This is a genomic window from Rhodococcus sp. YL-1 (genome assembly GCF_001942025.1).
In the GTDB taxonomy this organism is placed as follows: Bacteria; Actinomycetota; Actinomycetes; order Mycobacteriales; family Mycobacteriaceae; genus Rhodococcus_F; species Rhodococcus_F qingshengii.
In genome coordinates this window covers 4,400,344-4,457,014 of record NZ_CP017299.1, presented here as the reverse complement: position 1 = coordinate 4,457,014, position 56,671 = coordinate 4,400,344, and the positions used below count along the sequence as shown (strand labels likewise).

Annotated in this window: 58 protein-coding genes and 1 tRNA gene (2 of these 59 running past the window's edge); 39 read left to right on the top strand and 20 right to left on the bottom strand. The window is 62.1% G+C overall.

The window, feature by feature from the left end; genetic code table 11:
* Positions 1-961 carry the 5' portion of an AI-2E family transporter gene (locus BH682_RS20510; protein WP_003945249.1) on the bottom strand. Its footprint begins 233 nt before the window's first position, so 961 of the gene's 1,194 nt are visible here — the first part of the coding sequence; it begins with the start codon at positions 959-961; its stop codon lies beyond the left edge, outside the window.
* Positions 962-1,113: 152 nt separating this feature from the next.
* Here BH682_RS20510 and BH682_RS20505 point away from each other — a divergent pair, with 152 nt between their 5' ends.
* Entirely contained in the window at positions 1,114-1,518 is a 405-nt protein-coding gene (locus BH682_RS20505) for a hypothetical protein (protein WP_003945253.1), read from the top strand.
* A 6-nt stretch (positions 1,519-1,524) separates the two neighbouring features.
* On the opposite strand, the gene BH682_RS20500 is transcribed toward BH682_RS20505, so the two are convergent.
* The 3 genes from BH682_RS20500 to BH682_RS20490 all read right to left on the bottom strand — a co-directional run bounded on the left by BH682_RS20500 (position 1,525) and on the right by BH682_RS20490 (position 5,709).
* On the bottom strand, positions 1,525-1,734 hold the full coding sequence (locus BH682_RS20500) for a YbdD/YjiX family protein (protein WP_003945213.1): 210 nt from the start codon (positions 1,732-1,734) through the stop codon (positions 1,525-1,527).
* A gap of 2 nt (positions 1,735-1,736) precedes the next feature.
* Positions 1,737-4,019 carry a carbon starvation CstA family protein gene (locus tag BH682_RS20495; RefSeq protein WP_075833934.1) on the bottom strand — a complete coding sequence of 761 codons (2,283 nt, stop codon included), beginning with the start codon at positions 4,017-4,019 and terminating at the stop codon, positions 1,737-1,739.
* A gap of 112 nt (positions 4,020-4,131) precedes the next feature.
* Positions 4,132-5,709, bottom strand: a complete 1,578-nt coding sequence (locus BH682_RS20490) for an FMN-binding glutamate synthase family protein (protein ID WP_037132028.1) — start codon at positions 5,707-5,709, stop codon at positions 4,132-4,134.
* An 89-nt stretch (positions 5,710-5,798) separates the two neighbouring features.
* On the opposite strand from BH682_RS20490, the gene BH682_RS20485 reads away from it, so the two are divergent.
* The 3 genes from BH682_RS20485 (at position 5,799) to BH682_RS20475 (ending at position 8,389) form a co-directional block, all read left to right on the top strand.
* Positions 5,799-6,302: a CD225/dispanin family protein gene (locus tag BH682_RS20485; RefSeq protein ID WP_030536246.1), complete on the top strand. Its 504-nt coding sequence runs from the start codon at positions 5,799-5,801 to the stop codon at positions 6,300-6,302.
* Between the two features lie 70 nt (positions 6,303-6,372).
* Complete coding sequence (gene ychF / locus BH682_RS20480; RefSeq protein ID WP_075833932.1) at positions 6,373-7,452, top strand: redox-regulated ATPase YchF; 1,080 nt, start codon at positions 6,373-6,375, stop codon at positions 7,450-7,452.
* Between the two features lie 199 nt (positions 7,453-7,651).
* Positions 7,652-8,389: a hypothetical protein gene (locus BH682_RS20475; protein WP_083954699.1), complete on the top strand. Its 738-nt coding sequence runs from the start codon at positions 7,652-7,654 to the stop codon at positions 8,387-8,389.
* Between the two features lie 97 nt (positions 8,390-8,486).
* On the opposite strand, the gene BH682_RS20470 is transcribed toward BH682_RS20475, so the two are convergent.
* On the bottom strand, positions 8,487-9,518 hold the full coding sequence (locus BH682_RS20470) for a toll/interleukin-1 receptor domain-containing protein (protein WP_190287588.1): 1,032 nt from the start codon (positions 9,516-9,518) through the stop codon (positions 8,487-8,489).
* Between the two features lie 459 nt (positions 9,519-9,977).
* Complete coding sequence (locus tag BH682_RS20465) at positions 9,978-10,946, bottom strand: pseudouridine synthase (RefSeq protein WP_075833928.1); 969 nt, start codon at positions 10,944-10,946, stop codon at positions 9,978-9,980.
* Between the two features lie 188 nt (positions 10,947-11,134).
* Between BH682_RS20465 and BH682_RS20460 the strand changes: the two genes are divergently transcribed.
* Positions 11,135-11,210 (top strand) — tRNA-His (locus BH682_RS20460).
* Positions 11,211-11,506: 296 nt separating this feature from the next.
* On the opposite strand, the gene BH682_RS20455 is transcribed toward BH682_RS20460, so the two are convergent.
* Both BH682_RS20455 and BH682_RS20450 read right to left on the bottom strand, forming a co-directional pair.
* Positions 11,507-12,604: a glycerophosphodiester phosphodiesterase family protein gene (locus tag BH682_RS20455; RefSeq protein WP_190287589.1), complete on the bottom strand. Its 1,098-nt coding sequence runs from the start codon at positions 12,602-12,604 to the stop codon at positions 11,507-11,509.
* A gap of 62 nt (positions 12,605-12,666) precedes the next feature.
* The gene (locus BH682_RS20450) at positions 12,667-13,509 is read right to left on the bottom strand and encodes a PE-PPE domain-containing protein (protein WP_075835397.1); all 843 of its coding nucleotides are present in this window, start codon (positions 13,507-13,509) and stop codon (positions 12,667-12,669) included.
* A gap of 107 nt (positions 13,510-13,616) precedes the next feature.
* Between BH682_RS20450 and BH682_RS20445 the strand changes: the two genes are divergently transcribed.
* The 7 genes from BH682_RS20445 (at position 13,617) to BH682_RS20415 (ending at position 18,271) form a co-directional block, all read left to right on the top strand.
* Positions 13,617-14,582, top strand: coding sequence for an L-lactate dehydrogenase (locus BH682_RS20445; RefSeq protein ID WP_058037407.1), 966 nt, complete (start codon positions 13,617-13,619; stop codon positions 14,580-14,582).
* A gap of 40 nt (positions 14,583-14,622) precedes the next feature.
* Entirely contained in the window at positions 14,623-15,009 is a 387-nt protein-coding gene (locus BH682_RS20440) for a phage holin family protein (RefSeq protein WP_003945275.1), read from the top strand.
* Positions 15,006-15,371, top strand: coding sequence for a VOC family protein (locus tag BH682_RS20435; protein ID WP_064689307.1), 366 nt, complete (start codon positions 15,006-15,008; stop codon positions 15,369-15,371). The genes BH682_RS20440 and BH682_RS20435 overlap by 4 nt, the downstream gene beginning before the upstream one ends.
* 75 nt (positions 15,372-15,446) lie before the next feature.
* A complete protein-coding gene (locus BH682_RS20430; protein WP_003945238.1) occupies positions 15,447-15,923 on the top strand; it encodes an SRPBCC family protein in 477 nt (158 codons plus the stop codon).
* Positions 15,924-15,955: 32 nt separating this feature from the next.
* A complete protein-coding gene (locus tag BH682_RS20425; RefSeq protein ID WP_075833927.1) occupies positions 15,956-17,284 on the top strand; it encodes a WS/DGAT domain-containing protein in 1,329 nt (442 codons plus the stop codon).
* 20 nt (positions 17,285-17,304) lie between these two features.
* Positions 17,305-17,868 (top strand): mismatch-specific DNA-glycosylase, encoded by a 564-nt coding sequence (locus BH682_RS20420; protein ID WP_003945221.1) that lies wholly within the window; start codon positions 17,305-17,307, stop codon positions 17,866-17,868.
* Between the two features lie 52 nt (positions 17,869-17,920).
* A complete protein-coding gene (locus BH682_RS20415; protein WP_075833925.1) occupies positions 17,921-18,271 on the top strand; it encodes a hypothetical protein in 351 nt (116 codons plus the stop codon).
* Positions 18,272-18,331: 60 nt separating this feature from the next.
* On the opposite strand, the gene BH682_RS20410 is transcribed toward BH682_RS20415, so the two are convergent.
* Both BH682_RS20410 and BH682_RS20405 read right to left on the bottom strand, forming a co-directional pair.
* Positions 18,332-20,029: a fumarate hydratase gene (locus BH682_RS20410; protein WP_007726313.1), complete on the bottom strand. Its 1,698-nt coding sequence runs from the start codon at positions 20,027-20,029 to the stop codon at positions 18,332-18,334.
* A 114-nt stretch (positions 20,030-20,143) separates the two neighbouring features.
* Complete coding sequence (locus BH682_RS20405; RefSeq protein ID WP_075833923.1) at positions 20,144-21,265, bottom strand: winged helix DNA-binding domain-containing protein; 1,122 nt, start codon at positions 21,263-21,265, stop codon at positions 20,144-20,146.
* Between the two features lie 271 nt (positions 21,266-21,536).
* Here BH682_RS20405 and BH682_RS37105 point away from each other — a divergent pair, with 271 nt between their 5' ends.
* The 8 genes from BH682_RS37105 to BH682_RS20370 all read left to right on the top strand — a co-directional run bounded on the left by BH682_RS37105 (position 21,537) and on the right by BH682_RS20370 (position 28,891).
* Positions 21,537-21,668, top strand: a complete 132-nt coding sequence (locus BH682_RS37105; protein ID WP_003945242.1) for a hypothetical protein — start codon at positions 21,537-21,539, stop codon at positions 21,666-21,668.
* 332 nt (positions 21,669-22,000) lie between these two features.
* A complete protein-coding gene (locus tag BH682_RS20400; RefSeq protein WP_075833921.1) occupies positions 22,001-23,005 on the top strand; it encodes an alpha/beta hydrolase in 1,005 nt (334 codons plus the stop codon).
* Positions 23,002-23,988 carry an alpha/beta hydrolase gene (locus BH682_RS20395; RefSeq protein WP_223304412.1) on the top strand — a complete coding sequence of 329 codons (987 nt, stop codon included), beginning with the start codon at positions 23,002-23,004 and terminating at the stop codon, positions 23,986-23,988. Before BH682_RS20400 ends, BH682_RS20395 begins: the two co-directional genes overlap by 4 nt.
* A gap of 85 nt (positions 23,989-24,073) precedes the next feature.
* On the top strand, positions 24,074-24,553 hold the full coding sequence (locus tag BH682_RS20390; RefSeq protein ID WP_003945229.1) for a VOC family protein: 480 nt from the start codon (positions 24,074-24,076) through the stop codon (positions 24,551-24,553).
* A gap of 110 nt (positions 24,554-24,663) precedes the next feature.
* Positions 24,664-25,626, top strand: a complete 963-nt coding sequence (locus tag BH682_RS20385; RefSeq protein WP_223304413.1) for an ABC transporter substrate-binding protein — start codon at positions 24,664-24,666, stop codon at positions 25,624-25,626.
* Positions 25,627-25,779: 153 nt separating this feature from the next.
* Positions 25,780-26,478: a CPBP family intramembrane glutamic endopeptidase gene (locus BH682_RS20380; protein WP_020908494.1), complete on the top strand. Its 699-nt coding sequence runs from the start codon at positions 25,780-25,782 to the stop codon at positions 26,476-26,478.
* 69 nt (positions 26,479-26,547) lie between these two features.
* Positions 26,548-27,948: an amidohydrolase family protein gene (locus BH682_RS20375; protein ID WP_075833915.1), complete on the top strand. Its 1,401-nt coding sequence runs from the start codon at positions 26,548-26,550 to the stop codon at positions 27,946-27,948.
* A gap of 1 nt (position 27,949) precedes the next feature.
* On the top strand, positions 27,950-28,891 hold the full coding sequence (locus tag BH682_RS20370; RefSeq protein WP_007726302.1) for an antibiotic biosynthesis monooxygenase: 942 nt from the start codon (positions 27,950-27,952) through the stop codon (positions 28,889-28,891).
* On the opposite strand, the gene BH682_RS20365 is transcribed toward BH682_RS20370, so the two are convergent.
* Entirely contained in the window at positions 28,879-29,109 is a 231-nt protein-coding gene (locus tag BH682_RS20365; RefSeq protein ID WP_007726301.1) for a PLD nuclease N-terminal domain-containing protein, read from the bottom strand. The genes BH682_RS20370 and BH682_RS20365 overlap by 13 nt on opposite strands.
* 876 nt (positions 29,110-29,985) lie before the next feature.
* Here BH682_RS20365 and BH682_RS20360 point away from each other — a divergent pair.
* On the top strand, positions 29,986-30,768 hold the full coding sequence (locus BH682_RS20360; RefSeq protein WP_030536231.1) for a DUF1906 domain-containing protein: 783 nt from the start codon (positions 29,986-29,988) through the stop codon (positions 30,766-30,768).
* On the opposite strand, the gene BH682_RS20355 is transcribed toward BH682_RS20360, so the two are convergent.
* Together BH682_RS20355 and BH682_RS20350 are read right to left on the bottom strand one after the other, a co-directional pair.
* On the bottom strand, positions 30,755-31,255 hold the full coding sequence (locus BH682_RS20355; RefSeq protein WP_007726289.1) for a nuclear transport factor 2 family protein: 501 nt from the start codon (positions 31,253-31,255) through the stop codon (positions 30,755-30,757). The genes BH682_RS20360 and BH682_RS20355 overlap by 14 nt on opposite strands.
* 235 nt (positions 31,256-31,490) lie before the next feature.
* Entirely contained in the window at positions 31,491-32,921 is a 1,431-nt protein-coding gene (locus BH682_RS20350) for an MFS transporter (protein WP_054188751.1), read from the bottom strand.
* 85 nt (positions 32,922-33,006) lie between these two features.
* Between BH682_RS20350 and BH682_RS20345 the strand changes: the two genes are divergently transcribed.
* Complete coding sequence (locus BH682_RS20345; RefSeq protein WP_083954698.1) at positions 33,007-33,465, top strand: MarR family winged helix-turn-helix transcriptional regulator; 459 nt, start codon at positions 33,007-33,009, stop codon at positions 33,463-33,465.
* Here BH682_RS20345 and BH682_RS20340 read toward each other — a convergent pair.
* From BH682_RS20340 to BH682_RS20330, 3 genes are all read right to left on the bottom strand, one after another.
* Positions 33,456-33,854 (bottom strand): hypothetical protein, encoded by a 399-nt coding sequence (locus BH682_RS20340; RefSeq protein ID WP_075833909.1) that lies wholly within the window; start codon positions 33,852-33,854, stop codon positions 33,456-33,458. The genes BH682_RS20345 and BH682_RS20340 overlap by 10 nt on opposite strands.
* A gap of 78 nt (positions 33,855-33,932) precedes the next feature.
* A complete protein-coding gene (locus BH682_RS20335; protein WP_003945233.1) occupies positions 33,933-34,676 on the bottom strand; it encodes an Rv1157c family protein in 744 nt (247 codons plus the stop codon).
* Between the two features lie 271 nt (positions 34,677-34,947).
* Positions 34,948-35,250 (bottom strand): 4a-hydroxytetrahydrobiopterin dehydratase, encoded by a 303-nt coding sequence (locus BH682_RS20330; protein WP_003945236.1) that lies wholly within the window; start codon positions 35,248-35,250, stop codon positions 34,948-34,950.
* Between the two features lie 16 nt (positions 35,251-35,266).
* Between BH682_RS20330 and BH682_RS20325 the strand changes: the two genes are divergently transcribed.
* Positions 35,267-35,692 (top strand): (deoxy)nucleoside triphosphate pyrophosphohydrolase, encoded by a 426-nt coding sequence (locus BH682_RS20325; protein WP_007726279.1) that lies wholly within the window; start codon positions 35,267-35,269, stop codon positions 35,690-35,692.
* Here BH682_RS20325 and BH682_RS36415 read toward each other — a convergent pair.
* Complete coding sequence (locus tag BH682_RS36415) at positions 35,670-35,846, bottom strand: hypothetical protein (protein ID WP_003945207.1); 177 nt, start codon at positions 35,844-35,846, stop codon at positions 35,670-35,672. The genes BH682_RS20325 and BH682_RS36415 overlap by 23 nt on opposite strands.
* 324 nt (positions 35,847-36,170) lie before the next feature.
* On the opposite strand from BH682_RS36415, the gene typA reads away from it, so the two are divergent.
* From typA to BH682_RS20300, 6 genes are all read left to right on the top strand, one after another.
* Positions 36,171-38,078, top strand: a complete 1,908-nt coding sequence (gene typA, locus BH682_RS20320; RefSeq protein WP_007726276.1) for a translational GTPase TypA — start codon at positions 36,171-36,173, stop codon at positions 38,076-38,078.
* 150 nt (positions 38,079-38,228) lie between these two features.
* Positions 38,229-40,013, top strand: a complete 1,785-nt coding sequence (locus tag BH682_RS20315; protein ID WP_007726274.1) for an ABC transporter family substrate-binding protein — start codon at positions 38,229-38,231, stop codon at positions 40,011-40,013.
* Complete coding sequence (gene mshB, locus BH682_RS20310) at positions 40,010-40,894, top strand: N-acetyl-1-D-myo-inositol-2-amino-2-deoxy-alpha-D-glucopyranoside deacetylase (RefSeq protein WP_075833906.1); 885 nt, start codon at positions 40,010-40,012, stop codon at positions 40,892-40,894. Before BH682_RS20315 ends, mshB begins: the two co-directional genes overlap by 4 nt.
* 107 nt (positions 40,895-41,001) lie before the next feature.
* Positions 41,002-41,160, top strand: coding sequence for a hypothetical protein (locus tag BH682_RS36410; protein WP_003945210.1), 159 nt, complete (start codon positions 41,002-41,004; stop codon positions 41,158-41,160).
* Positions 41,161-41,252: 92 nt separating this feature from the next.
* Positions 41,253-41,669 (top strand): hypothetical protein, encoded by a 417-nt coding sequence (locus tag BH682_RS20305; RefSeq protein ID WP_030536224.1) that lies wholly within the window; start codon positions 41,253-41,255, stop codon positions 41,667-41,669.
* A gap of 51 nt (positions 41,670-41,720) precedes the next feature.
* On the top strand, positions 41,721-42,566 hold the full coding sequence (locus tag BH682_RS20300; RefSeq protein WP_007726271.1) for a uroporphyrinogen-III synthase: 846 nt from the start codon (positions 41,721-41,723) through the stop codon (positions 42,564-42,566).
* Here BH682_RS20300 and BH682_RS20295 read toward each other — a convergent pair.
* Entirely contained in the window at positions 42,526-44,097 is a 1,572-nt protein-coding gene (locus BH682_RS20295; RefSeq protein ID WP_081377527.1) for a PH domain-containing protein, read from the bottom strand. The two genes, BH682_RS20300 and BH682_RS20295, sit on opposite strands and share 41 nt — an antisense overlap.
* Positions 44,094-44,597 carry a PH domain-containing protein gene (locus BH682_RS20290; RefSeq protein WP_007726268.1) on the bottom strand — a complete coding sequence of 168 codons (504 nt, stop codon included), beginning with the start codon at positions 44,595-44,597 and terminating at the stop codon, positions 44,094-44,096. Before BH682_RS20290 ends, BH682_RS20295 begins: the two co-directional genes overlap by 4 nt.
* Positions 44,598-44,679: 82 nt before the next feature.
* Here BH682_RS20290 and BH682_RS20285 point away from each other — a divergent pair, with 82 nt between their 5' ends.
* The 8 genes from BH682_RS20285 (at position 44,680) to BH682_RS20250 (ending at position 53,867) form a co-directional block, all read left to right on the top strand.
* Positions 44,680-44,868 (top strand): hypothetical protein, encoded by a 189-nt coding sequence (locus BH682_RS20285; RefSeq protein WP_003945217.1) that lies wholly within the window; start codon positions 44,680-44,682, stop codon positions 44,866-44,868.
* 118 nt (positions 44,869-44,986) lie between these two features.
* A complete protein-coding gene (locus tag BH682_RS20280) occupies positions 44,987-47,545 on the top strand; it encodes a bifunctional FO biosynthesis protein CofGH (RefSeq protein ID WP_020970220.1) in 2,559 nt (852 codons plus the stop codon).
* Positions 47,545-48,303 carry a hypothetical protein gene (locus BH682_RS20275; protein ID WP_003945247.1) on the top strand — a complete coding sequence of 253 codons (759 nt, stop codon included), beginning with the start codon at positions 47,545-47,547 and terminating at the stop codon, positions 48,301-48,303. Before BH682_RS20280 ends, BH682_RS20275 begins: the two co-directional genes overlap by 1 nt.
* Positions 48,304-48,449: 146 nt before the next feature.
* Positions 48,450-48,773 carry a ferredoxin gene (gene fdxA, locus BH682_RS20270; protein WP_003945248.1) on the top strand — a complete coding sequence of 108 codons (324 nt, stop codon included), beginning with the start codon at positions 48,450-48,452 and terminating at the stop codon, positions 48,771-48,773.
* 5 nt (positions 48,774-48,778) lie between these two features.
* Positions 48,779-49,882: a succinyldiaminopimelate transaminase gene (dapC, locus tag BH682_RS20265; RefSeq protein WP_039972669.1), complete on the top strand. Its 1,104-nt coding sequence runs from the start codon at positions 48,779-48,781 to the stop codon at positions 49,880-49,882.
* A 64-nt stretch (positions 49,883-49,946) separates the two neighbouring features.
* A complete protein-coding gene (locus BH682_RS20260) occupies positions 49,947-50,627 on the top strand; it encodes a rhomboid family intramembrane serine protease (RefSeq protein WP_075833904.1) in 681 nt (226 codons plus the stop codon).
* A gap of 12 nt (positions 50,628-50,639) precedes the next feature.
* Entirely contained in the window at positions 50,640-52,052 is a 1,413-nt protein-coding gene (locus BH682_RS20255; protein ID WP_075833902.1) for an acyl-CoA synthetase, read from the top strand.
* 213 nt (positions 52,053-52,265) lie between these two features.
* Positions 52,266-53,867, top strand: a complete 1,602-nt coding sequence (locus BH682_RS20250) for a substrate-binding and VWA domain-containing protein (protein ID WP_075833900.1) — start codon at positions 52,266-52,268, stop codon at positions 53,865-53,867.
* On the opposite strand, the gene BH682_RS20245 is transcribed toward BH682_RS20250, so the two are convergent.
* Positions 53,864-55,084, bottom strand: a complete 1,221-nt coding sequence (locus BH682_RS20245; protein WP_007726246.1) for an HNH endonuclease — start codon at positions 55,082-55,084, stop codon at positions 53,864-53,866. The two genes, BH682_RS20250 and BH682_RS20245, sit on opposite strands and share 4 nt — an antisense overlap.
* A 211-nt stretch (positions 55,085-55,295) precedes the next feature.
* Between BH682_RS20245 and BH682_RS20240 the strand changes: the two genes are divergently transcribed.
* Positions 55,296-56,285, top strand: coding sequence for an ABC transporter ATP-binding protein (locus BH682_RS20240; RefSeq protein ID WP_075833898.1), 990 nt, complete (start codon positions 55,296-55,298; stop codon positions 56,283-56,285).
* Positions 56,285-56,671, top strand: the 5' portion of a protein-coding gene (locus BH682_RS20235) for an ABC transporter permease (protein WP_075833896.1). 372 nt of this gene lie beyond the right edge of the window; only the first 387 of its 759 coding nucleotides appear in the window; its start codon is at positions 56,285-56,287; the stop codon falls past the right edge of the window. Before BH682_RS20240 ends, BH682_RS20235 begins: the two co-directional genes overlap by 1 nt.

The window sequence follows — 56,671 nt, the reverse complement described above, 5'->3', positions numbered from 1 at the left end:
GGAGTTTCATCGACTTGCTCTGCAGCACAGGCTGAAGGACGTTTCCTTCGATCTGCTGAACGGCCAGGATGATGATCAACACGATGATGGCGGTGGTGAGACCGTTGGCCACCAGCGCAACCAACACGGCCAGGGCGCCGGCGACAAAGGCACCGACGATCGGGATGAAGCCACCGATGAACGTGAGAATTGCCAGCACCGGTGCCAGCGGGACCCCGAGTATCAGCAGTCCGGCGCCGATGAAGACCGCGTCGATCAGACTCACCAGTGCTTGTGTCCTGATGAATCCGCCGAGCGTGTCCCACATGCGGGTGAGGACCTCTTCGAGATGCCGACCGGCACGGCCGCCGCCGACAGCGTGGAGCCAGGGGATGAACCTCGGTCCGTCCTTGATGAAGAAGAAAGCGAGAATCAGGACCAAACCGAGCGTGACCAACAACGAGCTCGCTGTGCTCACGCCGCTGAAAACGCCTGAAGCGATGGCGGTTCCACTTTCCTGCACCTTGGTGATGACGGCATGGACGGCGTTGTCGATCTGGTCGTCCTTCAGGTTCAGCGGCGGACCCTGGAGCCAGTCCTGAACCTGGTTGATGCCCTCGGTGGTCTTGTTCGCGAGCTCGGGGGCCTGGCTGACCACTGACGGAACGATGCCGGCGATCACACCGGCCAGGATTCCGATCGAGAGCACCAGGGTGATGCCGGCTGCCGCGGCCGGTGGCATCCCGCGCTTGATCATGCCGCGGGTCGGCGGCCACATGACTGTCGCAACAACGATAGCCAGAGCCACCGGCAGGATGATGACCCAGAGCTTTTCGATCAGCCAGCCGAAAATCCAGGCGCCCAGCGAAATCGACGCCAACACCAACGACCATTTTGCGAGCCACATACCCCCTTGCCCGATGATCTCGCCGCGGTCGCGCTTGCGCACCCCTGCGGACGTCCCCTTGTCTTGCTCGCTCACTGATCGTCCTTTCCGTCGGCGCAGGGATCTCCTCGCCGATGTGCGAATCCGGTGATCTAGCTGAGCTGATCGTAACGACTGCATGCGATAACTCGTGTGTTGCGCTGCAATACTGTGTTTTGAAGCATGCTGATCGGACTAACATTTCCGTCATGAGAATCGCAGCAGCAGTCGGGGCAGCAGCAATCGTCGTTCTCGGGCTCACCGCGTGTAGCACCGAGGATCAGGACAACGCGCAGAACAAGATCAGCGAGGCGGTCACGAGCGGGCAACAGGCGCTCGAGACGGCGAAACAGTCAGCGGGCAACGCCATCGATCAGGGCAAGACGGCGCTGTTCGTCGCCACGTTCCGTGGGGCTTACGCACCGTTGGCGGAGAACCGCGACGACGCAGACATCGAGGAGATCTTGACGACCACGTGTACCGAGGTCGCCAACGGCACGGACGAGGCGGAGGTCAAGACCAAGATCACCGACCTGGCCGAGAACAACGGCAACAAGCCCACCGACGAGCAGGCCGGCCACATTTACGAACTCGCGAAGGCCACCTGCCCCTGACCGGATTCAGCAGCAGCGGGCGCCTGGGTTGGCGTCGGCTGCTGCGTGACGGCGGCGCCAGAACTCTCGTTCGCTGATCACCGGTGAGTCGGCGTGGTGGCGTCGGGTGTGCTCGACGTAGCGCTGATAGTCTAGATCACCCATCACCGAGCGAACCCACCACAGCGTTCCGCGGAACGCTGTGGTGAGTTTTGCCGTCATGGTCGCCGTCGTCATGGTCAGTGCCCACCTCCGTGTGCGGCGCCGGGCGCCCGGACTTTCCCGGCTTTGATCAGCTCGTCCCATTCTTTCTGGATTTCCTTCTCCGCGGGCGTCGGAATGAAGCTGGCGGGTCCGAAGATTTTCGACGGTTCTTCCGGGGACTCGGTGGTCGGCAGCCCGCCCGCTCGGATTGCCTTGGCACATACGATGATCCCGGCGATGACCACGACGATCACCAGTGACGCGAAGATGATCGACAACGTGCCCTGGATGAAGGTGTTGCGAATGACGGCATCGATAGCCTCCGGAGTCTTCGCGGAACCGTGCGCCGTCTCGCCGGCAGCCTTCGCGTCCTTGAACACGTTGTGCTGAGCCCAGTACCCGATCGCGGGGTTGTCGGAGAAGATCTTCTGGTACGACGCGGTCATGGTTACGACCAGGTCCCACACCAGCGGCACGCCGGGAATCCAGGCCCATTTGAACAGGCCCTTCTTCATGACGATCGTCATGACCACCGTCAGTGCGATCGCGGCGAGTAGCTGGTTGGCGATGCCGAAGAGCGGGAAGAGTGTGTTGATTCCGCCCAGCGGATCGGTGACACCCATGAGCAGAATCGCGCCCCAGGCAGCGACGACGATCAGCGAGCACAGCCACGCGCCGATGCGCCACGACGGGTCCTTGAACTTCTTTGCCGGACCGCCGAAGTTGCCGAGCGAGTCGGAGAGCATGAATCGAGCGACGCGGGTGCCGGCATCGATCGTGGTGAGGATGAAGAGCGCCTCGAACATGATCGCGAAGTGGTACCAGAACGATTTCAGCGAGTCGCCGCCGAAGACGTCGCTGAGCACTTCGGACATTCCGAACGCGAGCGTCGGGGCGCCGCCGGTTCGCGAGATGATCGATTCTTCGCCGACGGCCTCGGCTGCCTGAGTCAGCACGTCCGGTGTGATGGGGGCAGTGCCGAGGGGCAGATTGTTGACGTATTCGGCTGCGGTTTCCGGTGTTCCACCGGTCAGTGACGCGGGAGCGTTGAGTGCGAAGTACAGGTGCTGATCGAGGATGCAGGCGGTGACCAGAGCCATGATCGCGACAAACGATTCGGTCAGCATGCCGCCGTACCCGATCATCTTGGTCTGGCTTTCCTTCTCGAGCAGCTTTGGCGTCGTACCTGACGCGATCAGTGCGTGGAAGCCCGAGAGCGCGCCACAGGCAATGGTGATGAACAGGAACGGGAACAGTGAACCGGCAAAGGCCGGGCCTTCGCCGTTGGAGGCGAACGGCGTCACTGCCGGCATGTTCAGCGCGGGTCGTGCGACCAGAATTCCGATGGCCAGCAGCGCGATGGTGCCGACCTTCATGAACGTCGACAAGTAGTCGCGCGGTGCCAGGAGCAGCCAGACCGGCAGCACCGATGCGGCGAATCCGTACGCGATCATCAGCCACGCAATGGTGACCTTCGAGAGTGTGAACCAGTCTGCGCCCCAACCGGTATCGGCAACCCAACCACCGGAGACGATGGCAAGGAGAAGCAGGACGACGCCGATCAAGGAGACCTCGGAAACCTTGCCCGGCCGCAGATACCGCAGGTACACGCCCATGAACAGCGCGATGGGGATGGTCATCGCGATCGAGAACACTCCCCACGGGGACTCGGCGAGCGCATTGACGACCACAAGTCCGAGCACCGCGATGAGGATGATCATGATGACGAACACGCCGATCAGTGCGGCGACGCCGCCGACAAGGCCGAGTTCTTCGCGGGCCATCTGACCGAGGCTGCGCCCGCGGCGCTTCGACGAGATCCACAGGACCATGAAGTCCTGCACCGCCCCGGCGAACACGACGCCGACGATGATCCAGATCGTTCCCGGAAGATATCCCATCTGCGCGGCCAACACGGGTCCGACCAGGGGGCCGGCACCGGCAATTGCCGCGAAGTGGTGACCGAACAGCACCCGACGGTCGGTCGGCATGTAGTCGGCGCCGTTCTCCATGATCTCGGCGGGAGTGGCGACGTCGTCGCGAGGCTTGACGATCTTGCGTTCGATCAACCGCGCATAGAAGCGGTAGGCGATCAGATAGGTACAGATTGCGGCCAACACGAACCACACAGCGCTGATGTGTTCACCGCGGACGATCGCAATCATGTACCAGGCGCCCGCGCCGACCAGTCCGAGAACAAGGAAGACGACGCGCGCAGTCGTGGAGATGGGTGTTTTGTCGATGACGCCGACAGGTGGCAGGTCAGGATCGGTTTTCAGGTACTCGACATTTGGTTCCGGCGCAGTCGTCAAGCTCATCGTCGAACTCCGTCCACTAGTGCACGTGTGGCCGCCGTCACAGCGGGCCATCTGTCACTGTAGGACCAGGAGGGTGAATCCGCGCGATCTGAAACGCGGGAGTCGACCGACGTCAGAATCGGTGAGCGTCGGCGTCGATCCAATCGGTGAGCCAGCTCTGCGGCGGGGAGTCGAGCAGTTCGCCCGGCATCAGCCAGTCGAACAGGTCGGCATAGGTGCGAGTGGTGAGACCGTCGACGCGGCGGTTGAGCATTCCCGGTTGCAGTTGGTCGAAGGAATCGATGCCCATCGACGCGATCATCTGTTGCGCGCTGGCGACGGTTGCCTTCTGGAATCGGTAGACGCGCTCGCTCTTGTCGGGGATGTCGAGTGCGCGGGTGCGTGCCGGATCCTGAGTGGCAACGCCGACCGGGCAGCGGTTGGTGTGGCACATCTGGGCCTGAATACAGCCCACTGCGAACATCATTGCGCGGGCCGCCATCGTGAAGTCTGCGCCCTGGATGATGCGTTTGACGATGTCGGAACCGCTCGCCACCTTTCCGGAAGCGCCGACTTTCACGAGAGGGCGCAAACCAGTTCCCACCAGAGCGTTGTGCACCAGCATCAGGCCCTCGGTCAACGGCATGCCCATGTGGTCCTCGAACTCCACCGGACCTGCGCCGGTGCCGCCTTCGGAACCGTCCACGATGATGAAGTCGGGCGTGATGCCGCGTTCGATCATCGCCTTGCAGATTCCGAGGAATTCACGACGCGAGCCGACACACAGTTTCATCCCGACCGGCTTGCCTCCCGACAGTTTTCGCAGGGTCGCGATGAAATCGACCAGTTCGACCGGGGTGCTGAACGCGGTGTGCGCGGGTGGCGAAATCACAGTCTGGCCGACGGGTACCCCGCGGGTTTCGGCGATTTCGGGGGAGACCTTGACTCCGGGAAGCACGCCACCCAACCCGGGTTTCGCACCTTGCGAGAGCTTGATCGAAATGGCCTTCACCTGGTCGGAGCCTGCGCGCTCGGCAAAACGGTCAGGATCGAATCGGCCGTCCTCGGTCCGGCATCCGAAGTATCCCGAAGCGATTTCCCAGATCAGATCGCCGCCGTGTTTGCGGTGATACGGACTGATCGCGCCTTCACCGGTGTCGTGAGCGAAACCGCCTTTGGCGGCGCCGGCGTTGAGGGCCTCGATTGCGTTGGCGGACAACGACCCAAAGCTCATCGCGGAGACGTTCAGGAGAGCGATGTCGTACGGCTTCGTGCAATCGCGTCCGCCGAGGCGAACTCGCGGAACGGTGTCGGGGGCGGTCCGTGCGCGAATCGAATGCGTCATGAACTCGTAGCCGATCGCATTGACGTCGCGCTCGGTCCCGAAGGGCTCTTCCGCCAGTGTTCCCTTTGCCCGCTCGTAAACCAGATCTCGCGTTTCGCGATCGAATGGCATTCCATCGGTGGATGATTCGACGAAGTACTGCTGGATCTCCGGTCGAATCTTCTCGAGGAGGAATCGCGCGTGCCCCAGGACCGGATAGTTACGGAGGATGCTGTGGGACTTCTGAGTGAGGTCGTAGGTGCCCATGGCCGCCAGCGCGAGTGTGACGACAGCGATCACCCACCATCCGGGCGAGGCGACAATTGCGAGCGCGGCGGTGCCGAGACCCACTATCCATATCAAGAGCACGATCAGCATCCGAGTCACCTCGAGAGCGTAGGCGCTCACTGTGACACGGCAGCGGTAAGTCTCCACTAGGTTCTGCGATAGAGAACCGAATCCGACTCTTTGGGGGAATGATGACCGAACCGCAATATCCGACCGACCCGCAGGATCCGAAGGAGCAGCAGTATCCGGCAGGCCAGCAGTATTCAGCCGGTCAGCAATATTCAGCAGGCCAGGAATATCCGACGGGCCAGCAGTACCCGACCGACCCGCAGTACTCAGCCGGACAGCAGTATCCGACCGGTCAGCAGTACAGCGCAGCCCAGCAGTACAGCGCTGCTCCCACGTACGCGGCGCCTCAGTACGGTCCGCCGAAGTCCAACGCGGGATGGGCCGTCGCGTCGATCATCTTCTTCTGGCCTATCGCGTTCGCCGCGTTCAACCATCTCCACGACATCTACCCGAAGTGGGCGATGGGCGATCACCAGGGCGCGCAGTACGCGTCCGAGCGGGTGAAGAAGCTCGGGCAGATTTCGCTCCTGATAGCCGTCATCTGCTGGGTGCTGTTCATCGCGTTCTACGTGATCTTCCTGGTTGCGATCGTGTCGTCCGTCGATTCGTATACCTACAACTGATCACCTGCCGCGACGTGACGGTGGGGCGAGTACCCGTCACGTCGCCGCGAGGCCGTAGAATCCACAGACCGTGAGCCTTACCCTCGGAATCGTCGGACTGCCCAACGTCGGCAAGTCCACCCTTTTCAATGCACTGACCAACAACGACGTGTTGGCAGCGAACTACCCGTTCGCGACCATCGAACCCAACGTCGGTCTGGTCGAGCTGCCCGATCCGCGGCTGCAGAAGCTCGCCGAGATCTTCGGCTCCGAGCGCATCCTCCCCGCGACCGTGTCGTTCGTCGACATTGCCGGCATCGTCAAGGGAGCGTCCGAGGGCGCAGGTCTGGGCAACAAGTTCCTGGCCAACATTCGTGAAGCGGACGCCATCTGCCAGGTAGTTCGCGTCTTCGCCGACGACGACGTCATCCACGTCGACGGCAAGGTCGACCCGGCCTCGGACATCGAGGTCATCGAGACCGAGCTCGTGATCGCCGACATGCAGACCTTGGAGAAGGCTCTCCCGCGTCTGGACAAGGAAGCTCGCAAGAACAAGGAGCTCAAGCTAGCCCACGACGAGGCGCTCAAGGCTCAGGCCTTCCTCAACGAGGGCACGACGCTCTTCAGCGTCAAGGACAAGCTCGATTTCTCGTTGCTGCGTGAGCTGAGCCTGCTCACCACCAAGCCCTTCCTGTACGTCTTCAACGCCGACGAGTCTGTGCTCACCGACGCAGCGAAGGTTGCGGAATTGCGCGCATCCGTCGCACCGGCCGACGCTGTGTTCCTCGACGCGAAGGTCGAGCAGGAACTCCTCGAGCTCGACGAGGAAGACCGCCAGGAAATGCTCGACTCGATCGGTCAGACCGAGCCGGGCCTGCACGCTCTCGCGCGCACCGGCTTCCACACCCTCGGACTGCAGACCTACCTGACGGCTGGTCCGAAGGAAGCTCGCGCCTGGACCATCCACAAGGGTGACACCGCTCCCCAGGCTGCCGGCGTCATTCACACCGACTTCGAGCGTGGCTTCATCAAGGCTGAAATCGTGTCCTTCGACGATCTCGTCGAGGCGGGTTCCATGGCCGCAGCCAAGGCTGCCGGCAAGGTCCGCATGGAGGGCAAGGAATACGTCATGGCCGACGGCGATGTGGTGGAGTTCCGCTTCAACGTCTAAATCCGCGGTACTGCCGCAGGGCAATTGTGCAGCCGTAGCGACAACTATCCTCGCAGGTTAGACGGTGTGAATCGCTACCGGCGGACCTGTGGCCGCCTGTTGCGCACCGGCAACGCTGCGGTACGTGGGATGGAAGCGAGACATTCCAGGTGTCATTGGCCCTGTTCGCCTCCGTGCAGGCCCGTGGCACCCTTAAGCGATGCGCGGCATCAATGTCACCGACGGCGGCGACCTCCGCCTGTCAAATTTCAGAATTGAGATCGGCCAGGACGGGGCACAGGGCGCGACTTCGGCGACAGTCCACCTGCGGACCGACATGTGGCCGTACTGGCTGGCGGAATCGATTGAGGGAGCCAAAGAGTCGGCCTCACATGCTATCGGCATACCGCCCGCATTGGAGTCCGGTGACGACGAGAGTCTTCAGCAGCTCATGATTCGAGACCTGCGTTCATCTATGCGGGCGATGAGTGCTGCGGCATTTGCGGTTGATGCCTTCTACGCTTCGGTCAAAGCCAGGTCGCCCCGGCATCCGAGTGAAGCTGCATGGCGGGAGAAGCGAACGTCCCGTCATGCGCAGGTCCATGAGACGTTGCGCTATCACTTGAAGATCGACAATACGAGCGCACGCGAAGTGCAGCATCGGATCAGGCAACTGTTCCAGTTTCGAGATTGGGCGGTGCATCCAGGCAGTAGTTTCAAGGAACCGATATATCGTGCTGATGTCGATGCTCATGTCGACTGGCACTACTCGGCATTCAGGTCTGAGAATGCGGTGGCTTCAACTGCCATGACGGTTGACATGATTAACCGTCTAATCCCTCGGCTCGCTAATGGAAGTGAAGAGCTCGCGAGCTGGAAGAGCCGCGCGAGGGCCGCGATGGATGTCGCGCTGGTGGGCTATGAATCGGCCGGATTACCACCGTTGGGTGAACTGTAACTGCGTTACCTGGGCGTTGGCCCAAGCGGTACCGTCCGCAAAGCGATGGATGCAGTGTTCGCGGGCCCGAAGCCGGACCAGACGAACGTGAGAGACATCAGAGGTTAGGGGCCACAAAAGGGTTCGGTCCTAGCGGCGGCCGCGCCAATTTCGTTGCGCCAAGTAGATCCCGAGCCAGTTCATCGAATTTCTCAGCATGCTTCGAGTCATCGTTGAAGTTGACGTACTTGCGGCCATATAGGTATGTGGGAACCTTGCAATCCGGCTGGTTCCTAATTAGGGGTATAACCCGATCTGATGATTGGTCTTCCATCAGACTTTGGGTCAGGATGGTGCTTTCGTGCCCGGCCCCACCGGTTGCTGTATTTGCCTTTCGGATATATTCCGGAGTGCAAACGGCGATCACTCGGTCAGAATCGATCAAGTTGTGATTCATAAAGACCGCGAGGTTTGACCCCAGGGACAGGAATTGGTCGAAGATCACCCAGACTCCCACGGACTGCAGTTCGCACGCAAGATTGTAGGTCCAATTTTTGTGGGCTTCGCTGTCGTGGGAATATGAAATGAAGACCCGTTGCCGCCTTTCGCCTCGTACCTTCAGGAGGGCGTCGATTTCATCGAGCGGGTCGCTTTGCGTCGGCGTGTTCGAAGTTGTTAGCACAGCTGAGCTGGTCCCCGTTCCTACTTGGTTCTGAGTAGCGCTTGCCGGGCTAGCGGTAGTTTGGCGGATGATTTTCTCAATTGAAGACGAAATTGCAGAAAAGTACTCATCGGTATCATCGGAATTTGGCCCTGAAACACCGACTCTGACAGTGGTCTGCGCAGCGTTCTCGTGCCGATATATCCATATTTCGGTATCAAACTTGACCTCATTCTTGATTGCCGTGAAGTGCCCGATCGCGGTCTTAATGTAACCGGTCACCTTGGACAGGGTCTTCTCAAGGTCCGGCACCCGATGAAATGCATCGTTCTCGGAGAAGATGGTGAACGTCAAGGGCTCGAGCGAACTATGTGTCAGGAGCTCGACTTCTAATTGCGGCAAGACGCTGCACGCAAATTGGATGTGCTGATCTGTGGTTACCTCCCACGTGCGGCCGCGTTTACGTGTGCCGACTACAGGTGTCTTCATAGGCAGCATTCAAACATGCCGGGCCGACACGACTTCGGATAAGGGGATGGAACGGGTTCCGTGATTACCTATCAATCCATGAAAGCGTAGGTAGATGGGTATGTCGAAGGACGCACTTGAATTTCGCTTCAACTGTAAGCTCCCTGTTCAGCAGCTTGTTAGGGTTATCTATCCGCGGGAGTATCCGCACAGATACGGAACAGTTCGTCCGCAGTTTTGCTGGTCTTGTCGGCCGCGTCGGGAGAAGATTCGGTGCTAGTTCACGCGGGAACAGTCATGCCGTTTGATCGACAGCTCCGATGAAATGGCCGCACACTCTCTGCGAGATTCTTGAGTTGGCCGTCAGACTCGGGACCTCCCAGCATCTATAGAGGACGGCGTACAAACATGACTCTTCCATGGGACGCCACGCCTTGCGCCGGCCTCCAGGTGACTGAGGACACCGACGGCAGGGGGCGCTCAGCAGTCGGAGGCGGGCATCTCGCTGAGCGTCCGACGGGTGACGAACCGCCGCGCTCTCCCCGACAACGGGTCGGTGAATTCGAGTTCCCTCGCGAGCAATTGGAGTGGGAGAGAATGATCGTCCGGCGCGTCGGGAAGTAGGTCGGGGTATCGCCGGTCGCCCAGGATCCCGGCGCCGAGAGCTGCCAAATGCACCCGCAACTGGTGCATCCGTCCGGACCGCGGACGCAGAACCGTATGCAGCACTGTACGTCCGGAGGCGCTCACGCCCATCCCTCGCGCCTCGATCATGGTCTCGGAGTTGGGTTCACGGCTGTCGTCGACGACGACCCGCAACTCGCCGCGTCGGGCTTCGATGTGGTTGCGGTAAACGAGAGGGACGTCGAGCGCTGGTGCGTCCTGGCCCCACCGGGGCGGTCGCGCCGACACCGCCTCGTAGACCTTCGTGACCTGCCGCTTCTCGAACAGTGACTGGTACGCGCCGCGCGTCGCGGGGCGGGCCGAGAACATCACCACCCCTGCGGTGCCGCGGTCGAGTCGATGGATCGGGGTCAGATCTGGGTTGTCGAGACGAACCCGCAGGCGGATGAGCGCCGACTCACGCAGGTATCGCCCGCTCGGAGTGGTCGGGAGAAAATGTGGCTTGTCGATGACGACGAGATCGTCGTCGGTGTGCAGGATCTCCTCGTGGAACGGCACCGGGTCCTCCGCCGGCAATTCACGGTAGTACCAGACGAACCGGTGCGCGCTGAGTTCTGTGTTCAGGCAGATCGAGTGGCCGTCGGTATCTACGAACTCGCCGTCGTCGAACCGCCGATACAGGTTCTCGGCGTCCAGATGGTCGAACTTGGCTACGACGTACTCGGCGATCGTCGCCCATGGCCCAGAGAGCGGGATGCGTAGGCGCGTCGGGCCAACCCCGTTCTTGACGGGCAGCGGTGGGGACATGGACACGCGGGTCATCATCCCATCGACTACTGGTCAGCGGTGATTCGGTGTGGCCTCGACGGGGACGTCCCCGCGGGGACGCGGAAACCGAACTCACAGCGGTGGTCGGTGTAGATCGTCTACTCGAAAATCAGTAGCGCGGACGAGATGCGGGCCCGTATGGTTCGGCAGAGAAAGATCGCAGTCGAAAAGCACTGCGGGCCATACCTTCTGTAGCTCAATTGGTGAGAGCACCCGACTGTGACTCGGGCGACGGCGGATCGTAACCGCCCAGAGGGACCAGCTCAGATACGGTTGAGGTCGGGCCTCTAGGCGCAGAGGCCGGCGGCCCTTTGCCTGCACAGTTGTCGAACGAGCCTGAGCCGGTATTCCCTGAATCGCCGGACAGCATTCCAGTCGCCGGCCATTTCCGCGTCGGCAAGTAGGTATTCGCAGTTGTCCAACTGATCCTTCAAAGACATCATCAGAATTCACCTCCGATCACCCGAGCAAGTACCTGTCCAGGATGCGGCCGACGGGACCCCGGGGACATCGGCCGTAGTACCTGTTCAGGTACCTGCTTCGGTGCGCGGTGGAGGCTACTTCTTGACCGCAGGTGCAGGTAGTGGCATGCCTCGCTCGGCCAGAACGGCTCGGAGACGATCGGGGTAGTCGGTGATGATCCCGTCGACACCGAGGTCGATCAGGGCGTGCATGGTGGCGGGATCATCGACGGTCCACGGGATGACCTTCATGCCACGCGCATGTGCGCTCGCGATCATGTCGGCTGTCGGATAGAGGGTGAAACCGGGATCCCCGACCTTTCCGCCCTGCGGAGTTCCTTGGACGGGGGAGTAAGCGGAGGCACCAAAGGTTGCTACCGCCGCGATGCCGTCGCCACCGAAATCATCGATGTCCAGACCGCCGAGCCACGGTGACGCTCCGTCCTCGCCTACCTGGAGAAAGTCGCCGTTTGTGAGCGCAACGACGGGGACACTCGGCGCGAGTTGACGGGTGAGCATGAGCGAGCCCCAGTCGAAGCTCTGAATGGTGACGCTGTCCAACAATCCGGCTGCCCGGATCGTATCGAGGACTACAGAGACGAACTGCTCACGCGGGGCGGTCTCGTGAGGCGCTCCCGCTTCCACCTTGGTCTCGATGTTGAGCTTGATTCCGGGTGCGTTGTACGACTTCACCAGGGCAAGCACTTCTTCGAGCGTCTGCATTTTCGCTCCCGGAACATTCTGCTGTTCAGGGTATCCGGCAAGGGGGAGAGTGCCGCAGTCCATGGTCTTGATCTGCTGCAGGCTCAGCGTGTTGACGAATTTGCCGACGTACGGGAACTCCGGGTCACCCGCAGTTGCGGGCTCGGTGTCGAGGCATTTCTTGTTCGAGATCTTACGATCGTGCGTGACGACAGCGATCCCGTCCTCGGTGATCTGGGTATCGAGTTCCAGTGTGCTGACGCCCATTTCGAGGGCATTCGCGAACGCGGCCAGGCTGCTTTCCGTGTACAGGCCGAGCCCGCCGCGGTGGGCTTGGACGTCGAACGTCGAAACCGGCTGGGGTGCTGAACTACCGAACGAACCGGACCAGTCGAGACTGCCGGTTGGCGATGCGCCGGCCGGGGCCGCCAGGGCGGTGAGGGGGAGTGCGACGGTCACGGCGGCACACGACAATATTCTGCTCAGTTGCATGAAAGGAACGTAGAGGCGTCGAATGGCTCGCCGGGGTTCGTTAGGTAAACTAACGGTAAAGGTCAGGCCGCGTGAATGCGCTGCCCGACGCCGCTCGCGTGGACCTTCATCCACGACGCCAGAAGCTCACACCCGGTCAGTCCGCTCTCGTCGAGAGGTTCGATCGCGTAGCTGATGTGTCTACCGCCGCGAGGGTTCTTGAGCTGAAATCGGTTCAGGTTCAACTTCGTCGGCAGGTAACCAAGTACTTCGAGGAACGCGGTGCGAATACGTCGTAGATCGGTACGCCACTGTTTGGGACTGAAACGAGTCTTCTGCGCATTCTGGAAAGCATTGCTACGAAGTAGTTCCCAAACCTTTCCTGCCCACACGCGTGCCTGCGAGAAGGACATCCAGCGCGTCAAGTCTGCGATGTCGCGAATGTAGCTGTCGTCGCTGGCATTACAGATCATGTCCTGCGGGTGCCCGATCCACTTGACCGGAATCCACGGCTGGATATCGGGTCCGTCGCCGGCAACTCCGTGTCCCTCACAACCTTCGATCACGCCTGCCGGTTGTTGAGGATCGGAGATCAGTCCGACTCCGATGATGTTGGCGCGGTTCAGCGTCGGAAGAGCCGAGCGGATCACGGTGCATCCCTGTGAGTAACCGATCAGCATGACCGGGCCGTCTGTCTGTGCGATTTCGGCGGTGAGGGCCTTCACACCCATCGCGGTGCTGTGCCGAAAGCTCAGGCCGCCGTCGGCGACCGGACCGTACGACGCAGGATAAGCGACCCAGCGAGAATCGAATCGACTGTCGAGTTCGTCGGTGACGGCGCTGAGGAGTCCGAGCACGCGGGCGCTGTCGTCGCCAACGTGGGATTCGCCGGTGCCGCCAACTGCAAGAACGGTTACCTCAGCCATGTCAGCGATCATCCACGTCGATTCTGAGAGGTCTGCATCCAAACCCTGAGAAGAGACTGGCAATCCGTTGTACTGCGAAATCGTTATCGAGCGAGCACCATTTACCCATGACGACGCCGAATCGTTCATCCAGACGAAAAGTGTCCGTTGTCGGTGCGGGAAGCGTCGGCACCGCAATTGCGTATGCGTGCCTGATACGCGGATCGGCCGACGCGCTCGCCCTCTACGACACCAACAGCGCAAAGGTCCGGGCCGAAGTTCTCGATCTCAACCACGGCACCCAGTTCACACCGCCGTGCACTGTCGACGGAGGCGATGACATCTCGGTCACCGCGGGATCCGACTTGGTCGTCGTCACCGCGGGCGCCAAACAGCATCCCGGTCAGTCGCGGCTCGAACTTGCCGCGGTGAACGTCAAGATCGCGCAGACACTGACCGAACAACTGTTGGCGGTGTCACCGGACGCGGTTCTACTCTTCGTCACCAACCCGGTCGACGTGGCGACCTACGCAGCGATCCAGGCCGCGGGACCGTCGTACCGCGGCCGAATTTTCGGATCTGGGACCGTGCTGGACACGGCCCGATTGCGATTCCTGCTGGCTACCGAACTCGGAGTCGCGGTGGAGAACGTTCATGCCTTCATCGTGGGCGAGCACGGGGATTCCGAGATTCCGCTCTGGTCGAGCGCAACCATCGGCGGATTGCCGGCAACCTCGTTCGTGGGACCGTCGGGTGGCGTCCTCGGCCCCGACCTACGCGCGAAAGTAGCGAAGTCTGTAGTCGAGAGTGCTTACGAGATCATCGAGGGTAAGGGCGCGACCAACCTCGCCATCGGATTGTCGAGCGCATTCATCGCGGAAGTCGTGTTGCGGGACGAACAACGGGTTCTGCCGGTGTCGACTTTGCAGAGCGGCGTCCACGGACTCGAGCACGTTTGCCTGTCCCTTCCCACGATGGTTGGTCGTGCTGGTGCCGGCCGAGTCCTCGAAGTGCCGCTATCGGAAAAGGAGGCTTCGGGGCTCCGATCTTCTGCCCGGACATTGCGAGAGGTGCAGGAATCTCTGGGATTGTGAATATCTGTTCTCCTTGATATCCGACATATAGGATCAACAAATGATCAGCTTCCTGATTCGCGCCGCGATCTTCCTGGGTTCTGCCGCTGTCGGGCTTCTAGTTGCGTCGTTGATTCTTTCGGGCTTCTCGGCGCCCACATCCGGATTCATCGTTGCGGTCGTGATCTTTGCGATTGCGCAGTCGGTCCTGGCGCCGTTCATCGCCACGGTGGCAAAGCGCCATGCACCGGCATTTCTCGGCGGAATCGGATTGGTGTCGACATTTGTCGCGCTGTTGGTGGCGTCGCTCTTCTCCAATCTGTCGATCTCCGGTGTCTCGACGTGGATTCTGGGAACCGTCGTCGTGTGGCTGGTAACCGCCGTTGCGACGCTGGTTCTTCCGTTGTTGTTCGTGCGTAAGAAAGTTCAGGAGAAGAAGGCACAGTGACGCGCCCGAACATCGGCATGGACTACACAGTCCTGGACTGCCCGGATCCGGCTGCATTGGCCAACTTCTACGTCCAGGTCCTCGAGTGGAAAAGTGTTCGCGACGAGGATGATTGGCACGTGATCGAAGGGCCCGGCGGGGGGCGGCTCGCATTTCAGCTCGCTCCGGATTTCGTTCCGGTGGACTGGCCGACCTCCGGTGTCGGGATCCATCTGGATCTGTTCGTGGATTCTCTTGAACCCGCCGAGGCTTGGGTGATCAGCCTGGGTGCGCAGCGGGTGACCGACATTCCGGAACATCAGACTTTCCGCGTGTACCGCGACCCGGTCGGTCACTATTTCTGCCTGTGCCTGCGGGACTGAGTGTCGACTCGCTCCGATCTCGTCGACCGTGGATAATTCCGAACACTTGTCACGCCCGAGAATTGGAGATCGACGATGGCTTCGCAGAATTCCGACGAATTCCTGGTAGAACGTACGACGATCGTCAAGGCAGAAGCACCGGTCGTCTTCGCGTTGATCAACGATTTCCATCAGTGGACTCAGTGGTCGCCGTGGGAAGGTCTCGACCCGGCGATGCAGCGTACGTACGCGGGTCCTGACGCGGGCGTCGGGGCTTCGTACGCCTGGGCGGGAAACAAGAAGGCGGGCTCCGGTTCGATGGTGATCACCGAATCCGTCCCGAATGAACGAGTAGTTTTGGACCTGGCCTTCCTCAAGCCGTTCAAGGCGCAGAACGTCACCACGTTTCTCATCTCGCCGAATTCCGGTGAAGTTCAGGTGACGTGGAAGATGACCGGAAAGAAGAATCTGTTCTTCAAGATCTTCGGTTTCATCTTCAGCATGGACAAGCTTGTCGGAAAGGATTTCGAGAAGGGCCTGTCCCAGCTGAAAGCTGCTGCAGAAAAGAGCTGACAAGCCGGTGGTACCGTCTCCCGGTGTTACGGATGACGCCCACCGATGCCCAAACCTTCTGGATTTCGGAGAAGATCCCGAACGATCAGCTGCTGCTCTACTGTTTCGACGGGCAGAGCCAGCACATGGACGAGCTACGACGCTCGGTGGTGGAAAGAGCGTCGCTCATTCCGGATCTCAATGTTCGGATTCGTGAATCACCGTGGCACCTCGACTATCCGGTGTGGGAGCCCATGCCGGTCGACGCCTCCTTGGTGAGAGTGCATGAGCTGCCCGATAACTCGTGGCTCTCGTGCATTCACGGAATCGAGAAACTACTCGAGAACCACGTCGACCCGCGCGAGTCCCCGTGGACGCTGCACCTGTTTCACGGCGTCACCGGCGTGCCGCGCTGCAGTGGCCCGGCGCTGATCGCAGTTCTGCAGGTCGCTCATTCTCTGGCGGACGGCAAACGCGCGTCGGCGATTGCTCGCCAACTGTTCTCGCCGCAACCGCCCGCGAAGCAGAAGACGGACGTGCGGCGTAGCGGATCAGCCGAGATTCTGGGCCGCGCCGCCCTGCGCCTTCCGGGCCAACTCGTTTCGCTGTTCCACGACGGCCGGGCGGGGCACCGCGCGCAGTTACAGCTGCAGGCGGACACCGAATCGGGAGTTGTTGCGCCGCAGGCAGCGAGCCGTCCGAAGGTGCGCTCGAACATCCCTCCCGGACCGCACCGACTGGTGCGCATGGTCGTGCGGGACAGCGCAGATTTCCGTGTCGACGGCGTATCCGTCACAGTCGGAGCGATGACAGCCATCTCGGTAGCGATGGCGAACTACCTCACCGAGCGAGACGGCTCGGTACCGCCCGAATTGGGAGCTGAGGTGACCATCGCCAAGGCAGGTACACCCACGGCGCGCAATCACTTCCGCAATGCAGGTGTCGGGCTGTTCCCGGAAGTCGATGATCTTCGTGAGCGAGCCCAATTGATCAGGGAGTCGATGGACGAGCGTCGCGCACGTGCGTCCCATCCATCCAGCGCAGCGTCGGATCTCGCGCTGAACGCGGTTCCCGGCCCGCTGGTCCGTTGGGGCGTGCAGCAATACGATTTCACGGCAGTACCCGACGAGGTCACTGGAAACACCGTGGTGTCGAGTGTCGCGCGCGGTGACGCGGATCTGGTGCTCGGAGGCGGCGTCGTTCGGTTCACAGCGGGCTTCCCGAGTTTGTCGCCGGTCATGTCGTTGACCCACGGCGTACACGGGATCGGGGACACTGTGACGATCAGCATCACCAGCAGTCCGGCCTCGATTCCGGACATCGATGTGTACGAGCAGATGATGCACGACGCGATCGACGAGGTGCGCGAAGCGCTGTCGTGACGGCCTGATGTACTGGCTGCATGGGATTCACGCGCGCCGAACTGGAATCGTTCCGAGACGCCGAGATCGAGGATCTGATCGGGCCGGATTGCCGGCTGTTGTTCGTCGGTATCAATCCGGGACTGTGGACGGCGGCGACCGGCGCGCATTTCGCCAGACCGGGTAATCGGTTCTATCCGGCACTGCTGCGGGCAGGCATAATCGAGCATGCGATCGATCCTTCCGCGGGTATGTCGGACGCTGACACACAGCATCTGATCGATCGGGGAGTGGGCATCACCAATTTGGCGGTGCGGGCAACTGCGCGCGCCGATGAATTGACGTCGGAGGAACTCGCAACTGGCGGAGTTCGGGTCCGAAACATCGTGCGCGCAACCAATCCAGTAGTCGTTGCCTTCGCCGGGATCACCGCCTATCGAACAGCTTTCGGTGACAAGAAGGCGAAGGCCGGGCGTCAGGACCGTGATTTCGAGGGGGCAAAACTGTGGATCGTGCCCAATCCCAGTGGTCTCAACGCACACGAGACGGTGGACACCTTGGCAGCGAAATATCGTTCCGCCGCATCCGAAGCCGGAATTCTCTGAGAGAAGTCGCAGTTCCGTTCGGCCAGAACAAGGTACAAGTTAAAGTGCTTGTATGTCTGTTCTATACAACGTCTTTGTAGTGATTCACCTACTCGGCATGGCTGCCCTGGTCGGTAGCTACTTCACCGTCCTCGAGGCTCCTTCGATCACCGAGGTCATGGTGTGGGGTGCCAGGATGCAGTTCGTGTCCGGCCTGATCATCGTCGGGTTGGGCGAAGGCGCCCTGGACAAGAACTACATTCACGCGAAGATCGCTGTGAAGCTGGTGCTTTCGCTGGTCATCGTGGCGCTTGCCGAGATCACCCGGGCGAAGCAGAAGAAGGGCCAGCCCAATCCGAATCTGGTACACGTCGTCGGCGGGTTGTCGATCGTGACCGTATTCGTGGCCGCGCTCTGGACCTGACAAAGACACAAAAGAGCCCCGGCGATCGAAACTCGCCGGGGCTCTTTGCTGTTGACGTGTCTACAGACCCGGGCGCTTGCCGATCGTCAGGGTCACTTCACCGGTGTGAGCAAAGAAGTCGTTGCCCTTGTCGTCGACGACGATGAACGCGGGGAAGTCCTCGACATCGATCTTCCAGACGGCTTCCATCCCCAGTTCGGCGTACTCGAGGATGTCGACTTTCTTGATGCAGTCGAGTGCCAGGCGTGCTGCCGGTCCACCGATCGACCCGAGGTAGAAACCGCCGTGCGAGTTGCAGGCGTCGGTGACCTGCTTGGAACGGTTTCCCTTGGCCAGCATGATCATCGAGCCACCGGCAGCCTGGAACTGCTCGACGTACGAGTCCATGCGGCCGGCTGTGGTCGGGCCGAACGAACCCGACGCCATGCCGTCGGGCGTCTTGGCTGGGCCGGCGTAGTACACCGGGTGATCCTTGAGGTACTGCGGCATCTCTTCGCCTGCGTCGAGGCGTTCCTTGATCTTGGCGTGCGCGATGTCGCGTGCCACGACGAGCGGACCGGTCAAGGAGAGACGAGTCTTCACCGGGTGCTTGGAGAGCTCGGCGAGGATCTCCGACATCGGCTTGGTCAGATCGATCTTGACCGCAGCGCCCTTGCCGGTACCCGAAATGCCATCCGTCTCTTCGTCGAGCTGAGCGTCCGTGACCTCGGGCAGGAAACGGCCCGGGTTGAATTCGAGCTGTTCCAGGAACACGCCCTCCGGGGTGATCTTGGCCTTCGCCTGTCGATCTGCCGAGCAGGACACCGCAATGGCGACGGGCAACGAAGCGCCGTGGCGGGGGAGTCGGACGACGCGGACGTCGTGGCAGAAGTACTTGCCGCCGAACTGTGCTCCGATACCGATCTTCTGCGTCAGCTCGAAAACCTTCTTCTCGAGCTCGTGATCGCGGAAGCCGCGACCCGTGATGGCGCCTTCGGTGGGCAATTCGTCGAGATAGTGCGCCGACGCGTACTTCGCCGTCTTCATCGCGAACTCGGCCGAAGTACCGCCGACGACGATTGCAAGGTGGTAGGGCGGGCAGGCTGCGGTGCCGAGTGAGCGGATCTTCGCCTCGAGGAACTGCATCATCGAGTCGGGATTGAGGATCGCTTTGGTTTCCTGGTACAGGTAGGACTTGTTGGCGCTTCCGCCGCCCTTGGCCATGAAGAGGAACTTGTACGAGTTCTCGTGTCCGGCAGCAGTATCGGCGTACAGCTCGATCTGCGCGGGCAAGTTGTTGCCGGTGTTCTTCTCGTCCCACATCGTGATGGGGGCGTTCTGCGAGTAGCGCAGGTTCAGACGCGTGTAGGCGTCGTAGACACCGCGGGCAATGGACTTCTCGTCGTCGCCGGGGGTGAGTACGTGCTGTCCACGCTTGCCCATGACGATGGCGGTTCCGGTGTCCTGGCACATCGGCAGAACGCCGGCAGCGGCGATATTGGCGTTCTTGAGCAGGTCGAGCGCGACGAACTTGTCGTTGTTCGACGCTTCGGGATCGTCGAGGATGCTCGCGAGCTGCGTCAGGTGATCCGTGCGCAGGTAATGAGAGATGTCGTGCAGCGCCGTTTCGGTCAGCAAGCGCATCGCTTCCGGCTCGACCTGCAGGAAGGTGCGGCCGTCCGGTCCCTCGACTGTCGACACCCCTTCGGTGGTGAGCAATCGGTACTCGGTGGTGTCATCACCGATCGGCAACAGGTCCTCATAGAGGAAGTCGGCCATCATCTCTCCTGAACAAGGGTGCGTGCGAAGGTCGCATTCAGGTTATCGTTGGGGGTTTCCTTCTCCGAATCGGGGCGGGTGTGAGCTGGAATTATCCGGATGCCACTGGCTCGATCAAGATACTTCGACCAGTTCGGAGAGCTCGACGCCGCGAAATTCGGCAAGTATTTCGGCCTGCTCGGCCACTGCTGCGCGGGCCGATCGTGACCATGTTCCCCACGGGGTGATCGCGACCTTCAGCTTCTTTCCGGATGCTCGTGGTCGCCACAATCCGGTGATCGTGCCACCGACCACCACCGTGCCCGGTCGCCCGAGGGTCGGCCACACCGTCTTCTGGGCGGTCGGATCGGGAACCAGGGTCTCCCGATCCTTGAGCTGTACATACGGATCGAAAGGCCCGAGCAAGCGCGTACTCGAATCGGTGGGGGAGCCGAACAAGTCTTCGCGGTCCTGTTCGAGAATCCACCGCTTCTCGCCGTTCACCTCGATCTCCTCGGCATCGACTGGCCAGTGGGCTTTGACGTCCCTGACCGGAGCATCGAGAAACGACGCGACGTGAGCAGGAGTCGCGGGGCCGTAGAACCGCAGATAACCCCGGATCACGTCGAAGCGGGAATCTGCGTCTGCGCCCGTGGCGCTGAATGGGCGTCGGCGCCAACCCGGAATGCGTTCGAGCACTGGGGGAGATGTGTTCGGCTGTAGCTCGAGGCCTGCCTGGAGTGCCGCGAGCCGGAACGGCATCTCGTACAGATGAGTGGCATTGCACGGGCGGCAGAATCTCAGATAGGGCTCGGTGACCCGCGTGGTCAATTGCGCGGACATCTCGCCCTTGACGGTTGGTTTCGAGACGATGTCCCGCATCGCAGCAGCAACTGTTTGCAGGGCAGTCAGCGTCGGGATGCCGGCGGCCTTCAGGGGCCGATTGGCGTCGTAAATGCGCTTGGCTGCATCGGCTTCGCTGAACGGCGACGTGGCGGCGGCGACGGCAGGCAGGTCGCCCCGACGGTAATAGTGGGGGGCTCCGCGCAACGTCCAGGCAAGAGCGAGCTCAGTGGCGTCGACGCGGACGCCGCGGATCCGCAGGGCCCAGGCGGCTCCGTCAGGTCCGGTGTTCTGAATCCCGAGATCGAGAATGCTGCAATCGCTGTGATTGGCGTCACCGGCAACCGCTCGGTCGAGTTGATGGCGGTGCCACCGGAAATTAGCTACCTGCGTGAGTGAGGTTGCGCTAGACATGATTTCAGTTTACTGGTGGGTAACCGCAGGATTTGGGGCGGTTGATCAATGCGGCGACAGAATTGGTCAAATTCGACCGATTGGCCGGAATTTTTTCAGTAGCAGACCTTATTAGTCGAAATAATGACCCCATTGTCGGAATCCTTTGCCAACTGGTCGTTCGTATGATTACTGTTACCCACGTCACGGATACATTACAGATGTGACGCAGCTGTCACAGCACTGTCGGGTGCTTTTGGCAGCTGACCTCTGACTTCTCTAGGAGATTCACATGGGTTCACTGATGTCGATCGTCGAACTTGCACTCAAGGGCATGGGCTCGCTTGGTGCCGGCGACCAGTTGTTCGAAACCTTCATCGGTTCGGTTCAGACGAACACAGGCAGCCTCAAGCCGCTCCTCTGATCCCGCTCGCCGGAATCGGACCGTTCGACCTCAAAATTCCGCTCGGGTGACCGAGACCTAAACAACTGTAGGAGTTTTCATGGGATCCTTCGAAATCGTGGGGAACGTCATCACGGCTGTCAACAACGTCGGCACCGCATTCTTCAATTCGCTGACCGAGCTCAGTGGCGGCACGGTTACGCCCAAGTAAGCGTCGTCTGACGAGAAAGGCTCACGCACTCGGTGCGTGAGCCTTTCCGTGTCGACCGGATCGAGTTTTTCCGATCACGTCGGGTTTGCCTGTTTCAGGCGGTACCGTTCGAAAGGTTCCGCTGCCGAAGAGAGTGACCCGGATGATCGAGACTCGTGCGTTACGAACGGTTTTCCGTGTCTTCGTGGCGTTGGCCACGGCAGTGTGTGGGTTCCAGCTCCTCACCGCACCAGGTCACGCTCAGTCGGCGGACAGCAGGCTGGTCGACATCTCGGTGCACTCACCGTCGATGGGGCGCGACATTCCGTTGCAGGTCTTGCGGCCGGCTGATACTTCGACGCCTGCTCCGACGCTCTACCTACTCAACGGAGTAGACGGAGGAAAAGACGACGCGACGTGGTCGGTGCGGACCGACGCACCGAAGTTCTTCGCGGACAAGCATGTCAACGTGGTCACCCCTCTCAGTGGAGCATTCAGCTATTACACCGATTGGGAGCGGCCGGACCCCGGCCTCGCGAAATCCGGCAACAACAACGGGGTCAACATGTGGACCACGTTCCTGACGGAAGAACTACCGCCAGTCATTGATTCGACGTTCGGGACGACCGGCGAGAACGCACTGGCAGGCCTGTCGATGGCAGGCACGTCGGTACTGGATCTGGCTATGGCGGCGCCCGCGCTGTACAACAGTGTCGGGTCCTTCAGCGGGTGCGCGATGACGAGTCCGGGCATCGGGCAGGACTTCGTGAAACTCGTGGTCGCCGTCGGTGGGGGTGACGCGGAAAACATGTGGGGTCCGTACGATGGTCCGGGTTGGCCGGCTCACGATCCGGTTGTCAACGCGGACAAGCTGCCTCGAATCCCGATGTACATCACAACCGCAACCGGAATTCCGGGTCCGTACGACACACTTGCCGATCCGCGGATCGGCAACGACGTCACAGATTTGGCGTTGCAGCTTGTTCTCGGTGGCGGAATCGAGGCGGCAACTCACTACTGCACCACCCAGCTTGCGGACAGGACGAACGCATTGGGTATGAACAACATTCGCTACAACTTCAAGCCGGCAGGAACGCATTCATGGGGATACTGGGAAGACGACTTACACGACTCGTGGCCGATGATCGCCGCGTCGCTCGGCGTGTGAGGCCCCATCGAGCAAGCCTTCGAAGCGTCGTTCTCGTCGGCGCGCTCGCCTTGATTTCACTACTTGCGTTGCCCTCGACCGCGCTCGCCGACGAGACCCCGAAGATAACGAGTGTCACCGAACTGTCTTCGCGCTTGGTTCTTCTCGACGTCGCGAGTCCCGCCATGGGGCGCACCATGGCGGTGAAAGTGCTGCTTCCTGCCGACCGCTCGGAACCGCGCGGGACGCTGTATCTCCTGGACGGCAATTCCGGGCAGATCGAAGAGAACAACTGGCTGGCTCCGGCTAACGGCGATATCGTCCCGTTCTTTGCCGACAAGAATGTGAACGTCGTACTCCCCATCGGTGGAACCGGCACCATGTACACCGATTGGCAGGAAGACCACCCGAAATTCGGTCGTCTGAAGTGGGAGACATTCCTGACGAAAGAGCTTCCCCCACTGATCGACACGAGGTTCGCCACCAACGGGCACAACGCAATCGGCGGGATCTCGATGGGTGCAGAAGCCGCGCTGATTCTGGCCCAACGCTCGGCCGGGTTGTACGACGTGGTCGCGGGCTACAGCGGCTGCTACACAACCGTCGGAGGATTCGGCAAGGCGTTGACCGATCTTGTGGTGATCAACGGAAATGCCCGTTCGGAGCAGATGTGGGGTCCGGCCGGCAGTGAGGCTTGGCAAGAGCACGACATTTTCGCCAATGCCGACAAGCTGCGCGGCACCAAGGTGTATCTCGCCTCGGGATCGGGACTACCAGGTCCGCACGAAACTCTCGATACTCCTGCCCTGGGCCGGGTATTGGTCGTCGGCGGGGTCATGGAACTGGGATCGAACCTGTGCACCGACCAGATCACTCAGGTGTTGCGTGATCGCGGAGTCGATGTCACCCGCAGCGCTCAACCGGTGGGGACGCACGGTTGGCCGTACTGGCGCGACGAACTCGTTCGCTCCTGGCCGATGCTTGACTCTGCGTTGTCGGCTTGAGTAATTCCTGGCGATGAGTTTCCGGTTCGGGCCGGGTCTATAACCCTGTACACCTGTTTCGTAACCTCTCCGACAAGGACAGAACATGCCTTCCATCACTCCCTGTTTGTGGTTCGACAACCAAGCAGAAGAAGCAGCCAACTTCTACATCTCGGTGTTCGGTTCCGGGCAGATCCTGGGAATCGAAAGATACGTCGAGGGATCGCCTTCCGGAATGCCGGCGGGATCGGTGATGACCGTCAGCTTCGAGCTCGACGGTCAGCGATTCACCGGATTGAACGGCGGACCGATGTTCACGTTCTCGGAAGCAGTGTCTTTCGAGATTCCGTGCGTCGATCAGGCTGAGGTCGATCATTACTGGTCCAGGCTGACCGAGGGTGGGGAAGAGGGCCCGTGCGGATGGGCCAAGGACAAGTTCGGATTGTCCTGGCAGGTAGTCCCGAATCGCCTTCTCGAACTGATGAAGGATCCGGATCGGGCCAAGGCGCAACGCGCCACGGACGCGATGATGAAGATGAAGAAGATCGATATCGCGGAGCTCGAACGGGCCGCAGACGCGTCCTGAACACGATCTGGCCGATGGGCGACAGCCTTCGTTAGCTGATGCTAGCCTTCCCTAATTCTCGCTGGAGCGTTGGAGGAGTGCTGGTAACCATGCGAATCAAAGTCTCTCGAATGAAGATTGCAGTCACCGCCTTGGCCGCCTCGCTCGCCGTCGCCGGACTTGCCGGCTGCAGCAGCGACAGCGCTGACGCACCCGCGGAGGCGGGAGCAACCGTCTCGACCATGTTCGGCGACGTCGAGGTCCCGGCCAACCCGGAGCGCGTCGTCGCGCTCGGTTGGTCGGATGCCGAGACGGCACTCGCTCTGGGCACTCAACCAGTGGGCGTCGCGGACTGGATGGCGTTCGGCGGCAAGGGCGTCGGACCGTGGATTGCGGACGAGTTCGCCACCGACCCGAAGATCCTCGGAACGATGGACTTGAGCGTCGAAGACGTCATCGCGCTCGAACCGGACCTCATTCTGTGGACGCGAAGCGACAACACGCAGGCCACCTACGACAAGCTCAGTGCCATCGCACCGACGGTCGGGCCGCCGCCGGGTCTCGCCACGGCCTACGGGACGACGGTCGAGCAGCAGACCGAACTCGTCGCCAAGGCACTCGGCAAAGAATCGGAAGGCAAGGCGCTACTCGACGGCCTCGACGCCAAGTTCGACGCTGCAATTGCCGCCAATCCGAGCTTTGCGGGTAAGACAGCGGCCGTCGGCGCCTACAGTTCCGATGGTTACGGCGCGTACGTACCCGGCGACGCACGCGCAGACTTCATGACCCGCCTCGGCTTCACGATCCCGACGGCGATCACCGAAAAAGCCACCGGAAACTTCTACATCCCGGTCGCCAACGAGAACCTGAACCTGTTCGACGCGGATCTCACGGTGCTGTTTCCGATCTTCCTCGACAGCAGTGCGTTTGCGAACGATCCGCTACTGCGCGCAATCCCGTCGGCTCAGGAGGGACATCTGTTGATCCTCGATGACCCGGCACTCGTCAATGCGTTCTCGAGTGGCTCGGTACCGGGGTTGACCTACGCAATCGACAACGCCGTTCCGAAGTTTGCGAGCACGCTCGGCGCCTGATCAGAGCTGTTTCGGGACCTGCCCGTCACTGTGAGCGTGTTCGCAAACAGTGGCGGGCAGTTCTCGTGCGCCGGTACACTGGACAAAGTGAACTTTCAGCTAACGAGCGGCGGCCCAGTGGAGATCGAAGCGACCGCTCCTCGTTTTCCGCGGATGCATGCATACGTGGATATCGCTGTTGTGATCGTGGTGCTGGTGGGAACCAATCTGATCGCGCATTTCACCACCGCCTGGGCAAGCATCGCGACGGTACCCATCTCTGCTCTCGTCCTGTTGGCGCTCACCAAGCGCCGGGGAATGGGGTGGGCGGAATTGGGGCTCTCACCTCGCGATCTCCGACGGGGTTCGAAGTACGCCCTTGCCGCCGTCGGCCTGGTCCTGACCGTTGTCGCCGTCGGCGCGTTGCTTCCGCTCACACGCCCCTTCTTCATGGCGGATCGCTACGCCACAATTTCCGGCGCGATCATCGCGTCGATGATCGTGATCCCGCTGCAGACCGTCATTCCCGAAGAGTTGGCTTTCCGTGGCGTCCTGCACGGCACGTTGAACCGGGTCAGTGGATTCCGCGGCGTCGCCGCTGCCGGTTCTCTGATGTTCGGACTGTGGCACATCGCGTCGTCGATGGGTTTGACCAGCGGTAACGAAGGGCTGTCCGGCTTTCTCGGTACCGGAGTCGTCGGCCAGGTCGCCGGCATCCTCGGAGCCGTTCTCGCCACCGCTGCGGCCGGTCTCGTATTCACCTGGCTTCGTCATCGCAGCGGCAGCCTCATTGCGCCGATTGCTCTGCATTGGTCGTTGAACGGTGCCGGTGCGCTGGCTGCGGCTCTTGTTTGGCATGCAACTCTTGCTTGATCCCAATATCTGACAAAAAGGACAGCATTCGCCGCGCGACGCCGGGTAGTTTTGTGCTTTGCTCAGTAAGTGACGCACCTTCATCGAGGCCATGTCTTCCACATCTCCGGTCGTCCGACGGTAGAGGATGCGGCGCAGTCGCTCGTCTCGATCCCCGACGGCGTCTTGGCGATCGACGATGCCGGAACGATCGTCTACTGCGGAGAATTCGGATCACTCCCGAGCGGTCTCGAAGGCGCTGAAACCCACGACCACCGACCGGGTTTCCTGCTGCCCGGATTCGTCGATGCACACATTCATTTCCCGCAGACCTACGCCGGCGACGCATACGGCGGCGGCCAACTCCTCGAGTGGCTCGACCTGTGCGTCTTTCCCTCCGAATCGAGATTCGCTGATCCGGAGTTTGCCCAGCACGCTGCCGAGGCCTTCTGCGCTCGCCGAATCGCCACGGGAACCACGGCCGCGATGGTGTTCGGATCGGCCTTCCCGCACGCGCAGGACGCCCTGTTCTCGGAAACTCTGAAACGCGGCCTTCGGGTGGTCAGCGGACGTGGGATTCAGACCACCGGCCCGGCCTCCGCCGCCGCGCTGATCACCTCGGAAGAGGACGCGATCAGACTCACCCGCGAGGAGATCGACAAGTGGCACGCGGCCGACACCGGCGACGTGAACACTGCGCTCGTTCACGTCGCAGTGGTTCCCCGCTTCTCTCTCGCGGTGACAACACGGACGCTGAAGGATTTGGGGGAGTTTTACGACTCCGTCCGTGACCGGGGCGTCTACTTCCACAGTCATCTCAACGAGAACAATCGGCCCGGAACCGGCGAGGTGGCGACCACACTCGCCGAGTACGAGGTCGAGACCTATCTCGACACGTACGACGGCAAGTTCCTCCCCGGCTCACAGGTCGGCGGAAAGAGCTTCCTGGGTCCACGCGCGATACTCGCGCACTCGGTGCACTGCCAGGACTCCGAACTCGCACGAATGGCCGAGACCGGAACCTCGATCGCACATTGCCCTACTTCCCAGCAGTTTCTCGGCTCCGGCACCATGCCGTGGAAACGAACCGTTGCGTCAGGGGTCAACATCGCGATCGGATCGGACTTCGGTGGCGGCGACGAGTGCCTGCTCACCCGAGTCCTCGGCGACGCCTTCAAGGTTCACATCTCCGAAGCCGGCGACGACGGAGTGTCGATGCACCCTGCCGAACTGCTGTTCACCGGAACACTCGCCGGTGCTCGCGCGCTGGACATGGAGAACCGGATCGGCAACTTCGACGAGGGCAAAGAGGCCGACTTCCTGGTGATCGATCCGTCCGGGTGGCCGCCGCTCGCCGGGCTCGTCAACTACGGAACGCGTTCGGATGATCCGATACTCGCCCGCGACCAGACGCTCTTCGGGCTCCTGATGGCGATGCGCGAGCCCGCGATTGCGCACGTGTACGTGCAAGGGCGCCGGATATCGGGCTGACGTGTCCGCAACTGCCATCACCGGGTACCACCGAACGAGTTCGGGATTCCGGGCGTGGGTCGAGCGTGCGGCCGAGACCGCCGGTCGATTCGACGGCTACCTGAGCTGTGGCATCAGTGATCAACCGGAACCGGTGTCGCACGGCGTGTCCGTCACTTTCGACAGTGCCGACGATCTTCATCGTTGGCTGGAGTCGACTGATCGCCGCGATCTCGAAAGATCAGCTGCTGCAACGGGAATTCTGGCGCAGACGAGTGATCTCGTTCTGATCGACGGCGTGCTGCCGCCGCCCGGTATCGGTGTGTACGACCACGCCGTCGTCGTGGGTAAGGAGAACGAGTTTCTGCGAACGCAACGACACCTCATCGATCTCAGTTCGCGATTCTCCGGCTACGAGTCGGTGATGTTGTTGCGGTCGGTCACCGACTCCACCCAGTGGAAGTCCGTCCTTCGGTTTCGGACAGAGCAGCAGTTGGCGGTGTGGATGGCGTCGCCCGAGAGGGCCGCAGCACTACCGAAACTGCGGGCCGAGTTGGCCGAGGACTTCACCGAGACCACGCGGTCGACACCGTTCGGCACCATTCTGCGTACGGAGAACGGGCAGACTCGCGCGACGCCGAATTGGAAGACGGCGATGATCATCCTGCTCGTCCTCTATCCGACGGTGATGACGCTGTCGAGGTTTCTCGGGCCGTTGCTCGACGGGATCGGAGCGCCGCCGTGGCTGTCGATGTGGTTGAGCCAGATAGTCAGCGTCGGCGCCATGACGTGGTTCCTGATGCCGACGGTCACGAGATGGTTCCGTCATTGGCTGGACCCGGTCGACGGCGCCGTTCCCCGCACCAACTGGCGCGGCGTCGCGGCGGTAATTGCGGTGTACGCAGTGACTCTGACGCTCTTCGCGTCGGTGAAGTGGCTGCAGTTCTGGGACTACTTCGACTGAATCCGGCCTCGGCGGAAGTAGGTGAGTGGCCCGAAGAAGTTGACGAAGATGATCGCCGCCCACTTCTTCTTGCTGCCGTTGACCGTATTGGCAGGGCGTCGCGCCAGGTCTGTCCACGCGGCGATCGCCAACAGGGACTGAATCGTTGCGAGCACGGCGACGACGCGGCGTTGCGCGGGTGACAGCTCACTCCAGGACTTCTTCTTTGTGAGGTTCATGAACTCCACTGTGCCCTCGAACGTCCAATCGGTGTCGAGATCCGGTTGTTATCGGTGCCGGGAGTTCCTCAAATCAGTGTGAATAGCGTCACCATGATGACCGATAGGTATGGTCCCGCGGGCCGTCGGGCCGGTCGTTTTCGGCGTAAAGATCTCGCTAACTCGAACTGTGGCTGAATGTTTGCGCCCGCACTAAGCTCGCGTGGCTACATTGCCGCGGGGGATTTGGCCAATCTGCTGGTACGCCCTCTATCGGGAGCAACACCCATCCTGTTAAGTAAGGCTTGCCAATCTTGTGGTCGGCCTACAGGTTTGATGCTGCTCGGTAGCTGCTATCGGGAATGATGTTCGGAATACGTCAATAAATCGTCCTTAGGTGACAGTTTGATCACTGCCGGTGGGTGTTACCTGTGTGTATGTCCGCGCCCCGAAGGGGTCGAAATGTAACGTCCCGGACACATTTGGTGTCGCGGAAGTAACGGAAGGCCTCTACTCTTATCGCCAGCAGCCACTCACGTGGCGGCAATCCTCTGGACCGTATCTTCGACAGGAGCACATCGCATGAGCAGCGCAGAATTCTCGGATGCCTTCACCTTCCTCAACGACTTCTTCAGCAACGCGTCTGATCTCTTCAGCGCTCTGAGCTTCTTCACCTCGCTCAGCTGATAGCTTCCGGCCGCTAGGCCGACTCAGTGGCCCCCGAAGGCGATGCCTTCGGGGGCCACTGTTGTCTGTCAGGCGTCCAATTTGGTGACAATGTGAGCATTGTTGGCCAAGTGCATGGCGGGGTTGATGTGACTGTGGTGGAATGCGAGCGAAAGAAGATAGCTTGCCTGCCCGCCACTTCGAGCGGGACACGCCGATGATCGGAGCTTTGTGCACGTCTCGCGAAGAAACCTCTTCAAGTACGCAGCGGCTGGATCGGCGGCTGCCGGACTCGCTGCATTGAGCGGTACGACGTCGGTGGCCAATGCCGGTTCGCTCGGGACCCTGCTCGATTACGCCGCCGGTGTGCCGTCCGCTCAGGCGATAAAGGCCGCCGGGTATGCGGGCGCCATTCGATACGTCTCGGACAGGCGCCCGGGCGCCGATTGGATGGTCGGCAAGCCCGTACTGGCGCGGGAAACCGACGCGTTGACCGCGGCCGGACTTCAAGTCGTTTCTTGCTATCAATTCGGCAAGGGCGGAACGGCGGACTGGCGCGGGGCCCGCGAAGCGGGCAAGCGTCATGCTGCCCGTGGCCTCGAACTACATGCGGCGGCTGGTGGGCCGTCCGGTCGGCCGATCTACGCGTCGATCGACGACAACCCGACCACTACTGAAATCACTACGCTGATCACGCCGTACCTCGAGGGGTGGGCCTCGGTTGTCGGCAACGGAGCGCTCGGCGTCTACGGAAACACTCGCGTGATCGACGCAATGATCAGTGCCGGCGTCGGAACCTGGTTCTGGCAGCACAACTGGGGCTCGCCCGCAGGGTATGTGCACCCGCGGGCAAACCTGCATCAGTTCGAGATCGACAAGCGCAAGGTCGACGGCGTCGGCGTGGATCTGAACTCGATCCTCACTCGGGACTACGGGCAGTGGTCGTTGGCCGGTGCGGTCGGTCCGGCCCAGCCGGTCGGATCCTCGTTGCCGACAGGATCTATCGCACCATAGCGCCGAATTTGGCGAGCCAGGCCTTGGCGTCGTCGGGGAGGGTGCCCGCCGCTTCCGCGGCGAGGCACCATGCTTTTGCCATCGACAGGAAGTTCATCGGGTTGTAGGCGTCTTCTTCGCGAGACCACAGTCCGTTGCCGGCGTAATGCAGGATCGTGATGTTGGCGGCTCCGTGCTTGGATCCGTCACCCGGATCCTCCATCGGGTTGTCGATCTCGCACACGATCCATCCGCGCTGCTCGTCGACCACGAACCAGTTGGCCGGGAATTCGGTCATGCGGTGCCCCGGGAACTCCGTCATCGTGCGAGTGACCCACTTGCGTACGGCCTCTCGGCCATTGAGGGTGCCGAAAGCGTGTTCCACGTAGACGACGTCCTCGGTGAACATGTCCGCGAAGGCGTTCCAATCGCCGGAACGAGTGCACTCGACAACGGTGTTCTGGTAACCCGCGAAGGCGTCTTCGAGTTCGGTGCGTGTCCAGGTCATGAAAGGCTCCTCGGGTAGTCGTCGCCTCAAATTAGAACACGTTGCAGAATTGATTGTCGGCGATTCGATGCAGGAGGGTTCTGCGGTACCGTCGTTGGCGGGTCGGGGACCCGTTATGTGAGAGGGCACCACGTGGATATCATCATCAATTTCATCTACACACTTCTGTCGAAGTTGCAGACGGGCAGCATCGAAGGCTCTTCGGAGAAGTGAGTCCTCCGCCGGGTTGATTCCCCTACGAGACTTTCTGTTTGGGAATCAACCCGGCGAACACCATCGTCACGACGGCGGCGGCGATGGAGATCAGGAACGTGGCACGAAACGCCTCGAACGAGGGGATCACTGCGGTGCCGACGGTGATGGTCATTCCGGCCAGGACGACGCTCACGATCGCGGCAGACGTCGACGTGCCGATCGATCGCATCAGTGAGTTCAGTCCGTTCGCGGCTGCAGATTCCGTGATGGGGACTGCGCCCATGATCAAGGCCGGCATGGCCGAGTACGAGAGCCCGACGCCCGCTCCGATGAACATTCCGGCCACGGCGACCTGCCAGACGCTCGACACCGTGAAATATGCGAAGGCGTAACCCAATCCGATGACGAGGGCGCCGAGCATCAACGTGATTCGCGGGCCGCGCCAAGCCGAAATTCGAGCAGAGACGGGCGAGAGCGCCATCATGACGAGTCCGCCGGGGGCCAGTGCGAGTCCCGCTGCAACCATGGACAGTCCGAGTCCGTAACCGGTGGACGTCGGTGCCATGAGCAGTTGGGGGAGCGTCAGGGAATTGCCGTACATGGCAAAACCGACGGCGATCGACGCGAAGTTGGTGAAGAGAACTTGCGGCCGGGCCGATACGCGGAGGTCCACCAGCGGTGCGTTGCGTCGAAGTTCCCACCATCCCCACACCAGGAAGCTGAGCGCGGAAACCGCAAGGAGCCCCAGGGTTTTCGCGTCGCCCCATCCCCAGGTTCCGCCCTTGGTGATGGGGAGTAACAGGGTGATCAGACCAACGGTGAGGCCGAGCGCACCGACGAAGTCGAAACGTCCCGGGCGTCGTACGGTCGATTCGGGAATGACGAACGCAACCAGTGCGATGCAGATCAGCCCGAACGCTGCCGATGTGACGAAGAGGAAGTGCCAGTTGGCATTCTGGGCGATCACCGCGGCGATCGGCAGTCCGATCGCACCGCCGACGCCGAGGGTGGCGCTCATGACCGCCATGGCGCCGGCCACTTTCTTCGGTGGAAGAACGTCACGAATGATGGCTATGCCCAATGGAATTGCCCCGACCGATGCTCCTTGAAGTGCACGGCCGACAACGAGCACGATCAGTGAAGGTGCGATCGCGCAGATGGCCGAGCCCAGAACGACCATCGCGAGACTGACCAGCAGCATTCGTTTCTTGCCGAACATGTCGCCGAGGCGCCCGCTGATCGGCGTGATCACCGCGGCGGCGAGGAGTGTTGCGGTGACCGCCCACGAGGTGTCGGCGGGAGTGGAGTTCAGCAGGTGCGGCAATTGCGGAATGATGGGGACTACCAGCGTCTGCATCAAGGCGACGACGATTCCGCACAGTCCTAGAACGGTGAGCACTGGACCCGAGGATGCGTAGTTCGTGTCGGGGATTTTCTCGTCGACATTGGACGACCCTGCGTGAACGGACATGCGGCTCCCGCCATGGCGTGTTCTGATTGGTGCGTTCGCCCCAGTGTGCACGCTACACATCGTGTGTAGTCTGCACAATATGAGGATGGACCGGGACCCTGATCTGGTGAATATCGAGTACGAGTTGACTCTGCTCTCGCGTTACCACGCGCTCGCACAACGGGCCGAACTTCATCTGGACCGGTCGGCGTATCTACTGCTCGGTCGACTGGAATTTCAACATCCCATGAGCCTCAAGGAACTCTCCTGCGCTTTCTCGCTCGACATCTCCACCATCAACCGGCAGATCGGCGCGCTGAGGCGTCAGGGCTTGGTGGAGCGAGTGGAGGATCCGGACGGAGGGCTCGCGCGAAAGGTCCGGCCGACGGCGCAGGGGCTGTCGAAACTTCGTGCTGATCGCGAACATTCGACAGCCGGTGTCGAAAAGGTCCTCCGCGAGTGGACGCCGGAGCAGCGTCTCGCGCTCGGTGACCTACTGCGGCAATTCAATACCTCGGTCGAAGCGCTGGAAGGCCGCGAATGGCCGCGACCGAATCAGGTCTGAGAGTGCGAGACGGATCGTAGTGAGCGGTCCGGATCGCTCGAATCCGATTCCGGCGCAATGACAACAAGTTTCGGGTGTTCTTCGGGGGCTGCATGATTTCCACGCCAGGAGAGCAGTGACCAACGTGAGAGACCGGACAGCGCGGACCCGAGACTGGCGAACGAGCCCGAACTCAGGACCGACGCCGTAGACCCGATGCTTCCGATCGAAAGAAAAGAGCCGACGCTACCGATCGACAGGATCGAGTACGCCGATCCGATCGAGAGAATGGACCCCTCGGATCGGATGGACAGTATCGATCGCGTCGACTTGTGTGACCGTACCGACTGGTCTGGGCCGGATTTCTTCTCTGGACGACCGTGCGTGATGTCCACTCGTAGATGTCCCATCTATCGGGTCTATCACGGTGATCGGAGATGCAAAAGGGACCCACCGAAATTCGGTGGGTCCCTTTCACAAGACTTCGATCAAGCTACCGCGAACATGCCCACGGTCGGAAGGAAGCTGCAGGTGATGCGATCTGCGCCTTCCGGCTGGGTGGTCAGCGAACCGCTGATCACCGAGAGAACGCGTCCGGGGCCGGTATCGGCGATAGCCGACAGAGTGGCTGGGCCGTCCGGGTTGATGCGTGCGGCGTTGGTCAAGTTCTGGGTGGCGCTGCGCTGGTTGTCGATGTTGACCCAGGTGACGGTCATCGGCACCGGCTGGTCGTCGACGGCGGGAGCCGTACCGAGAGCGGTGAAGACGAATCCGGCCTGACCGGCAGCGGGACCGGGAGGAGGCAGGTGAGCCGGGCCGGGAACGGCAAGTGCGGTTCCGACCGAATCGGCGGTGGCCGAGATGCAGCCCTTGCCAAGCGTCGGGTAGAGGAACTGCGCGATGACGGGGGCGTTCTCGTCCGGGATCGCCGGTCCGCCGCCGCCGCTGCCGTCGAGGAAGGTGATGACCTTCTCGAGGGTGGCCTTGATCTCGGGCGGAATGCCGGGGGAGTTCAGGATCGCGCGAGCCTGGTCGAGCAACGCTTGCTGCGGTCCGCCTGCAACATCGGCCGGACCTGCGGCGGCGCCGATGATGGCGGGCGCAAACGATGCGAGGAACTCGATCGGCACACTTTCGGGTGCGGGCGGTGCTGCCGGATCGGCCATTGCCTGTGCCGGCAATGCCAGTCCTGCTACTGCGGCAATAGCGACGGCGGTGAACGCCTTTCGCATACCTCGGGTTCGAAGCACTGTTTCCCCATCCTTAGTCATACCGCGCGGGCGCCTAGGCGAGCTCCGCGTTTGACGGCTCGAGGGGTCACTCTATGTACAGAGCCCCCGGGTTGTACAGCTGTTCAGTTGCTGAGCAGCTACGCACCGGGGGGAGTCTATGGCATGACCGGCCTCGATCGTGATTTACGGCGACCATACCTGTGACTGAAGTGATCTATGTGAAAGTTGATGCAACTGTTACGTCAGATTGCGAGGTTTGTTCACTCGAAGATCAGTCGAAACGGACCGAATCGTCGACGAGTACGTCAATTCGACGGGCAAGGTCGAAGTCCAGTTCCGTGAGACCGCCCGCCGAGTGTGTCGAAAGCGTGTACGTGACCTTTCGCCAGCGAACGTCGATGTCGGGATGATGATCCGCGGCCTCGGCGACTGCCGCGATGCGTTGAAGAAGTGCGATGGCGTCCGGGAATGTCGCGGAGTCGACCGTGCGAGTGATCGACCCTGGCGACAGTTGCCAGGCGGGCAGTTCGTCGAGAGCGTTTTGGATCGCGGAGTCGGACAACAAAGTGGCCATACTCCATCATGGTGCGATGAGTGATGCACCTGCAAGGGATCGGGAAGTTGTCGCCGGTGCGATCTTCCGCGAGGGAAGGCTGCTCCTCGCGCAGCGGACGAGTCCGCCGGCTTTGGCCGGTCGTTGGGAGCTGCCGGGCGGGAAGGTCGAAGAATTCGAATCGCCACAGAACGCGTTGGCGCGGGAGCTGCTCGAGGAACTGGCGGTCGAGGTGAGATGCGGCGCCAGAATCGGCGTCGACGTGCCACTGTCGCCGGGGTTGGTCCTGCGGGCCTACCGGGCGGAGTTGGTGTCGGGAGAACCGGTCGCGCTCGACCATGCTCAATTGACATGGGTCGACGCCGAAGAACTGTTGTCGATGGATCTGGTGGACAACGATCGAGCCTGGATCCCCGAGTTACTCGCGGAATTGAGCGCGCTTACGCCGCACGAGCCTTCTTGAGACCCGCTTTCAGTTCCTTCTTGGATGCGCCCTCGTTCTCGAGCTTCTTCATCCGCATGATGACGACGGGACACTTGATGCACCGCGTCTTCTTGCGGCAGCACTTCTTCTTCGGCTTGAGCTGCGAGACCTTGCTTGCCTTGACTTTTCCCATGTGACGCTGCGGCTTTCCTGTTTCACTACGGCGGAGAGCCCGCTCTTGGAACGAGGTTAGCGTACCCTTAAATTACCTGTTTCTCCAGGTCGTAATCCTACGCGCATCGGCGTGGTGCAGATCACTATTCGCTGGTGGGGGCGGTGATAGAGGCCGCACAATGCAGGAGTATCAGCCCGGAGCGAGTAGTATTTACTAGGCCGCGGTGCCTTCTCAGGCGATTCGTGCCCTGATTCGGATCACACACTCGTGCAGCGGCCACCAGAAGAGCCGTGCGACTTGACTTTCGCGTGGCCGAATCAACTCAGCCAGGAGAGCCATCGCGTGACCATCACCAGCTTCCGTAACGTTGCCATCGTCGCACACGTCGACCACGGCAAGACCACCCTCGTCGACGCCATGCTTCGTCAGTCCGGCGCGTTCGAGGAGCGCGCCGAGCTGGTCGATCGCGTTATGGACTCCGGCGACCTCGAACGCGAGAAGGGCATCACCATTCTCGCGAAGAACACCGCAGTACATAAGGTCAACGAAGACGGTTCCATCACCGTCATCAACGTCATCGACACCCCCGGCCACGCCGACTTCGGTGGCGAGGTCGAGCGCGGCCTGTCCATGGTCGACGGCGTCGTCCTGCTCGTCGATGCTTCCGAGGGACCCCTGCCGCAGACGCGTTTCGTGCTGCGCAAGGCACTCGCCGCTTCGCTGCCCGTCATCCTGGTCGTCAACAAGACGGACCGACCCGACGCCCGCATCGAAGAGGTTGTCACCGAGGCTCAGGACCTGCTCCTCGACCTCGCATCGGACCTGTCCGACGAGGCCGCCGAAGCCGCTGAGCTCGCACTCGAACTTCCCGTCCTCTACGCGTCCGGTCGCGAAGGCAAGGCATCGACCGTGCAGCCCGAGAACGGCAAGGCTCCCGACGCCGAGGACCTCACCGCACTCTTCCAGGTGCTGATGGAGTACGTCCCCGCGCCGAAGGGCTCGGTCGACGCACCGCTGCAGGCTCACGTCACCAACCTCGACGCATCCGCATTCCTCGGTCGCCTCGCACTCGTTCGCATCCACAACGGCGAGCTGCGCAAGGGCCAGACCGTGTCCTGGTGCCGCGAGGTCGACGGCGAGCCCGTCGTCACGAAGACCAAGATCACCGAACTCCTCACGACCATCGGTGTCGAGCGCGTTCCCGGTGAGGTCGCCGTCGCCGGCGACATCTGCGCCGTCGCAGGATTCCCGGACATCATGATCGGCGACACCCTCGCCGATCTGGAGAACCCGGTCGCACTGCCCCGCATCACCGTCGACCAGCCGGCAATCTCGGTCACGATCGGCACCAACACGTCACCGCTCGTCGGTCGCGTCAAGGGTCACAAGCTGACTGCACGCATGGTCAAGTCCCGCCTGGACCAGGAGCTCGTCGGTAACGTCTCGCTCAAGGTCCTCGACATCGGTCGCCCCGATGCGTGGGAGGTCCAGGGTCGTGGAGAGCTCGCGCTCGCCATCCTCGTCGAGCAGATGCGTCGTGAAGGCTTCGAACTCACCGTCGGTAAGCCGCAGGTTGTCACGCAGCTCGTCGACGGCAAGGTTCACGAGCCTTTCGAAGAGCTGACCATCGACAGCCCCGAGGAGTACCTCGGCGCCATCACGCAGCTCCTGGCCAACCGCAAGGGCAAGATGGTCCAGATGTCGAACCACGGCGCAGGCTGGGTTCGCATGGAGTTCATCGTTCCTTCGCGTGGCCTCATCGGCTTCCGCACGGACTTCCTCACGGAAACCCGCGGAACCGGTATCGCCAACGCCGTGTTCGACGGATACGGCCCGTGGGCCGGCGAGATCCGTGCGCGCCACACCGGCTCGCTCGTCTCGGACCGCTCCGGCACGGTGACGCCGTTCGCCATGATCCAGTTGGCCGACCGTGGAACCTTCTTCGTCGAGCCCGGCGCAGACACCTACGAGGGACACGTCGTCGGTATCAACCCGCGTCAGGAAGACCTCGACATCAACGTCACCCGCGAGAAGAAGCTGACCAACATGCGTCAGTCGTCCGCAGACGTGATGGAGACCCTCGCAAAGCCGATCAAGCTCGAACTCGAAGCAGCGATGGAGTTCTGCTCCAGCGACGAGTGCGTCGAGGTCACCCCGGAGGACGTTCGCGTCCGCAAGGTGCACCTCAACGCAACCGAGCGCGCTCGCGAGCGTTCACGTAGTAAGGCACGCGACAAGGCTGCTCTGTAGTCTTTCGTCGGTTACAACCTGACAGGCGGATGTGCCTTTCAGCCGAGTTTTCGGCGGAAAGGTACATTCGCCTTCATGGTTTCCAGGCAAAGTTCTGCCTGGAAATCGAGTGCGAAGGGGCGACGCGGCCCCGTACGGAAGGAATTGTCTGTGGCCTCAGGACGTCGCTACCTGGCGTTGGCAGTGGCAGTGACGGCGTTGTCACTGACTGCATGTACAGCCGATCCGCCGCCTCCGGTCGAGAGCACCGAAACCGTCAAGCCCACACCGACTCCGGTCGTTCCGGCGATGAAGCAGGTCACTGTGGCAATCGACGAGGTGGGAGGCGGATTCAACCCGCACCTGCTCGCGGATCAGTCGCCGGTCAACTCCGCAGTCGGCAACCTCGTACTGCCCAGTGCGTTTCGCCCGATCAATTCGCCCACACAACCTGGCGCGACGGAGTGGGCGATCGACGATTCTTTCCTCGTTTCCGCTGAAGTGACGTCGGAGGCCCCGTTCACGATTCGCTACCAACTGCGCAACGAAGCCCAATGGTCGGACGGCGCTCCCATTGCGGCAGAAGACTTTCGCTACCTGTGGCAGCAGATGATCTCGGTTCCCGGTGTGGTCAATCCCGCGGGCTATCAGATGATCGACGACGTGAACTCGTCCGGCGGCGGCAAAACGGTCAACGTCGTGATGCGTGCGCCGTATCCGGCATGGCGAGAGTTGTTCACCGATATTCTTCCGTCCCACCTGATCAAGGACACTCCCGGCGGTTTCAGCACCGGCCTGAGTGAGGGGATTCCGGTGTCGGGAGCCCACTTTCACGTGCGCTCGGTCGACCGCGGCCGGGACGAAATCGTGCTCGAACGCAACGACCGATTCTGGGGCAAGCCTTCAGACCCGGATCAGATAGTTCTGCGACGCGGAGGAACGGCTGCGCAGTTGGCGGATGCGCTGCGTACCGACGATGCCCAAGTGGCGCAGGTTCATTCGGGTAGTGCCACGGATATTCAGCTGTCTGCAATCCCGGGTGTCAGGACGGCATTCTCCTACGTTCCGCGCACTCTCGACATCAACGTGAACGGGCGAAGCAAGAACTTCGCGGATGTTCGGGTGCGTAAAGGTGTTCTGGGACTGCTCGATCCGGACCTGCTCGCCGTGGTGGCGGCAGGGAGTGAATCGGCGTCGGCCCCGGTGAAAGCTCAGATCCTCGCTCCGTCGGATCCGGGATATGCGCCCACCGCGCCGCCGAAACCGACCAGGGAGCAGGCGCTGGGCGAGCTGACTGCAGCCGGCTACCTGACGGCACCGCCCACCGGAATCGTCACGGGCACTGGAACGGTCGGATCGATCGTCCGTGACGGCGCCCAGTTGACACTGCTGATCGGCGCTCCCGAAAACGACGACATCGCGATCGCCGTGGCAAACACCGCTGCCGACGAATTGCGTGACGTGGGAATCCTGGCGACCGTCGAATCGGTGGCGCCGGAGGAACTCTACGGCGAGGACCTGACGACAGGACGCGTCGACATGATCGTCGGTTGGAGCCGGGCAGGCGCCGACACGGCCACTTCGCTGGCCTCGCGGTTCAGTTGCCCGAGCGCACCTTCCACTCCGGCAACAAGTTCGGCAGTGCCCGCACCGACGCCGTCGCAGACACCGGAGCCCATCCGAACGACAAGCGTCGAGGCTCCGAGCAACCTGTCCGGGCTGTGTGATCCGGCGTTGCAAGGTCGGATCGACGAAGCGCTCAGTGGCATCGGGGATCTGGGGTCGTTGATCGCCGATGCGGAACCCAGGCTGTGGGATCTTGCGGCGGTTTTGCCGATCGTGCAGAGCCGAGCGCTGGTCGCGGTCGGGACCGGAGTCGAGGGCGTGGTCCTCGACGGGCCGGTGCAGGTGGGGATATTCGGAAACGCTACGGACTGGGTGAGGGTGGAAAAGTGACCGCGTCGGCGAAGCGACTTCTGTTGGTGCACGCACATCCGGACGACGAAACGATCACCACCGGTGGCACCATCGCGCGATACGCGTCCGAAGGCGTCGAGGTCACAGTCCTCACCTGCACGTTGGGGGAGGAAGGCGAAGTGATCGGTGATGCGTGGGCCGGGCTCGTGGCTTCCGAGGCCGATCAACTCGGTGGCTACCGGATCGCGGAACTGAGCGCTGCTTTGTCGGCTTTGGGCAGTGCCGCTCCTCGCTTCCTCGCCGATGCCGGTCGGTATCGCGACTCCGGAATGATCGGCACACCTTCGGCCGCCGATCCCCGTGCTTTTGTCAATGCTCGACTCGACGAAGCAGTCGGCGCGGTGGTCGCCGTCATTCGTGAGATTCGGCCGCACGTCGTGATCACGTACGACCCCAACGGCGGCTACGGGCACCCGGACCACATCCAGGCGCACGCGATCACGACAGCGGCCGTCGAAGCTGCAGGAACGACCGCGTATCCCGAGACCGGCGAGCCGTGGTCGACTCCGAAGTTCTACTGGACCGTGACCGAGCGCAGCGGACTCGAACGCGGCATCGCGGCGATTTCCGAGTTCCCGGAGAACTGGCGTCTGCCCGAGCCCGGGGAATTGCCGAGCGTCGAGGACACAGACGTGACGACGGCAATCGACGTTCGAGGCGTCATCGATGCGAAGGCGAGGGCATTGAGCGCCCACGCCACTCAGGTGACGGTAGCCCCGAGCCGAGCCGAGTTCGCATTGTCGAACAACGTGGTCCAACCGATCCTGACGGTCGAGCATTTCGTATTGGCCGCCGGCGCGCTCGGTCCGGTGGGTGAGGACGGCCGCGAGCGCGATCTGTTCGGCGGGCTGCACAGCTGACCTGGGCGTCGGCTCACAGGCATTGCGATCGACGCCGTAGTGGTGTGTGATGCGTGTCACCGGATGGGTGGTCCTTTCGGTAACAGCAAAGCCTGGGGGCTGAAGAAATGTACAACTGGGACCTGCAGAACCAGATCGTCGCCTTCGTCGATTCGTTGCGTCCGATGGCTGGTTATTACCACGACTTGTATTACGGGTCGCTCTACGCATTCGCAGATCAGCAGAGTCATTTGCTGACTCTGCTCGGGTTCCCGCCGGTTCCCTGATCAGCTTCGTGCTTTTCGGGCGCGAGCCGGGGTGCTTGTCGGGAGGGACCCCGCGCTCGCGCGATGACGACCGATAGACCACTATCAAAACCATGACGACCGTCGAGAACAACACGGACGCCTCGACAGGAACGTCGCTGTCGTGGCTCGACCCTGTCATCCTCGGCGTCCTGATTTTCGACGGATTCTTGTGCGCGGTGTTGTCCGTCCTGTTCTTGCCGACTCATCTCGGTACGACGGCTTTTCCCATCAGCATTCTCGTAGCCGCGACCGCGAACCTCGTATTGGTGATCGCCGCCCGCACGGTTACGACGCCGGGTAGGGCCGCATTGCCGCTCGCCGGTTGGATCGTCGGGTTCTTGGTGTGCATGGTGGGCGGCCCCGGCGGCGACGTACTCGTGCTTTCGTCCCCTCTGACCTTCCTGCTGCTGGTCGGTGCGATCGCGCCGGCCGCCGTTTTCCTCTTCAAGGTGGCGATCAACAGACTTGCCACCCTCAGCTCGCAATAGTTCTCGGCGCGCGCGTAGGAAACTGACCCGTGCATAAGGGACACTCAGCCTGTGGCTGAACATGATTTGGCGGGTGCGACTATCGCCTTGACCGCAGAACGGCGTGTCGAAGAATTTGCGACGCTCCTCGAACGTCGAGGCGCGGAGATCGTGCGGACACCGGTGATCCATGTGCTGCCCTTGGTGGACGATCGAGACCTGAGGACTCAGACGTCCGCTTTGATTGCCGATCCTCCGGAATTGGTCGTGATCAGTACCGGGATCGGCTTCAGGGGTTGGCTCGAGGCCGTCGCCTCGTGGGGTTTGACCGAGGAGTTCCTCGGGGCGCTCGCCCACACGCGCATCATCGCCCGCGGCCCCAAGGCGACGGGCGCCATCCGAGGCGCCGGACTGCGCGAGGAATGGTCGCCTTCGGGTGAGTCGTCCGAGGAAGTTCTGGCACATCTCGGAAGCGAGGGAGTGGCAGGCTTGCGCATCGCAGTCCAGTTGCACGGCACCATCACCGAATGGGAGCCGTTGACGGACCTGAGCGCCTCCCTCGCCGACATCGGCGCGGTTGTCACTCCGGTATCGGTCTATCGGTGGATCCGGCCGCCGGATCAGTCGCCGGTCCGCGCGTTGGTCGCTGCAGTTCGTTCCGGTGCGATCGACGCGCTGACCTTCACCAGTGCCCCCGCGGTCTCCTCGATGCTCAGCACGGCGAAAGAAATGGGCGAGCTGGAGCGGTTCGTCGCAGCGATGCGCGGACCGGTACCGACCTACTGCGTCGGACCGGTGACGGCCGCCCCGCTGGAACTCCTCGGTGTTCCGACCATCCAGCCGGAGCGATCGCGTCTCGGTTCGCTGGCGAGGCTCATCATCGACGACCTGCCCACACGTCGCCACCGCCCGGAGTGACGGCTTCGATCAATTCCCACGCGTTCTCGGCGGGGAGATCGATCACCTCGTAGCTTCCGGTGCCGGCGGGCGTCGCGGCGACGACGGTTGCCACTCCCGCGCGTCGTTGGAAGAACGTCTCGCGCACCGTCCATCCGATGACACCTTCGGATTCGAGACTGTGACGCTGGCGATCGAGCGAGCCGTTTCGGGTGATCAACCATCCGGGTAGTACTGCGTGGCCGAGGCCCTTGTATCGGTCGTAGGCGAGGGCGGTGCCACCGATGGCGAGTACGGCGACCCCGAACCACGCGTAGATCGGTACATCGAGTCCAGAAGCCGCGCACGCCACACAGACCAGGAACGCCACCGCGGCGAGGAACAGTGCTCGGGTGTACCGGCGACGCCGCGCGGCCGGGCCGTGCGGGATCAGCGGGGCGGACGCCTGGCGTGAGTCACCGATCACGGTGGCCATCACTCGCTCGGCTTCCCTGCGCGGTCCCTGCGGGAGCAGTAGCGAAGATTCCTTCTTCTCGGCGCTGACCCCGGTCATGATGGCGTCGAGCCGCGCGCCGCGGGCCAATCGCAGCAGGAGCGGTTCCTTGAGCGTCGTGCCACGGAGGCGGGCGCGGTCGAGTGTGGTTTGCCGAGTCTTCAACAGGCCGTGACTGACATGCAGGATGCGGCCGTTGTCGGTGAGTTTCATGTTGCCGAACGCGATCAGGTACTGGACGCAGGCGAGTGCACTCGACAGCACCAGCAGCACGACGAGTGCGATGACGACCATCAGTGCGATGCCGAGGCTCTCGAGTGAGTCGAAGCTGTCGCTCACTGCCGAGGATTTCGCGACGGCAGTGCCGATGCCGTATTGGAACGAGATGCCGATGATGGCTGCGATGATGGCGATTCCGGTGAACGAAAAGGGGGCGTAGCGAACCCAACTCGGTTCCCAGTGACCGATTTCGGTGTCGACCGGTTCGGTGATGCTTTCGACCGGCGTGCCCGGGGTTTCCAGTCGCCGTGCTTGCTGGGCGCCGGCCAACAGTGCGGCGCGTAGGTCCGGAACCAGGGCGGTCGACAGGGCGTTGAGCTCGAACTTGTTCGAATCGTGGCCGCTCCCGGCGCGCTGGCCGGTACCGATGCGCACGATCGACAGTCCGAGCAACCGGTGCATGACCCCGGCCTCGACGTCGACGGATCGGATGCGGCTACGCGGGACGGAGAGCAGCTTTTTCTGGAAGACCCCGGTGCGCAGTTGAACGTGGACGGGTCCGATTCGGTACGTGGTGGTGAAATACCGCAACAAACCGAAGATGACGAGCAGAGTGACGACGCCGAGTCCCCACCAGTGGTTTCCGGATTGGCTGCCGAGAACTACGGAGACGAGTAGGACCGGGAGCAGTTTGACGACTTCGTTGACGGGGTGGACCAGAAGCATGCGTCGGTCGAGGCGGAGCCAGGGCTGTTCCTCTTCCGCGGCCTCGGCAGCTGCCGTTTCCGCCTCTACCGGGATCTCGATCGCGGTCGGGTCGCCCAACTGTTTCTCGTTCACGTCGCGTCTCCGACGTTGGTACCCGCGATCTCCGTCAGTTGAGCCACCGTGCGGTCGGCGACTTCCTGGTCGAGTGCGGAGATCTTCACGGCCCCGGCCGACGACGCTGTCGTGACCGTGACGGTTGCCAGACCCAACATGCGGTCGATCGGTCCGCGCTCGGTGTCCACGGTCTGCACGCGCGAGATCGGTGCGATGCGTCGCTCCTGGGTGAACCAGCCGGTGCGGGTGTACACCGCGGTGTCACTGATCTCCCATCGGTGGACGCGATACCGCCACGCCGGGACCATCAGAATGTAGGTGGCAGCGAAGAGCACGGTGACTGCGAATACGGTGCCGACCACCCAGGACGGGATTCCGGGTATCAAGACGGCACAGACGATTTCGGCGACGATGACGGGTACCCAGAACAGTGAGGCAGTGATTGCCCACAGCCTCGGGGCTTTGGTGCTGGGTCGCCATAAGGGGTCGGCCATGGTCAGCGGTTGCGGCGCAGTCATGGGCACTACTTTGGTCGAGTGAGGGGCGATCTGTCGACATCGGCCCTATCGTGGAGTGTGGCGACCGCGAAGGGAGCACGTGATGACCGAACAAGATGCGACATTCGACCCGGAGGCTCCGGAATCAGATGCGCTCGAACAATCGACACCCGTAGATCCGAACGCCCCTGAAGAACCCGATCTGACCGACATTCCGCTCGACGCGCCAGTGGCTGACGTGGTGGATCAACGAGTCGAGGTTGCGGTCGACGACGACTACCGGCCGTCGTGATCGAGGCGGTGTCGGGGCGGTGAGGCCGCCTACTTCTGGCACCGGGTGGCACTAGTCGTCCCACATGGCGCATGATCGCTAGGTGAACCGAACTGGTGATGACTCCGGCAAACCCACCATGCTTCCGATGCCAGGTATTTCCGCGTCCGCCTCGTCCAGTCCGTCGCCCGGCCCGTCAGCGTCGGCGATGCGGCGAGTTCTCCGTCGTGCACGCGACGGAGCGACCCTGAACGTCGACGAGGCGGCAACGCTGCTGCAGGCACGGGGAACCGATCTGACCGATCTGTGTTCTTCGGCGGCCAAGGTTCGCGATGCCGGTCTGCTGGCAGCGGGTCGGCCGAACACCGTGACGTATTCGCGGAAAGTTTTCATTCCGCTGACCCGTCTGTGCCAGGACAAGTGCCACTACTGCACATTCGTCACGGTGCCGGGGAAGCTGCGTGCCGCTGGGCACGGCATGTTCCTGGAACCGGACGAGGTTTTGGACATTGCCCGGGCAGGCGCCGAATTGGGCTGCAAGGAAGCGTTGTTCACGCTGGGGGATCGCCCCGAGGCTCGCTGGCCGGAAGCCAAGCAATGGCTGGACGAACGCGGCTACGACTCCACCCTCGACTACGTGCGTGCGATGTCGATCCGGGTGCTCGAGGAGACAGGCCTGCTCCCACACCTGAATCCCGGTGTGATGAGTTGGCAGGAACTCTCGCGGCTCAAGCCCGTTGCGCCGTCGATGGGCATGATGCTCGAGACGACCGCAACCCGCCTGTTCACCGACAAGGGTGAATGCCACTACGGCAGCCCGGACAAGGACCCGGCGGTTCGGCTGCGCACCCTGACCGACGCAGGCCGACTGAACATCCCGTTCACCACGGGAATTCTTGTGGGCATCGGGGAGAACTTCCTCGAGCGTGCCGAGTCGATCATGGCGATACGCAAGTCGCAGAAGGCGTTCGGTCACATCCAGGAAGTGATCATTCAGAACTTCCTGGCCAAGCCTGATACCGCGATGCGCGATACCCCTGATGCGGGACTCGACGAATTTCTCGCGGCCATCGCCGTCGCACGCCTGCTGCTCGGGCCGACGATGCGGATCCAGAGTCCGCCGAATCTCGTCTCGAACAGCGAGTGCCTCGCGCTGCTCGGCGCAGGCGTGGACGACTGGGGCGGGGTATCACCGTTGACCCCCGATCACGTCAACCCCGAGCGTCCCTGGCCGAATCTCGAGACCTTGGCCGAGATCAGCGCCGAGGGCGGCTTCACGCTGACCGAACGCACTGCGGCTCAGCCGGCATATGTCCTGGCCGGGGCTCCGTGGATCGATCCGCGTATTGCGGGTCACGTGCAGGCGCTGGCGGATCCCAAGACCGGTCTCGCCTTGCCCGACACCAAGCCGGTGGGTCGGCCGTGGCAGGAACCGGACGAGTCGTGGGAATCGAGCGGACGCGTCGATCTCAATACCGAGATCGACACGGACGGGCGCAACACCGAGACCCGCAGTGACCTGGGCAGTGCGTTCGGCGACTGGGAGACCGTGCGCGAACAGGTTCTCGAGCTCAGTGCTCCGATTCGCGTCGACACCGATCTGCTGGCTGCGCTCCGCAGTGCCGAACGCGACCCGGCCGGATGTTCCGACGACGAGTACCTGGCCCTCGCCACGGCGGAGGGCCCGGGCCTGGAAGCCGTTGTGGCACTGGCGGATGCGCTGCGCAAGGATGCCGTCGGCGAGGACGTCACCTACGTGGTGAACCGGAACATCAACTTCACCAACATCTGCTACACGGGCTGCCGATTCTGTGCGTTCGCGCAGCGCAAGGGTGACGCCGACGCGTTCACGCTGTCGGCAGAGCAGGTCGCCGACCGTGCGTGGGAAGCGCACGTCGCCGGCGCAACCGAGGTGTGCATGCAGGGCGGTATCGATCCGGAACTTCCCGTCACCGGTTACGCCGACCTGGTCCGGGCCGTCAAGAAGCGCGTGCCGTCGATGCACGTCCACGCGTTCTCTCCGATGGAGATCGTGAACGGTGCATCGCGCAGTGGTGAGAGCATCAGGGATTGGCTGACGGCCCTTCGTGAGGCGGGCCTGGACACCATTCCCGGTACGGCAGCGGAGATCCTCGACGACGAGGTGCGCTGGATCCTCACCAAGGGCAAACTGCCGACGGCGGAATGGATCGAAGTGGTCACCACGGCCCACGAGGTGGGGCTGCGGTCGAGTTCGACGATGATGTACGGGCATGTCGATCAGCCGCACCATTGGGTCGGGCACCTGAACGTTCTTCGCGGAATCCAGGACCGTACAGGCGGATTCACGGAGTTCGTGCTGCTGCCGTTCGTTCACCAGAGCGCGCCCCTGTACCTGGCGGGCGCTTCACGGCCAGGGCCGACCAATCGGGACAACCGCGCTGCGCACGCGTTGGCACGCATCATGCTGCACGGCCGCATACCCAATATCCAGACCAGCTGGGTCAAACTTGGCATCACCGGAACGCAGATGATGCTCAACGGCGGCGCCAACGACCTCGGCGGAACGCTGATGGAAGAGACGATCTCGCGGATGGCCGGCTCGGAACACGGTTCCGAGAAGACCGTCGCAGAGCTGCGCGCCATCGCCGAGGGAATCGGACGCCCGGCACGCGAACGAACCACCACACATGCACGACGCGAAGGAGCGATTGCCTGATGGCTGACGTACTGGGGGACCGCAAGGTCGTCGAGGTTCTCGATCGAGCGGTGTGGGGGATCAACCCGGTTCTCGACCTCGCCTACAGCGATCCGCTCGGTATCAAACGTCGGACGTTCGAGCCGACCGATCCCGAGCGAAACGCTGCTGCGATGGTGTTGGACGCGGCCGCTTGGGTCCTCGACGTCGTCAAGTTCCCCGGGACGGCGGCGTGGTCGGTGATGACCGACGAGCAGCGCTCGAAGTGGTGGACGACCCGGTTGGGTGCACTCAACACCGTCGCCGTCGCGTTTCCCGGCATCTTCGGCGTCCTCCTCAATCGGTTGCCGATCCAGGACCTGCTGGCCTTCGCGAATCAGGCCGTTGTGCTCGTTGCGGTTGCCCGTGAACACGGAGTGACCGAACGGGATCAGCAGGTGGACCTCCTGGCGTCGGTGCTGTGCCGGCGTGAGACGAAGTCTCGAGAGCTTCTCACCGGAGAAGACTTCGCCGAGAAATCAGCCGGCGGCGCCGACGAGACCTGGCGCCCGTTCGCGCTCATCGGAACGTTGTGGCGCACGTCCAAGACTTTTCGTGCCATCACGGACGAGTTGCACAAGCGGCCGTCTCGGACAAAACCGTACGAGATCATCGGCAAGATTCCGGTGGTCGGCGTCGTGGCGGATTACCTCGGTGAGCGGGGCGCACTGGTACGCGCGGCCGCTCTGGGGGAGAAGTGGATCGCGATTCGGTCGAGGAACATCACCGCAGTAGGCTGAAATGTGTTACCCCCGCCTGCTCAGAGTCGGTCGGCAGGGGGATAATAGGCTGTTCCCGCGGTACGTGAGAGTCGTATCGGATTTTCGGCCCCTTGCAACTGCGTGTTGCGGCGGCGATGCACGACAGGAAGGCAGGGAGATCGGCAGTGACCTACACGATTGCTGAACCGTGTGTAGATGTGATGGACAAGGCGTGCATCGAAGAATGCCCTGTCGACTGCATCTACGAGGGTGGACGCATGCTTTACATCCACCCCGACGAGTGTGTCGACTGCGGCGCGTGTGAGCCTGTCTGTCCCGTCGAAGCCATCTTCTACGAAGACGACGTCCCGGACCAGTGGAACGCGTACATCAGCACCAACGTCGATTTTTTCGACGATCTCGGCTCGCCGGGTGGAGCGGCCAAGCTCGGCAAGGTCGACTACGACACGCCGTTCATCAAGGCGCTGCCTCCCATGGGTGAGGAATAGAGATCTTGTCTCGTACTCCGGTGGCCGCTGGGCTTCCTGATTTTCCGTGGGATTCGCTCGCCGATGTCACGGCGAAGGCGCACTCTCATCCCGACGGCATCGTGAACCTGTCCGTGGGGACGCCGGTGGATCCGGTGGACCCGGTGATTCAGGAGGCTCTGGCCTCTGTTGCCGAGGTGCCCGGATACCCGACGACTCATGGCACGCTCGCGCTTCGCGAGGCCGTGGCGGAGTCACTGGATCGCCGCTACAACATTCCCGACGTCGATCCGGCAGCGGTGCTGCCGGCCATCGGTACCAAGGAAATGATCGCGTGGCTGCCGAAATTGCTCGGTCTCGGAGCCGGCGATCTGGTGGTCATTCCGGAGTTGGCGTACCCGACGTACGAGGTCGCAGCGAAACTGGCAGGTGCTCGTGTCCTGCGCGCCGACGGCTTGAACAAGCTCGGTCCCGAGTCGGCGGCGATGATCTTCGTGAACTCGCCCTCGAATCCCACCGGCAAGGTGCTCGGCCTCGAGCACTTGCAGAAGGTCGTGGCCTGGGCGCGCGAGCGCGGCGCCATCGTCGTCTCCGACGAGTGCTACCTCGGATTGACGTGGGAAGCCGATGCGCTCTCCATTCTCGATCCTCGTGTCAACGACGGTGATCTGACCGGTTTGCTTGCGGTCCACTCACTTTCGAAGACGTCCAATCTCGCGAGCTATCGCGCCGGGTTCGTCACCGGTGATCCGGCTCTCGTGTCGGAACTGCTCGAGGTGCGCAAGCATGCGGGCATGATCCTGCCGCTACCGATCCAGGCGGCGATGACCGCAGCCTTGGGCGACGACCAACACGAGAACATCCAGCGCGAGCGGTACCGCGAGCGTCGTAGTGTGTTGATCGAAGCTGTTCGAGGCGCCGGATTCACCGTCGACAATTCCGAGGCAGGTCTGTACCTCTGGGCGACGCGCGGCGAGGAATGTCGAGCGACGGTCAGTTGGTTCGCCGATCGTGGGATCCTCGTTGCCCCCGGTGAGTTCTACGGACCGAGCGGGAGCAAGCACGTGCGGATCGCGCTCACTGCAACAGACGAACGAATCGCCGCGGCAGCAAAGCGCCTCTCCGCCTGAATCGTGTGCTTTCCCAGGTGTCAGGTTCCCTGATGTCGGTATCGGTCCGATGTAAGGTCGCGCTGTGACCACCTCAGGGACCGGCGGCTTGGACGCGGTACTGATTTTTGCTGTCGTTGCTGCCTCGGTTGCACTGATGCTCGTGTGGTTGAAAAGTCGTCGAGTTTTCGGAGAATTCCCACTCTCGGCGGCTTTACTCTGGCTGATGGTTGCAGTGCCTTCCATCTTGCAGGCGGCGATGCCGGGACTGCTCGAGATGTTTCGTCGTGATCCCGCGTTGATTCGTGACGGGCAATGGTGGCGCATTCTGACCTCCGTGCTCGTTCAGGACGGAGCGGCCGCAGGAACTGTCACCAATCTCGCGACGCTGGCCGTGATTGCACCGCTTGCGTTTCGGCTCTGGGGCGCCGCACGTGGCTGGGCTCTCTTCCTGCTCGGTCAACTGTTGTTCGGTTTGCTCACCACCGCAGTCTTCCCGTCGACCGGCGCAGGCAACTCCGGTGCCACGCTTGCTCTGGCAGCGGCGGCCGCGGGGATCGGTGTTCTGGTGCGCCCGCGAATGCCTGAGATTGTTCTGACGGTCGTGATTGTCGTCGGCGGCGCAAGATTGGTGACGGTCGACGACGCACACGGATTCGCGGTGCTTTCCGGGGCGCTCCTGGGGGCTGCGCTGGTGACGCTGTTCCCTCCGCACTCGATGGACGCGCGTCGGGCAGGAGAAAGTTTGCGACCATCCGCGCTGTGAGATGCTGTCGTGGTGCTGCTGAGATCCTTGAACCCCCTTGCTGTTGCCCGCGGTGACGACCTCGACGACGCCGTGACGATCGGTGACACGGTTCTCTCGCGGAGTGCCATTCTTGGTGCCGCGACCTCGGTCGCGGAGCGAGTGGCGCAGGCCGATCGGGTTGCCGTATTGGCAACTCCCACAGCAAAAACGATCCTCGCCGTCGTCGGGGCATTGATTGCCGGTGTCACCGTTGTGCCGGTCCCGCCGGACTCGGGGAAGGCTGAGCGGGAGCACATTCTGCGTGACTCGGGTGCTCAGGCGTGGCTCGGTGAAACGGACGACCACTGCGACACTCTGCCGGTAGTTCCCGTCCGGTTGCACGCTCGCTCGTGGCACAGCTATCCCGAACCGGCACCGCAGTCCACAGCATTCGTCCTGTACACGTCCGGAACCACTGGCCCACCGAAGGGCGTTCTGCTCAGTCGCTCGGCCATCGCAGCCGGGATCGACGCGCTCGCCGAGGCCTGGGACTGGACGTGGCGAGACACGCTCGTGCACGGGCTTCCGCTCTTCCACGTGCACGGACTGATCCTCGGAATCCTCGGCCCCCTCCGGATCGGCAGCCGGGTGATCCACACCGTCAAGCCGACGCCGGAAAATTACGCCCGGGCGAAAGGCTCCCTCTACTTCGGTGTCCCCACCGTCTGGTCGCGTATCGCCGAAGACGAAGAAGCTGCCCGCGCGTTGTCCGGTGCCCGACTTCTGGTTTCCGGTAGTGCGCCGCTTCCTGTGCCTGTCTTCGAAAAGCTACGGGACCGAACAGGCTTGACGCCCATCGAGCGTTACGGCATGAGTGAGACGATGCTGACTTTGAGCACACGTTTCGACGGCGAGCGACGCCCAGGGTGGGTCGGCGTGCCGCTGCGCGGAGTCGAGACTCGTCTTCGTGACGAGAAGGGCAACGATGTGCCGCACGACGGCGAGAGTATCGGCGGCCTACAGGTGCGTGGGCCGATGCTTTTCGACGGCTACTTGAACCGTCCGGACGCAACCGCCGAGTCCTGGACGGAGGACGGCTACTTCAAGACCGGTGACGTCGCCGTCATCGACGAGGGTGGGTTCCACCGAATCGTCGGCCGCGAATCCATCGACTTGATCAAATCCGGTGGATTCAGAGTCGGCGCCGGCGAGATCGAGACCGCCATCCTCGGGCACCCTTCGGTGTCCGAAGTTGCGGTGATCGGTGTCCCCGACGCCGATCTGGGGCAGCGGATCATCGCCGTCGTAGTCCGTAAGCCCGGGAGTCCCGAGGTCACCGAAGCCGAATTGGTCGAGTTGGTCGGGGCGGAGTTGTCGGCGCACAAGCGTCCCCGTGAGGTTCGCTTTGCCGAGACTCTGCCACGTAACGCGATGGGCAAGGTTCAGAAGCGTGAGCTGCTCTAGGCGGGGCGATTTGCTGAAAAGTCGCTGTGACGCTTGAAGGTTCGTGAGTTCGGCCGGCCTGTCCCGGAATGTGGGCTCGCCCGTTCTCCGACGATTCAGCGCTAGTTGGAATTTCTGTGTTCTTGGCTACACTACCGCCCGGTAGGGACAGTTCCAGTCGCGCGCATACCGTCGGTATGCCTGAGTGCGAGTGGCCTCGGAAGGGCAGATTTCATGGCGGGCGGACGGCATTCGAGTCCTGACAGCGGGCGGTCGATCGGGTTCTACGCAGTGGGTGGGTTGGTTACCGTCGCGGTAGTCGCCACCGGGGTGGTGGTCTTCAAGGCAACACAGTCCGATTCCTGCGAGAGCGTCGACGAGTACTCGCTGGCAGCGGATCCTGCGATCGCGCCGGCAGTCACGGAGATCCTCGCAGAATCGTCGCCGGAGCAGACAGGCTGTTCGCGGATCACGGTCACCTCTGCGCTGCCCGGGGACGTTGCGGGAACCCTGGGTAAGGGCGTGGACGCGCCGGACATGTGGATACCGGATTCGACAGCGTGGGTCGGCAAAGCTGCATTGACGGCCAAAGGGCCGGTCGCTGCTGCCGGCGGTTCGATCGCCACCTCGCCTGTCGTTCTCGCCTCCGGCGGTGGCGAACAGTTTGCCAGTTGGCTCGCGGCGCTACAGGTTCCCGATCTGGCGTTGGGCAATCCGTTGTTCACAGGGGTTGCGTCGGCGCCCATTCTCGGAGCTCTCGCGGAGACCGGGGCTACCTCCGAATCCGTTCGAGCGGCACTCGTACCCCATGCGCAAGCGGAGAGTGTTCGTACCGAAGAGCAGCCGGTGGGACAGAAGATGCTCACCGAATTGGTCAGCTCCGGGAAGGTCGGTGTTTCGACCGAGCAACAGGTCGTCGAGTTCACGAAGGCTGAGTCGAAGATTTCCGCGACAGTACCGGCGACGGGAACCATGATCATGGATTACCCCCTGGTGGTCAGTGCTTCGGCACCGGACCGGCACTACGCCGCAGCCAAGAAGAGTGACGCCATCGCCGAGCTGTTGCACAGTGAATCTGCTCAGGAAGTGCTGACGCGCAGCGGGTTCCGTACTTCCGGCGGTGGAGCCGTCGAAGGTGGAGTCGGTGACGTCACGGCACTGACCGTGTCCGAACAGTCGGTGGCCGATCAAACGCTGGGCGCTTGGGCTCTGATGGCCAAGCCGATCCGGACACTCGTTGCGATCGACGTGTCTGCGTCGATGGACTACCCGGCGGCAGGCGGCAAGACGCGCATGCAGTTGACCACTGCTGCTGCTCTGGCCGGCAATCAGGTCTTCCCAGACAGCGTCGCTGCCGGTCTCTGGGCGTTTTCCCAAGGTATGAACGGAACCCAGGACTTCCAGGAATTGGTGCCGATCAGGCGCTACGACACGATCGTCGACGGTGTGACTCAACGAAAGTTGATGGCAGATCAGGCGAACCGACTCACCGAACTCAAACGTGGCGCCACAGGTTTGTACGACACGACGCTGGCCGCATTCCGTAAGGTTCAGGAATCGTACGATCCGCGAGCAGTCAACAGCGTCATCATCTTGACCGACGGCGCAAACGAAGATCCTGACAGCATCAGCCGTGAACAGTTGCTCGATGTTCTTGCACGCGAGCAGGATCCGGCGCGTCCGGTCATCATCGTCACCATCGGCATCACCGATGACGCAGATGCGGCGGCGCTCGCCGATATCTCCCGCGTGACGGGCGGTTCGACGTACATCGCTCGTGACCCCTCGGAGATTTCCGAGGTGTTCGTGAACGCATTGGCTCACCGAGGAACTTAGGCCGCATCCGGACTGGTCCAGGGTGCCGGAAGTGGCGGAGCCTCAGACGAATACCGGTGCCCGGTAGGTGTCGTCGTGGTGAAGGTGTGCCGGTTACCTGGTACAGGTTCGGCAGTCCAGTCCGAGCCCTGTTTCGCGTAATTGCATGCCGCACACAACCCGGCACCGTTGGCTGCGCTGGTGAGGCCACCCCTCGAGTGATCGCGAATGTGGTCGCGGTGGCGAACCGGCGCGTCGCACCACGGAGTACGGCAGCTTCGATCACGGAGTTCGATCAATCGCGCCAACCCCTTCGGGAAGGTTCTCGCCGTGGATTCCATTGCGGTCAGTGCGCCCGTATCGGGGCGTGCGTAGAGCTTTCGGAGCGTTGCCACCGTTTCGGAGTCTTCGCTGGCCTTGGTGATCCATTCGCGTGCAATAGCGGCTGGTACAGGTCCGTACCCGTGGACGTACGCCGGGTCGGAATTTTCGCCCAACAATGACTGGTCGGAGACAACCAGATTCACGGTGACGGGTGTCGGTGTGGCGCGGCCGATTCCGGTAACTCGCTCGACCAGGAGATCAGCCATGATTTGCGCTCGGGTGCGCTTGTCCCCGCCGGCAAGTACGGAATCTGCGTCGCGCCTGAGCGTGGCGTGCACGGCGATACCTTCGGCCACGGGAAGAAACACATTGAGCCAGCACATCGTGTCGGGCGCAGGCCGTGACGTCACTCGTCTGTCTCCCACGGCTTTGCGTGCTCGTCTGGCAATACTATCGGAGTCTATTTCGGCAGTGCGTGCGCGGATTCTTTGTGTCAGTTGGTGGTTGCCGCATCCGTCCAAGATTGCAGCGTCGCAGCAGAACTCGCGATCCAATGTAGCGCGATCCTGGGCGGTGAGACATGAAGTCTCGCGCATGAGGATCGTCGCTTGATGCTCACTGATGGAGCCGTCGACGAGTAGTCGAAGTGTGTGAGGCATCTCGTCGTTCAGTGCGCGGGCCAGGTTCAGATGCTGAGTTCCGAACCAAGCCGACTCTCGCCGTGCGAGGGCAATCTGCGCGTTGATTCCACGGCCTTGGTATGCGCGCGGCACTCCCCGTTCGCCGCGGTCGTTGCGGGTGAACGCGTCGAGATCGGCAGCCAGCAATGCCTGGGCACCAGCGCAACTGGCCTTCAACTCTTCCAAAGCGCGCAGAAGATCCACGCGTGCTGCGTTGTCGATGGATCGATCCATGCTGACGAGTGATGCTCGGAATTGTCCGATGGTCTCTTCGGATATCGCCTGTTTGGATATGGCCTGTTCAGATACTTGCGTCGTCACTTTTACCCCCCGGTAGTGTCGAACATACATTCGACACTAGCCTCGACAGCGAACGGACGCAACGCCTTTCTCCGTTGGCGTCTGAAAGTTCCGACAGTTCGGTTTTCATGGTTGACTGGTCCTCATGATCGAGCTGAGGGGATTGACCAAGGTTTACGGACCGACGAAAGCGGTGGACGATTTGTCGTTCACGGTCAAGCCGGGCATCGTGACGGGCTTTCTGGGCCCGAACGGTGCTGGTAAGTCGACGACGATGCGGATGATCCTGGGTTTGGATCAGCCGACGTCGGGTGTGGCGTTGATCGAGGGCAAGCCGTATCGGGAGCTCAAGACGCCGTTGCGGACGGTGGGCGCGTTGTTGGATGCGAAGTGGGTGCACCCCAATCGCAGTGCGCGGGCGCATCTGCAGTGGATGGCTGCTTCGAACGGGATCCCGAAGTCCCGCGTGGACGAGGTGCTCGGGTTGGTCGGGTTGTCCGAGGTGGCGGGTAAGAAGGCCGGCGGGTTCTCGTTGGGTATGTCGCAGCGTCTGGGGTTGGCGGGTGCGTTGTTGGGGGATCCGAAGGTGTTGTTGTTCGACGAGCCGGTCAACGGTCTCGATCCGGAGGGCATCGTCTGGATTCGTAAGTTCATGCAGCGGTTGGCGGCCGAGGGCCGCACGGTGTTGGTGTCGAGTCACCTTCTGTCGGAGATGGCGCTCACGGCGGAGCAGTTGGTGGTGATCGGTCGGGGTCGGTTGATTTCGGATTCGACGGTCGCGGAGTTCGTGGATCGTTCGTCGGAGTCGACGGTGCGCGTGCGCAGCCCACAGCTCGATGCGTTGCGCAGTGTGTTGCTCTCGCAGGGGCTGACGGTGCGTGAAGACGGTTCCGGCGTTGCCCCGGCATTGGTGGTCGTGGATTCGACCACCGATGTGATCGGTGGTTTAGCTGGTTCGCAGGGAATCGTGTTGTACGAGTTGGCTTCTCAGCAGGGGTCGCTCGAGGATGCGTTCATGAAGTTGACCGGGGACGATGTCCAGTACCACGCATCCGGTATCGATCCGGGTGTCGGTGCACACCACGCAAATACACAGCAGGCAAACACGCAGCAGGCTATGGGAGGTGCACTGTAATGGCTGTTCTCAGTGCTGAACGTATCAAGATCACCACGACCAAGTCGCCGCTGTGGTGCACGATCATCATCATCGTGCTCGGGTTGGGACTCGCTACCGTTTTCGGACTGAGCGCCAAGTCGTCGCTCAGCAACCCCAACGGTGCAATGATGCCGACAGTGTCGGGGGCACTCAGTGGAGTGACCGGCTTCGGTGTGTTGGTTCTGATGATCATGGCGGCCCTCGCGATCACCAGCGAATATCGTTTCGGGACAATCCGAACCACATTCCAGGCAGTTCCGAACCGCGCCTCGGTGCTCATCGCCAAAGCGGGCCTCATCGGTGGGTTCGGAGCGGTGCTGACTCTCGTGTTGTCGTTCGGCGCCTTCGCCCTCACGAAGGCCACG

Excerpts from the sequence above, each read along its gene's own strand:
- BH682_RS20495 (WP_075833934.1), bottom strand. The coding sequence starts at position 4,019 with ATGAGCTTGACGACTGCGCCGGAACCAAATGTCGAGTACCTGAAAACC.
- BH682_RS20250 (WP_075833900.1), top strand. The coding sequence starts at position 52,266 with ATGGCGGGCGGACGGCATTCGAGTCCTGACAGCGGGCGGTCGATCGGG.
- BH682_RS20440 (WP_003945275.1), top strand. The coding sequence starts at position 14,623 with ATGATCAGCTTCCTGATTCGCGCCGCGATCTTCCTGGGTTCTGCCGCT.
- BH682_RS20385 (WP_223304413.1), top strand. The coding sequence starts at position 24,664 with ATGAAGATTGCAGTCACCGCCTTGGCCGCCTCGCTCGCCGTCGCCGGA.
- BH682_RS20275 (WP_003945247.1), top strand. The coding sequence starts at position 47,545 with ATGGCTGACGTACTGGGGGACCGCAAGGTCGTCGAGGTTCTCGATCGA.
- BH682_RS20305 (WP_030536224.1), top strand. The coding sequence starts at position 41,253 with ATGACGACCGTCGAGAACAACACGGACGCCTCGACAGGAACGTCGCTG.
- BH682_RS20430 (WP_003945238.1), top strand. The coding sequence starts at position 15,447 with ATGGCTTCGCAGAATTCCGACGAATTCCTGGTAGAACGTACGACGATC.
- BH682_RS20285 (WP_003945217.1), top strand. The coding sequence starts at position 44,680 with ATGACCGAACAAGATGCGACATTCGACCCGGAGGCTCCGGAATCAGAT.
- BH682_RS20280 (WP_020970220.1), top strand. The coding sequence starts at position 44,987 with ATGCTTCCGATGCCAGGTATTTCCGCGTCCGCCTCGTCCAGTCCGTCG.
- BH682_RS20400 (WP_075833921.1), top strand. The coding sequence starts at position 22,001 with ATGATCGAGACTCGTGCGTTACGAACGGTTTTCCGTGTCTTCGTGGCG.
- BH682_RS20415 (WP_075833925.1), top strand. The coding sequence starts at position 17,921 with ATGTCTGTTCTATACAACGTCTTTGTAGTGATTCACCTACTCGGCATG.
- BH682_RS20355 (WP_007726289.1), bottom strand. The coding sequence starts at position 31,255 with ATGACCTGGACACGCACCGAACTCGAAGACGCCTTCGCGGGTTACCAG.
- BH682_RS20350 (WP_054188751.1), bottom strand. The coding sequence starts at position 32,921 with ATGTCCGTTCACGCAGGGTCGTCCAATGTCGACGAGAAAATCCCCGAC.
- BH682_RS36415 (WP_003945207.1), bottom strand. The coding sequence starts at position 35,846 with ATGGGAAAAGTCAAGGCAAGCAAGGTCTCGCAGCTCAAGCCGAAGAAG.
- BH682_RS20505 (WP_003945253.1), top strand. The coding sequence starts at position 1,114 with ATGAGAATCGCAGCAGCAGTCGGGGCAGCAGCAATCGTCGTTCTCGGG.
- BH682_RS20470 (WP_190287588.1), bottom strand. The coding sequence starts at position 9,518 with ATGAAGACACCTGTAGTCGGCACACGTAAACGCGGCCGCACGTGGGAG.
- BH682_RS20290 (WP_007726268.1), bottom strand. The coding sequence starts at position 44,597 with ATGACTGCGCCGCAACCGCTGACCATGGCCGACCCCTTATGGCGACCC.
- BH682_RS20450 (WP_075835397.1), bottom strand. The coding sequence starts at position 13,509 with ATGGCTGAGGTAACCGTTCTTGCAGTTGGCGGCACCGGCGAATCCCAC.
- BH682_RS37105 (WP_003945242.1), top strand. The coding sequence starts at position 21,537 with ATGGGTTCACTGATGTCGATCGTCGAACTTGCACTCAAGGGCATGGGC.
- BH682_RS20455 (WP_190287589.1), bottom strand. The coding sequence starts at position 12,604 with ATGCAACTGAGCAGAATATTGTCGTGTGCCGCCGTGACCGTCGCACTC.
- BH682_RS20420 (WP_003945221.1), top strand. The coding sequence starts at position 17,305 with ATGGGATTCACGCGCGCCGAACTGGAATCGTTCCGAGACGCCGAGATC.
- BH682_RS20245 (WP_007726246.1), bottom strand. The coding sequence starts at position 55,084 with ATGGATCGATCCATCGACAACGCAGCACGCGTGGATCTTCTGCGCGCT.
- BH682_RS20390 (WP_003945229.1), top strand. The coding sequence starts at position 24,074 with ATGCCTTCCATCACTCCCTGTTTGTGGTTCGACAACCAAGCAGAAGAA.
- BH682_RS20465 (WP_075833928.1), bottom strand. The coding sequence starts at position 10,946 with ATGATGACCCGCGTGTCCATGTCCCCACCGCTGCCCGTCAAGAACGGG.
- BH682_RS20410 (WP_007726313.1), bottom strand. The coding sequence starts at position 20,029 with ATGGCCGACTTCCTCTATGAGGACCTGTTGCCGATCGGTGATGACACC.
- BH682_RS20425 (WP_075833927.1), top strand. The coding sequence starts at position 15,956 with ATGACGCCCACCGATGCCCAAACCTTCTGGATTTCGGAGAAGATCCCG.
- BH682_RS20340 (WP_075833909.1), bottom strand. The coding sequence starts at position 33,854 with ATGGGACATCTACGAGTGGACATCACGCACGGTCGTCCAGAGAAGAAA.
- BH682_RS20445 (WP_058037407.1), top strand. The coding sequence starts at position 13,617 with ATGACGACGCCGAATCGTTCATCCAGACGAAAAGTGTCCGTTGTCGGT.
- BH682_RS20380 (WP_020908494.1), top strand. The coding sequence starts at position 25,780 with ATGCATGCATACGTGGATATCGCTGTTGTGATCGTGGTGCTGGTGGGA.
- BH682_RS20405 (WP_075833923.1), bottom strand. The coding sequence starts at position 21,265 with ATGTCTAGCGCAACCTCACTCACGCAGGTAGCTAATTTCCGGTGGCAC.
- BH682_RS20500 (WP_003945213.1), bottom strand. The coding sequence starts at position 1,734 with ATGACGACGGCGACCATGACGGCAAAACTCACCACAGCGTTCCGCGGA.
- BH682_RS20335 (WP_003945233.1), bottom strand. The coding sequence starts at position 34,676 with ATGCGAAAGGCGTTCACCGCCGTCGCTATTGCCGCAGTAGCAGGACTG.
- BH682_RS36410 (WP_003945210.1), top strand. The coding sequence starts at position 41,002 with ATGTACAACTGGGACCTGCAGAACCAGATCGTCGCCTTCGTCGATTCG.
- BH682_RS20325 (WP_007726279.1), top strand. The coding sequence starts at position 35,267 with ATGAGTGATGCACCTGCAAGGGATCGGGAAGTTGTCGCCGGTGCGATC.
- BH682_RS20475 (WP_083954699.1), top strand. The coding sequence starts at position 7,652 with ATGCGCGGCATCAATGTCACCGACGGCGGCGACCTCCGCCTGTCAAAT.
- BH682_RS20240 (WP_075833898.1), top strand. The coding sequence starts at position 55,296 with ATGATCGAGCTGAGGGGATTGACCAAGGTTTACGGACCGACGAAAGCG.
- BH682_RS20345 (WP_083954698.1), top strand. The coding sequence starts at position 33,007 with ATGGACCGGGACCCTGATCTGGTGAATATCGAGTACGAGTTGACTCTG.
- BH682_RS20485 (WP_030536246.1), top strand. The coding sequence starts at position 5,799 with ATGATGACCGAACCGCAATATCCGACCGACCCGCAGGATCCGAAGGAG.
- BH682_RS20365 (WP_007726301.1), bottom strand. The coding sequence starts at position 29,109 with ATGAACCTCACAAAGAAGAAGTCCTGGAGTGAGCTGTCACCCGCGCAA.
- BH682_RS20330 (WP_003945236.1), bottom strand. The coding sequence starts at position 35,250 with ATGGCCACTTTGTTGTCCGACTCCGCGATCCAAAACGCTCTCGACGAA.